The 57,671-nt window shown below is 38.6% G+C and carries 50 protein-coding genes (2 of these 50 only partly in view); 37 read left to right on the forward strand and 13 right to left on the reverse strand.

Annotated features, from left to right (window positions below):
* Together recN and nadK are read right to left on the reverse strand one after the other, a co-directional pair.
* On the reverse strand, window positions 1-1,511 hold the 5' portion of the coding sequence (gene recN / locus DK861_RS08515; protein WP_109399834.1) for a DNA repair protein RecN. Its footprint begins 151 nt before the window's first position; only the first 1,511 of its 1,662 coding nucleotides appear in the window; the start codon lies at window positions 1,509-1,511; its stop codon lies off the left edge, out of view.
* 87 nt (window positions 1,512-1,598) lie between these two features.
* Window positions 1,599-2,498: an NAD(+) kinase gene (gene nadK, locus DK861_RS08520; RefSeq protein ID WP_109399835.1), complete on the reverse strand. Its 900-nt coding sequence runs from the start codon at window positions 2,496-2,498 to the stop codon at window positions 1,599-1,601.
* Between the two features lie 100 nt (window positions 2,499-2,598).
* Between nadK and grpE the strand changes: the two genes are divergently transcribed.
* Window positions 2,599-3,210 (forward strand): nucleotide exchange factor GrpE, encoded by a 612-nt coding sequence (gene grpE, locus DK861_RS08525; RefSeq protein WP_109399836.1) that lies wholly within the window; start codon window positions 2,599-2,601, stop codon window positions 3,208-3,210.
* Window positions 3,211-3,327: 117 nt separating this feature from the next.
* Here the strand turns inward: grpE and ung are convergent, their stop codons facing one another.
* On the reverse strand, window positions 3,328-4,008 hold the full coding sequence (ung, locus tag DK861_RS08530; RefSeq protein WP_006533579.1) for a uracil-DNA glycosylase: 681 nt from the start codon (window positions 4,006-4,008) through the stop codon (window positions 3,328-3,330).
* A gap of 335 nt (window positions 4,009-4,343) precedes the next feature.
* Here ung and grcA point away from each other — a divergent pair, with 335 nt between their 5' ends.
* Window positions 4,344-4,727 (forward strand): autonomous glycyl radical cofactor GrcA, encoded by a 384-nt coding sequence (grcA, locus tag DK861_RS08540; protein ID WP_023581591.1) that lies wholly within the window; start codon window positions 4,344-4,346, stop codon window positions 4,725-4,727.
* 144 nt (window positions 4,728-4,871) lie between these two features.
* Here grcA and srmB read toward each other — a convergent pair whose 3' ends face one another.
* Window positions 4,872-6,236 carry an ATP-dependent RNA helicase SrmB gene (gene srmB / locus DK861_RS08545; RefSeq protein WP_072063266.1) on the reverse strand — a complete coding sequence of 455 codons (1,365 nt, stop codon included), beginning with the start codon at window positions 6,234-6,236 and terminating at the stop codon, window positions 4,872-4,874.
* Window positions 6,237-6,499: 263 nt separating this feature from the next.
* Between srmB and DK861_RS08550 the strand changes: the two genes are divergently transcribed.
* From DK861_RS08550 to acpS, 12 genes are all read left to right on the forward strand, one after another.
* Entirely contained in the window at window positions 6,500-7,255 is a 756-nt protein-coding gene (locus tag DK861_RS08550; protein WP_109399838.1) for a tRNA1(Val) (adenine(37)-N6)-methyltransferase, read from the forward strand.
* A gap of 295 nt (window positions 7,256-7,550) precedes the next feature.
* Complete coding sequence (rpoE, locus tag DK861_RS08555) at window positions 7,551-8,129, forward strand: RNA polymerase sigma factor RpoE (RefSeq protein WP_006533574.1); 579 nt, start codon at window positions 7,551-7,553, stop codon at window positions 8,127-8,129.
* A gap of 38 nt (window positions 8,130-8,167) precedes the next feature.
* A complete protein-coding gene (gene rseA, locus DK861_RS08560; RefSeq protein ID WP_202608224.1) occupies window positions 8,168-8,794 on the forward strand; it encodes an anti-sigma-E factor RseA in 627 nt (208 codons plus the stop codon).
* A 47-nt stretch (window positions 8,795-8,841) separates the two neighbouring features.
* Window positions 8,842-9,810: a sigma-E factor regulatory protein RseB gene (gene rseB / locus DK861_RS08565; protein ID WP_109399839.1), complete on the forward strand. Its 969-nt coding sequence runs from the start codon at window positions 8,842-8,844 to the stop codon at window positions 9,808-9,810.
* Window positions 9,811-9,822: 12 nt separating this feature from the next.
* Window positions 9,823-10,287 (forward strand): SoxR-reducing system protein RseC, encoded by a 465-nt coding sequence (gene rseC, locus DK861_RS08570; protein WP_006533571.1) that lies wholly within the window; start codon window positions 9,823-9,825, stop codon window positions 10,285-10,287.
* Window positions 10,288-10,588: 301 nt separating this feature from the next.
* The gene (lepA, locus tag DK861_RS08575) at window positions 10,589-12,385 is read left to right on the forward strand and encodes a translation elongation factor 4 (protein WP_072063262.1); all 1,797 of its coding nucleotides are present in this window, start codon (window positions 10,589-10,591) and stop codon (window positions 12,383-12,385) included.
* A gap of 14 nt (window positions 12,386-12,399) precedes the next feature.
* Window positions 12,400-13,371 (forward strand): signal peptidase I, encoded by a 972-nt coding sequence (lepB, locus tag DK861_RS08580; RefSeq protein ID WP_109399840.1) that lies wholly within the window; start codon window positions 12,400-12,402, stop codon window positions 13,369-13,371.
* 194 nt (window positions 13,372-13,565) lie between these two features.
* Entirely contained in the window at window positions 13,566-14,246 is a 681-nt protein-coding gene (gene rnc / locus DK861_RS08585) for a ribonuclease III (RefSeq protein ID WP_072063260.1), read from the forward strand.
* Window positions 14,243-15,151, forward strand: coding sequence for a GTPase Era (gene era / locus DK861_RS08590; protein ID WP_072063259.1), 909 nt, complete (start codon window positions 14,243-14,245; stop codon window positions 15,149-15,151). Before rnc ends, era begins: the two co-directional genes overlap by 4 nt.
* Window positions 15,152-15,160: 9 nt before the next feature.
* On the forward strand, window positions 15,161-15,898 hold the full coding sequence (recO, locus tag DK861_RS08595) for a DNA repair protein RecO (RefSeq protein WP_109399841.1): 738 nt from the start codon (window positions 15,161-15,163) through the stop codon (window positions 15,896-15,898).
* 72 nt (window positions 15,899-15,970) lie between these two features.
* Complete coding sequence (pdxJ, locus tag DK861_RS08600; protein WP_006533563.1) at window positions 15,971-16,702, forward strand: pyridoxine 5'-phosphate synthase; 732 nt, start codon at window positions 15,971-15,973, stop codon at window positions 16,700-16,702.
* A complete protein-coding gene (gene acpS, locus DK861_RS08605; RefSeq protein WP_072063257.1) occupies window positions 16,702-17,082 on the forward strand; it encodes a holo-ACP synthase in 381 nt (126 codons plus the stop codon). The genes pdxJ and acpS overlap by 1 nt, the downstream gene beginning before the upstream one ends.
* A gap of 40 nt (window positions 17,083-17,122) precedes the next feature.
* Here the strand turns inward: acpS and DK861_RS08610 are convergent, their stop codons facing one another.
* Window positions 17,123-17,383 (reverse strand): YfhL family 4Fe-4S dicluster ferredoxin, encoded by a 261-nt coding sequence (locus DK861_RS08610; RefSeq protein ID WP_072063256.1) that lies wholly within the window; start codon window positions 17,381-17,383, stop codon window positions 17,123-17,125.
* Window positions 17,384-17,737: 354 nt separating this feature from the next.
* Here DK861_RS08610 and tadA point away from each other — a divergent pair, with 354 nt between their 5' ends.
* Complete coding sequence (gene tadA / locus DK861_RS08615) at window positions 17,738-18,268, forward strand: tRNA adenosine(34) deaminase TadA (protein WP_109399842.1); 531 nt, start codon at window positions 17,738-17,740, stop codon at window positions 18,266-18,268.
* An 8-nt stretch (window positions 18,269-18,276) separates the two neighbouring features.
* Here the strand turns inward: tadA and DK861_RS08620 are convergent, their stop codons facing one another.
* The 6 genes from DK861_RS08620 to mltF form a co-directional block, all read right to left on the reverse strand.
* Window positions 18,277-18,825 (reverse strand): fimbrial protein, encoded by a 549-nt coding sequence (locus DK861_RS08620; RefSeq protein WP_109399843.1) that lies wholly within the window; start codon window positions 18,823-18,825, stop codon window positions 18,277-18,279.
* On the reverse strand, window positions 18,825-19,898 hold the full coding sequence (locus DK861_RS08625; protein ID WP_006533482.1) for a fimbrial protein: 1,074 nt from the start codon (window positions 19,896-19,898) through the stop codon (window positions 18,825-18,827). Before DK861_RS08625 ends, DK861_RS08620 begins: the two co-directional genes overlap by 1 nt.
* A gap of 25 nt (window positions 19,899-19,923) precedes the next feature.
* A complete protein-coding gene (locus DK861_RS08630; protein ID WP_072063254.1) occupies window positions 19,924-20,688 on the reverse strand; it encodes a molecular chaperone in 765 nt (254 codons plus the stop codon).
* Between the two features lie 30 nt (window positions 20,689-20,718).
* Window positions 20,719-23,205, reverse strand: a complete 2,487-nt coding sequence (locus tag DK861_RS08635) for a fimbria/pilus outer membrane usher protein (protein WP_109399844.1) — start codon at window positions 23,203-23,205, stop codon at window positions 20,719-20,721.
* A gap of 174 nt (window positions 23,206-23,379) precedes the next feature.
* Window positions 23,380-23,928: a fimbrial protein gene (locus tag DK861_RS08640; RefSeq protein ID WP_006533475.1), complete on the reverse strand. Its 549-nt coding sequence runs from the start codon at window positions 23,926-23,928 to the stop codon at window positions 23,380-23,382.
* 807 nt (window positions 23,929-24,735) lie between these two features.
* Window positions 24,736-26,196: a membrane-bound lytic murein transglycosylase MltF gene (gene mltF / locus DK861_RS08645; RefSeq protein WP_006533474.1), complete on the reverse strand. Its 1,461-nt coding sequence runs from the start codon at window positions 26,194-26,196 to the stop codon at window positions 24,736-24,738.
* 264 nt (window positions 26,197-26,460) lie between these two features.
* On the opposite strand from mltF, the gene purL reads away from it, so the two are divergent.
* From purL to DK861_RS08680, 7 genes are all read left to right on the forward strand, one after another.
* Window positions 26,461-30,351: a phosphoribosylformylglycinamidine synthase gene (purL, locus tag DK861_RS08650; RefSeq protein ID WP_109399845.1), complete on the forward strand. Its 3,891-nt coding sequence runs from the start codon at window positions 26,461-26,463 to the stop codon at window positions 30,349-30,351.
* 691 nt (window positions 30,352-31,042) lie between these two features.
* Entirely contained in the window at window positions 31,043-32,491 is a 1,449-nt protein-coding gene (locus tag DK861_RS08655) for a HAMP domain-containing sensor histidine kinase (protein ID WP_072063251.1), read from the forward strand.
* Window positions 32,491-33,546 carry a two-component system QseEF-associated lipoprotein QseG gene (qseG, locus tag DK861_RS08660; RefSeq protein ID WP_239452155.1) on the forward strand — a complete coding sequence of 352 codons (1,056 nt, stop codon included), beginning with the start codon at window positions 32,491-32,493 and terminating at the stop codon, window positions 33,544-33,546. The genes DK861_RS08655 and qseG overlap by 1 nt, the downstream gene beginning before the upstream one ends.
* Before the next feature lie 11 nt (window positions 33,547-33,557).
* Window positions 33,558-34,895, forward strand: a complete 1,338-nt coding sequence (glrR, locus tag DK861_RS08665) for a two-component system response regulator GlrR (RefSeq protein ID WP_072063249.1) — start codon at window positions 33,558-33,560, stop codon at window positions 34,893-34,895.
* 73 nt (window positions 34,896-34,968) lie between these two features.
* Window positions 34,969-36,585, forward strand: coding sequence for an NAD+ synthase (locus DK861_RS08670; RefSeq protein WP_109399846.1), 1,617 nt, complete (start codon window positions 34,969-34,971; stop codon window positions 36,583-36,585).
* A gap of 15 nt (window positions 36,586-36,600) precedes the next feature.
* Entirely contained in the window at window positions 36,601-36,939 is a 339-nt protein-coding gene (gene glnB / locus DK861_RS08675) for a nitrogen regulatory protein P-II (RefSeq protein WP_006533462.1), read from the forward strand.
* A 260-nt stretch (window positions 36,940-37,199) separates the two neighbouring features.
* The gene (locus DK861_RS08680; RefSeq protein ID WP_109399847.1) at window positions 37,200-37,847 is read left to right on the forward strand and encodes a hypothetical protein; all 648 of its coding nucleotides are present in this window, start codon (window positions 37,200-37,202) and stop codon (window positions 37,845-37,847) included.
* Window positions 37,848-37,941: 94 nt separating this feature from the next.
* Here DK861_RS08680 and hmpA read toward each other — a convergent pair whose 3' ends face one another.
* Window positions 37,942-39,141: an NO-inducible flavohemoprotein gene (gene hmpA / locus DK861_RS08685; protein ID WP_109399848.1), complete on the reverse strand. Its 1,200-nt coding sequence runs from the start codon at window positions 39,139-39,141 to the stop codon at window positions 37,942-37,944.
* 366 nt (window positions 39,142-39,507) lie between these two features.
* Here hmpA and glyA point away from each other — a divergent pair, with 366 nt between their 5' ends.
* On the forward strand, window positions 39,508-40,761 hold the full coding sequence (gene glyA / locus DK861_RS08690) for a serine hydroxymethyltransferase (protein WP_072063246.1): 1,254 nt from the start codon (window positions 39,508-39,510) through the stop codon (window positions 40,759-40,761).
* 91 nt (window positions 40,762-40,852) lie between these two features.
* On the forward strand, window positions 40,853-42,007 hold the full coding sequence (locus tag DK861_RS08695) for a 3-phenylpropionate MFS transporter (RefSeq protein WP_167426087.1): 1,155 nt from the start codon (window positions 40,853-40,855) through the stop codon (window positions 42,005-42,007).
* 85 nt (window positions 42,008-42,092) lie between these two features.
* On the opposite strand, the gene suhB is transcribed toward DK861_RS08695, so the two are convergent.
* Window positions 42,093-42,896, reverse strand: coding sequence for an inositol-1-monophosphatase (suhB, locus tag DK861_RS08700; RefSeq protein WP_006533452.1), 804 nt, complete (start codon window positions 42,894-42,896; stop codon window positions 42,093-42,095).
* Between the two features lie 124 nt (window positions 42,897-43,020).
* Here suhB and trmJ point away from each other — a divergent pair, with 124 nt between their 5' ends.
* The 13 genes from trmJ to pbpC form a co-directional block, all read left to right on the forward strand.
* Window positions 43,021-43,749 carry a tRNA (cytosine(32)/uridine(32)-2'-O)-methyltransferase TrmJ gene (gene trmJ / locus DK861_RS08705; protein WP_072063244.1) on the forward strand — a complete coding sequence of 243 codons (729 nt, stop codon included), beginning with the start codon at window positions 43,021-43,023 and terminating at the stop codon, window positions 43,747-43,749.
* 131 nt (window positions 43,750-43,880) lie between these two features.
* Complete coding sequence (gene iscR / locus DK861_RS08710; RefSeq protein WP_006533450.1) at window positions 43,881-44,375, forward strand: Fe-S cluster assembly transcriptional regulator IscR; 495 nt, start codon at window positions 43,881-43,883, stop codon at window positions 44,373-44,375.
* Window positions 44,376-44,443: 68 nt separating this feature from the next.
* Window positions 44,444-45,658 carry an IscS subfamily cysteine desulfurase gene (locus tag DK861_RS08715; RefSeq protein ID WP_072063243.1) on the forward strand — a complete coding sequence of 405 codons (1,215 nt, stop codon included), beginning with the start codon at window positions 44,444-44,446 and terminating at the stop codon, window positions 45,656-45,658.
* Between the two features lie 24 nt (window positions 45,659-45,682).
* The gene (gene iscU / locus DK861_RS08720) at window positions 45,683-46,069 is read left to right on the forward strand and encodes a Fe-S cluster assembly scaffold IscU (RefSeq protein ID WP_006533447.1); all 387 of its coding nucleotides are present in this window, start codon (window positions 45,683-45,685) and stop codon (window positions 46,067-46,069) included.
* Window positions 46,070-46,158: 89 nt separating this feature from the next.
* Window positions 46,159-46,482 (forward strand): iron-sulfur cluster assembly protein IscA, encoded by a 324-nt coding sequence (iscA, locus tag DK861_RS08725; protein ID WP_006533446.1) that lies wholly within the window; start codon window positions 46,159-46,161, stop codon window positions 46,480-46,482.
* Between the two features lie 48 nt (window positions 46,483-46,530).
* Window positions 46,531-47,052: a co-chaperone HscB gene (gene hscB / locus DK861_RS08730; RefSeq protein ID WP_109399850.1), complete on the forward strand. Its 522-nt coding sequence runs from the start codon at window positions 46,531-46,533 to the stop codon at window positions 47,050-47,052.
* An 11-nt stretch (window positions 47,053-47,063) separates the two neighbouring features.
* The gene (gene hscA, locus DK861_RS08735; protein WP_109399851.1) at window positions 47,064-48,914 is read left to right on the forward strand and encodes a Fe-S protein assembly chaperone HscA; all 1,851 of its coding nucleotides are present in this window, start codon (window positions 47,064-47,066) and stop codon (window positions 48,912-48,914) included.
* Between the two features lie 2 nt (window positions 48,915-48,916).
* Window positions 48,917-49,252 carry an ISC system 2Fe-2S type ferredoxin gene (gene fdx / locus DK861_RS08740; RefSeq protein WP_006533442.1) on the forward strand — a complete coding sequence of 112 codons (336 nt, stop codon included), beginning with the start codon at window positions 48,917-48,919 and terminating at the stop codon, window positions 49,250-49,252.
* A 15-nt stretch (window positions 49,253-49,267) separates the two neighbouring features.
* Entirely contained in the window at window positions 49,268-49,462 is a 195-nt protein-coding gene (gene iscX, locus DK861_RS08745) for a Fe-S cluster assembly protein IscX (RefSeq protein WP_006533441.1), read from the forward strand.
* 280 nt (window positions 49,463-49,742) lie between these two features.
* Window positions 49,743-51,038: an aminopeptidase PepB gene (gene pepB, locus DK861_RS08750; protein WP_072063240.1), complete on the forward strand. Its 1,296-nt coding sequence runs from the start codon at window positions 49,743-49,745 to the stop codon at window positions 51,036-51,038.
* 27 nt (window positions 51,039-51,065) lie between these two features.
* Window positions 51,066-51,491 carry an enhanced serine sensitivity protein SseB C-terminal domain-containing protein gene (locus DK861_RS08755; protein WP_109399852.1) on the forward strand — a complete coding sequence of 142 codons (426 nt, stop codon included), beginning with the start codon at window positions 51,066-51,068 and terminating at the stop codon, window positions 51,489-51,491.
* A 289-nt stretch (window positions 51,492-51,780) separates the two neighbouring features.
* Window positions 51,781-56,874, forward strand: a complete 5,094-nt coding sequence (locus tag DK861_RS08760) for an alpha-2-macroglobulin (RefSeq protein ID WP_109399853.1) — start codon at window positions 51,781-51,783, stop codon at window positions 56,872-56,874.
* A gap of 48 nt (window positions 56,875-56,922) precedes the next feature.
* Window positions 56,923-57,671, forward strand: the beginning of a protein-coding gene (gene pbpC / locus DK861_RS08765; protein ID WP_109399854.1) for a peptidoglycan glycosyltransferase PbpC. The gene runs 1,573 nt beyond the window's last position; the window shows 749 of its 2,322 coding nt (coding positions 1-749); the start codon lies at window positions 56,923-56,925; its stop codon lies off the right edge, out of view.

Consider the following 57,671-nt stretch of genomic DNA (forward strand, 5'->3'; position numbering starts at 1 on the left):
AAATAGTGTTGATGACCACAACCTGCAACTTGAGGTAAGTGAGTGACACACATCACTTGAGTTGACTCACCTAATTCACGGAGCAATTTGCCCACAATCGCTGCTGTTGGACCACTGATACCCACATCAACTTCATCAAAAATAAGTGCTGGTGTATCCATTTTTTTTGCTGTGATCACTTGGATTGCGAGCGCAATGCGAGATAACTCACCACCAGAAGCTACTTTAGAAAGCGCTTGATGAGGTTGTCCTGGATTGGTGGTGACATTAAATTCAACCTTTGTGGCACCATCAATTTGCAATGAACTGTCATCAAAATAGGTATCAACAGTAAAATAACCATGTGGCATTGATAACTGATGCATACTATTAGTAATAAGTTGACTTAACTCATTTGCATATTGTTGGCGAACTTGATGCAGTTTTTTGGCGACATCTAATGCAATTAAATGGTCAGCTTTGACTTGTTCTATTAAGGCATCACAGTCGTCATTTTGACGAAGTAAGGCATTTTTTTCTTCAATTAATTGCTGATGAAGATCATAAAGTTCTTCAGGTGCAACGCGATGTTTGCGTGACAAACTAATGTACTTAGACATACGTTTTTCGACTTCAAATAAGCGATTAGGATCCATCTCTAAGCGATCGCTATAATGACGAAGTTCATCACTCACTTCACTAATCTGAATGGTAGCTTCTTCTAGCATCTCTAATAGTGAATTGAACTGACCTTCCATAGAGGTTAGTTCAGTAATTTCATGTTTAGCCACGTTGAGCATACTTAAAATGTTTTGCTCTTCGTTGTCGCTTAAAATTTGTAAACTATTTTGACTTAGCGTCAAAAACTGACCGCAGTTAGAAAGACGTTTATATTCTTGATCTAATTCAGGGTATTCGCCTTGTACTGGCTGAAATTCATTGAGCTCTTTTAAGTGGTAATCAACCAGCTGCTGCCTTGCTTCTCGTTCTAAAGAGAGTTGTTGAAATGCGGCTAAATTTTGGCAGCTTTGATGCCATGTTTGATAAGCCGACTTCATGTTTTTTAATAAAGTAGGTTCATGGGCATAGATATCTAGCAGTTGTTTTTGATAACGAGGTTCTAGAAGTTGCTGGTGAGCATGTTGCCCATGAATTTGGATAAGTAAGGAACCAAGCTCTCTTAATTGTGAAAGAGGTACGGAAGTACCGTTGATAAAACCACGAGAACGCCCATCAGCAGAGATAGTCCTTCTTAATAGACATTCGTTATGATTATCAAGATGATGTTCTTCAAGCCAATGTTGTGCTGATGGCGTATCAGAGAGTGAGAATCGTGCACATAAATCGGCTCTAGTTGCACCTGGGCGCACCATATTAGCATCACCACGGTTACCTAAGCATAAACCTAGAGCATCAATTGCAATAGACTTACCTGCGCCAGTTTCGCCTGTAATGGTGGTCATGCCACCTGAAAAATCGATTTCAAGTTCACGGACTATGGCAAAATGACTAATGGTTAATTGAGTCAGCATAGTGCCTCTCCTGTGTATAAAAACATATCTGTAATTACATACAGTATAAACTGGTTTTTTATACAGTAAAGTAGGGAGGCACAAAAATTAGAACATTTTTTTTGACCAACCCAATTTTGAGCTGAGTGTATTAAAATAATTATAATCAGTCGGATGAACTAAGTTGAGCTTTTGACGGCTTCTTTTAATAATAACTTCATCACCCTCTTTAATTGGTAACACTAATTGGCTATCGCAACTGACTTCATAATCGATATTTGTTTGTGAGAATTTTAAGCGAATTTGGCTATCACTGCTGATAACCAAAGGCCGTGCTGATAAGGTATGTGGAAACATGGGGACAAGTGCAATAGCATCAAGATTTGGAGTTAAGATAGGTCCTCCCGCAGAAAGTGAATAGGCTGTTGATCCTGTTGGTGTTGCAATAATTAAGCCATCAGAACGTTGAGAGAAAGCAAAACGATCATCAATATAAACCTCAAACTCAATCATATGAGCCACTTTACCAGGATGAAGCACGACTTCATTGATTGCTGCACCAATGCGATTTCTTTGACCTTCTGCATAGACGCGTGCTTCAAGTAAAAAACGCTTTTCTTCACGATAGTGCCCAGCCAATACATTGGTTAATTGCTGTAAGGCATTATCAGGATCAAGGTCAGTAAGAAAGCCTAAATTACCCCGGTTAACACCAATCACTTTGATGTTATAACGAGATAAAACACGTGCAGCCCCAAGCATATTGCCATCGCCACCAACAACAATGACCAGATCGGCTGCTTTACCAACTTGAGTTAGATCACCTGTTTGTGCATTTTCTAGCTTTAGTTCTTGAGCAACTTGTGTATCAATAATAACGTCATAGCCTTGAGCCAATAGCCAATGATAGAGCATTTCATGAGTTGAAATTGCTTCGGGGTGGCGTGGATGACCAACAATGCCAATACATTTAAAGTGTTTTTCTTCCGTTACGGTATTATCTGGCATTTTTTTACCCTCGTTTTGCGCCAATTCCTTGAAACCCGTTTATTGATCCCCATAATAAACTAAATATGAAGATGAATACTAAAACTACGCGGAGATGTTCATGAGTAGTAAAGAACAAAATGTACATGAAGAGCAAGTCTCAAAAGAAAAAGAAGGAATGGGATCTGTAATGGATGAGTCTCAAGAGCAAGTAACAACTGAAGAAGCACAAGCGGACTTTAATGCTCAAGCGGAGTTAGTGGAAGCATTAGCGCGTATTGATTCTCTTGAAAAACAACTAGAGCAATCTCAAAAAACAGAGCGTGAAGCCATGGCTCGTGCTTTAGCAGAAGTTGAAAATGTGCGTCGCCGTACTCAACAGGATATTGAGAAAGCACATAAATTTGCACTTGAAAAATTTTCTAATGAGTTATTGCCGGTACTTGATAATTTAGAGCGTGCGTTATCTGCGGCTGATCATGAAAATGAATCATTAAAGCCAATGATTGAAGGGTTAGAGTTAACACTGAAGTCATTCTTAGATGCCGTTCGTAAATTTGGCATTGAAGTCGTTGAAGAAAAAAATGTGGCATTTAACCCAGAAGTTCACCAAGCGATGACTTTAATCGATAGCCCTGAGCATGAATCTAATCATGTTGTCGATGTTATGCAAAAAGGATATACCTTAAACGGTCGTTTATTGCGCCCAGCGATGGTTATCGTTTCTAAATAATATCAATAAAACATTAGTTATCACATGTGCTATTACATGTAGATAAAGTAAACCGCACAACACGAAGATTATTTAATATTCTTGTTATTGTGCGGTTTTATATTTTATAGAGTGATTTTATTCAATAGGATCAAGATGCCAATTGATTGGTGTTCGGCCTTGTTGCTGTAAAATATCATTAGCCTGTTTAAAATGACCACAGCCTAAAAAGCCTCTATGAGCAGAAAGTGGTGATGGATGAGGTGCTTTTAAAATAACGTGTTTATTTGTATCAATAAAACGGCCTTTTTTCTGAGCATGTGCGCCCCAAAGTAGGAAAATAACACCTTCTCTACGTTGATTAATCTGCTCAATAACAGCATCTGTAAATATTTCCCAACCATAATTAGCGTGAGAATGTGCTTGGCCTTTCTCTACGGTCAATACGGTATTAAGCAATAAAACGCCTTGTTTTGCCCAACTTTCTAAATAGCCATGGTTGGGGCGTTTAAAATCAGGGTATTCTTTTTCAAGCTCTTTATACATATTGACTAATGAAGGAGGGGCTGGTACGCCTGGTCGTACTGAGAAAGAGAGCCCATGAGCTTGATTAGGACCGTGATAAGGGTCTTGTCCTAAAATAACGACATTTACATTATCAAAAGGCGTAAAACGAAAAGCATTAAAAATATCTTCTTGAGGAGGATAAATAATTTTACCTGCGGCTCTTTGTTGTGCGACTTGAGACATAATTTGATGAAAGTAAGGCTTTTCTTTTTCAGCGCCTATCACATCATGCCAAGTTAATGGTGCAGTCATAACCTAAAATCCTTGTTGATATCTTATCGTGTCTAAGCTTACCGATTTCATCAGGGGAATGAAAATATTACGGACTAAAAATAAAAAATTAATTGATTCCTCAACTTTTCTTTGAAAATTTACAAAAAAAATTGCAAGTTAGCTTTTAATAATAATTGATTTAAAACAACACTTTGCGCCTTGGTGGGTAAAGTGCTTATGAATTTTATTGATATTTATCAAAGAATGGCACCATTTATACTGGTATATAAGTAGACAGAAACATTGGTTAGACCAAATACCCAAGTTCTGATATGAGATTAGAATTTGATTTTGCGCCCAAATTGGAGGTCGAAATGATTACTGGTATCCAAATTACTAAAGCTGATAACGACGATTTATTACACTCTTTCTGGTTGTTAGATGATGAAAACGGCGAAGCTCGTTGCATCTGTGCTAAAAAAGGCTTTGAAGAAGGCCAAGTGATTAACCGTAAAGAGTTAGGTAATATCGAATACCGTGAAGTACCTGTAGAATCTAAACCGGTTGTTCGTGTAGAAGGTGGTCAACACCTTAACGTTAACGTATTAAGCCGCGAAACACTGGAAGATGCTGTTAACAATCCTGAGAAATATCCGCAATTAACTATTCGTGTTTCTGGTTATGCAGTGCGTTTTAACTCACTGACCCCAGAACAACAACGTGATGTTATTACTCGTACTTTCACAGAAAGCCTGTAATTTTCACTAAAGTAATAAGTTAATAATAAGCTCGATATGAAAATATCGGGCTTTTTTTATATAAAATAAGAAAAAAGATAAAATAACAAAAAACCGTAACTATTATATAGCTACGGTTTTTTATAACATCATAAAGAATACAGATTATTCGTTATCAGTATTCGTTTCTTTTGCTGGTGCAGTAGGAGCAACATTTTTTTCTGTATGCTTAGCAACTGCTTTGCGACGTTTACCAATATTTTTACGATCGCGAGTCCGTACTTTTTCTTTAACTGCTTTTTTCTCTTCTTCTTTTTTCGCTTTGCGTTTAGCAAGCACTTTTTTAGAAGGTTTGAATGTTGCTTTCAGGCTTGGTGCTTTGGTTTCTGGACGTAGTTCAGCAATAACACGATATTTAATGGGTTCTTGAACATAACGGCCAATTTTACCTAATAATGGGTGATCGTGAGCTTCAACTAATGAAATTGCGATACCTTTACGACCCGCACGTCCTGTACGACCAATACGATGCAAGTAAACATCGGCAGTACGAGGTAAGTCAAAGTTGAAAACGTGTGTGATGTCATCTAGATCAAGGCCACGAGAAGCAACGTCGGTGGCAACAAGCACATTCATTTTGCCTGATTCTAAACGTTTGATCGCATCGTTACGCTGTGTTTGCGCCATTTCACCTTCAAGGTAGCTACATTTAATACCTTGTTTTTCTAATGCAGTGACAAGCTCTCTTACTCGCTCTCTTTTACGAACAAAGACAATCGATTTTTTAACATCGTTTTGCTTCAATAATGCAGCAAGTAATGCGGTTTTATGTTCAAGATTATCAGCATGATAATAGAACTGCTGAATTTTTTTACGTTCGCGGCGAGATGGATCGGCGTTTAGTTCAACCGGTTCGTTGAGGATACGCTGTGCAAAATCAATAACCGCATTACCTTCTAGTGTTGCTGAGAATAGTAATGTCTGTTTGCGCCAGCGAGTTTCGCCTGCAATAGTTTCGATATCATTAGCAAAACCCATATCTAACATGCGGTCTGCTTCATCTAAAATCAGCATTTCTACCGCACGGCAGTCAAAGTTTTCTTCTTTGATGTACTGTAATAAACGACCTGTAGTTGCAACAACGATATCTTGGTTCTCGCTAAAAACCTCAGCGTGATTCATATAAGCAACACCGCCGGTGATTGTGGCGATATCTAAATGTGTGTGCGCACATAATTCTTTTGCCTGCTCGGCAACTTGCATAGCAAGTTCGCGTGTTGGCGTTAGGATAAGAATACGCGGCGGGCCTGATTTTTTACGTGGATAATCAAGCAAGTGTTGAATTGCCGGAAGTAAAAATGCCGCAGTTTTCCCTGTGCCTGTTGGCGCAGAGCCTAAAATATCACGTCCATCCATTGCTGCTGGAATAGCATCTGCTTGAATTGCAGTAGGACGTTGATATCCTTTTTCTTCTAATGCGGTCAATAAACTTTCATCAAGTTCAAGACTGGAAAATGTCGTGGCTGTCATTGTATACCTCTGTTTAGGGCGCGGATTTTGACATTATCCCCCGCTAAAAGCCAGAGGATTTACCGCTATCACATTATATATTACCGATAGACGAAGGTATTCGTTGTTTTTAGACTTAATCTAAATAAGCGTGCATCGTATACAAATAGTTTAATGTTAAGATAGGGGTTGCAGAAGCGTTATCATACCATATATCTCTTTTTCAATGACATGAATGATAAGTAATAAAAAGAGATAGTAAGGCGAATCAATAGAGTCTATAGATGAATCAAAAGAAAGTGAAAAAAGCGGGATTACGCAAAGGTGGTTTTACATTTAAACAATTTTTTGTTGCTCATGATAAGTGTGAAATGAAAGTAGGTACAGATGGTGTTTTATTAGGGGCTTGGGCGCCTATTAATAATATAAAAAGAGCACTTGATATTGGTACTGGGAGTGGCTTAATTGCATTAATGCTAGCTCAACGAGCGAATAAAGTTGAGTGTATTGATGGCATTGAACTTGATGAAAAGGCGGCATTACAAGCTACGGAAAATGCCCAAGAGTCACAATGGCATTCACTTATTCATATCTATCATAGTGATATTCATCATTATGCAGAGCAAGCACAAAATAAGTATGATCTGATTGTTAGTAATCCTCCTTATTTTGAGCCAGCAATTGCTTGTCGTAATGATGTTCGTGAGCAAGCGCGTTATACCAAAACCTTAACGCATGAGGGATTATTGGATAGTGCGCAATTACTTATCACCGAAGATGGTTTATTCTGTGTTGTATTGCCTTATTCTATTGGCGAGCAATTTATTGAAATTGCAGAAAAAAAAGAGTGGAATGTTGTAAAACGCGTTAATATTAAAGACAGTGCAGATAAACCTTATCATCGAATTTTGTTAGCATTTCAAAGACAAAACCAAGGCTGTGTTGAATGCAGTATAGATGAACTTATTATTCGTCATAATGACGGGCACTATACCGATAAGTTCCAATCTTGGGTGACTGACTTTTATTTATATTATTAAATCTATATTTAATAATATATTATTTAGGATAATATATATTGTTGTAAGTAATTGTATATATTTAAATAATATCATTGTGTTATCGTTTTTTTATTGGCAAATTGCATTTTGGTTGGTGATCACCATGATAATTTTTTTGTGATTCATCTCTTAAAATAATGATTGAATTGAACTTCATACTATTTTTTCGCTCTAAGTCTTGTAGCTCATAAAAACGAGAAGGAATAACGAGAGTAAATATGACGGAGTCATTTAAAAATAGTGCGAAGCTTGACTTCGGGAGAGTCCATCTCTAATGAGCGAGCAGTTAACGGACCAAATGTTGGTTGAAAAGGTACAAAATGGTGACCAGAAAGCGTTTAATTTGCTGGTTATCCGCTATCAACACAAGGTAGCAAGCCTGATTTCCCGTTATGTACCACAGGGTGATGTGCCAGATGTTTCGCAAGAAGCCTTTATTAAAGCTTATCGAGCCATCGGTTCTTTCCGTGGAGATAGTGCTTTTTATACATGGCTTTATCGTATTGCAGTGAATACAGCAAAAAATTATTTGGTTGCACAGGGGCGACGTCCGCCTTCGAATGATTTAGATGCAAGTGATGTGGAAAATTTCGAATCACCAAACGCACTAAAAGAAATTTCGAACCCTGAGAATTTAATGTTGTCTGAAGAGTTACGGAGAGTGGTTTTTCACACCATAGAGTCATTACCTGAAGATTTAAGGGTTGCTATTACACTTCGGGAACTTGACGGACTAAGCTATGAAGAGATAGCAGTCATTATGGATTGCCCTGTCGGAACAGTTCGTTCACGTATTTTTAGGGCGCGAGAAGCTATTGATAATAAGGTTCAACCATTAATACAAGAGTTTTAATTGTGGGTGAACCATCATTGACTGAAGGGTACTTTTACATGCAAAAAGAAAAACTTTCTGCATTTATGGATGGCGAAGTTCTTGATAAAGAATTAATGGGTGCAATTGCTCGTGATGACTCCATGAAGGAGACATGGCAACGCTACCATTTAATTCGTGACACAATGCGTGGTGATGTAGGTGAAGTAGTCCACTTTGATATCGCAAGTCGCGTTGCGCTCGCTTTAGAGAATGAACCTGTTCGCATAAGTCCTGAACAACAACAAGAGCAGCAACCTGCGCCATCACAATGGCGTCAGCACTCTTTCTTACAAACGTTACGTCCTTGGGCAAGTCAGTTAACTCAAATCGGTGTTGCGGCTTGTGTTTCATTAGCTGTTATTGTTGGTGTTCAGCAATATAATGGAAAAAGTGGTTCTGAAGATTTCCAAGTAGATACGCCAGTATTTAATACTCAACCTATTATGGGGGCGGGTTCACCAGTAAGCCTAAATCTTCAAAACGATACTTTAGGTAAAGACCAACAAACACGTTTACAAGAGCGTAATCAACGCCTTGGATTAATGTTGCAACAGTATGAGTTAGATCGTCGTATCTATAATGCACCACAAAATGAAGCACCAGTTAGTGCTCAAGGTGAAACTCAATCCGTAGTAACACAGTAATAATAGATGTGAATGTATAAATAACGTGTGGGAATGAAACAGTCGTAATGAAAAAATCATGGTTATCCACCTTATTATTGGTGGGCAGCCTGTCAATGCCGATACAAGCCTTGGCACAACCGCAAATAGGTAGTGTCAAGGCTTTGTTGCAAAAGATGGGTCATACAAGTCAAACTTCTACCTATGAATTATCTTTTATCAATATCAATTCTCAAGGTATTGTTCCTATTCGCTATCGTCATACTCTTATTGATGGCAAACCCCTTGCACAACTAATGCAAATGGATAGTACTCGCCGTGAAATAGTTCAACGTGGTGATGAAATCAGTTACTTTGAACCAGGCTTAGATGCTTTTAGCTTAAGAAATGATCATATCGTTGATTATATCCCTTCTATCATTTACCAAGATTTCAATGAATTATCAGATTATTATAATTTTATTGATGCAGGTAGAACGCATATTGGTGATATTCCAAGCCGAGTTGTTCGAGTACTATCGAAAGATAATGACCGTTATGATTATGTCTTGTTTATTGATGAAGAGAGATATCTGCCGTTAAGAGTCGATTTATTAGATAAGAATAATGACATCATTGAACAATTTCGAGTGATCACAGTTAATGAAGGGAGTGAAGTCGAAACTGAACTTAATTCGTTACGTACCGTCAATATGCCACCTTTATTACTTGTACCAAAAGCTAAACCTCTGGTTTATAACTGGTCGGTTAGTCAATTGCCTGAGGGTTTTAAAGAGGTAAAACGTAGTCACCATCAGATTTCTGAAACCGAGTTTAGTCAGTCTATTTTATTTAGCGACGGTTTATTTGACTTCTCCATTTATGTTAATAAAAGTGGTCAACAGGTTAATTCGCCCGAACGCGATAAAATGTTGAGGTATGGTCGTAATACAATTTATACCTATGACAAAGAAGGAAATGAAATTACCTTTATTGGTCAATTACCATTTTCTACAGCACAGAAGATAGTCAACAGTGTTGTATTTACGAAAAAGTAAAAGGTATAAGTTATGGTTAAAGAGTGGGCAACAGTTATACATTGGCATGAAGGAAGAGCGTTATTACGCTATGGATCGTCTTCTGGCTGTGGTAGTTGCCAAGCTCGGGCTGCATGTGGCTCTTATTTATTAAATAAAATAGGGCCTGAGACAGTTCATCAACTCGAACTCCCCGTCGCACAACCTTTAGTCGAAGGGCAAAAAGTGGAAGTGGGTATTCCTGAAAATAATCTACTTCTTTCCGCAATGCTAGTGTATTTAACGCCACTTATTGGCTTATTTATTGTTGCAGGCATTGCGGGTCTTTGGTTTTCCAGTGAATTTGCTATTTTTTGCAGTGGACTTATGGGCGGTGTCCTTGGTTTCTTATTTGCTAAAAAAGTGGCGACCTGGTGGAGTAAAGATGAAGGTTTTGAACCTATTGTATTGCAAATAGGGCTTCCACCGAATGAACTTAGCGTTCAATTTCAAAAATAATGGGTTGATTAAACAGATGGGGCATTTGCCCCATTATTTTTGCCATGTTGCTTTTGTAATAATATCTATCTTAAATTAACGCGTTTCTATATCTGGAAATTACCCGCAAAAAATTACAAATAAATGCAAGTCTTAGCATAAATGTTTGTGTTTGATGAACGTTTCTTTGAGTATAATGTCTCTAGTGTGTAGAATGCGTCATCAATAATAACTCCTGCAATATAGAGTTTTCGCTTTGTGTCCATGAATGACTCCAAAGCCAGATTTATAGAGCAAAGCAATAGAGAAAAATAATTTCAGAATGAAAAACATACGTAACTTTTCCATTATCGCACATATTGACCACGGTAAATCGACGTTATCAGATCGAATTATTCAAATTTGTGGTGGCTTATCAGATCGTGAAATGGCTGCGCAGGTTCTTGATTCTATGGATCTTGAGCGTGAACGTGGTATTACAATCAAAGCGCAAAGCGTAACCTTGAATTACACCGCAGATGACGGTGAAGTTTATCAGCTTAACTTTATCGATACCCCAGGACACGTTGACTTCTCTTATGAAGTATCTCGTTCACTTGCTGCGTGTGAAGGCGCCTTATTGGTCGTTGATGCAGGACAAGGGGTTGAAGCGCAAACATTAGCAAACTGTTATACCGCGATGGATATGGATCTCACCGTCGTTCCAGTTTTAAATAAAATAGATTTACCAGCAGCAGAGCCTGAGCGTGTTGCTGAAGAAATTGAAGATATTGTGGGGATTGATGCCACAGATGCGGTGCGTTGTTCCGCAAAAACAGGTATAGGTGTTAAAGAAGTTATCGAACGCCTTGTGAAAGAAATTCCCGCACCTGAGGGTGATCCTGAAGCTCCATTGCAAGCACTGATTATTGACTCTTGGTTTGATAACTACCTAGGGGTTGTTTCACTGATCCGCGTTAAAAACGGTAAAGTCAGCAAAGGCGATAAAATTAAGGTAATGAGTACGGGACAGGTTTATAACATTGACCGTATTGGTATTTTTACGCCAAAACAAATAGATACTACATCATTAAATTGTGGTGAAGTCGGCTGGGTTGTTTGCGGTATTAAAGATATTTTAGGTGCGCCGGTTGGGGATACCTTAACTGCGGCACAAAAACCAGCAGATAAACCCTTACCAGGTTTTAAGAAAGTTAAGCCACAGGTTTATGCGGGGTTATTCCCAATTAGCTCTGATGACTATGAATCATTCCGTGATGCATTAGGTAAATTAAGCTTAAACGATGCGTCATTATTTTATGAGCCAGAAAGCTCATCCGCGTTAGGTTTCGGTTTCCGTTGTGGTTTCTTGGGTCTCCTTCATATGGAGATTATTCAAGAACGTTTAGAACGTGAATATGACCTTGATCTGATTACAACTGCCCCAACCGTAGTTTATGAAGTTGAAATGACTAACGGCGATATTATATCAGTGGATAGCCCATCTAAATTGCCTCCACTAAATAATATTGAAGAAATCAGAGAACCTATTGCTGAATGTCATATGTTATTACCGCAAGAATACTTAGGTAACGTAATTACTTTATGTATCGAGAAACGCGGTGTTCAAACCAATATGGTCTATCATGGTAATCAGGTTTCATTGACTTATGAAATTCCGATGGCTGAAGTGGTATTAGATTTCTTTGACCGCTTAAAATCAACATCACGCGGTTATGCTTCTTTAGACTATAACTTTATTCGTTTCCAAGGCTCTAACATGGTACGTGTAGATGTCTTGATTAATGGTGATCGCGTTGATGCTTTGGCATTGATTACACATAACGATAATGCACCTTATCGTGGGCGTGAGCTGGTGGAAAAGATGAAAGAATTTATTCCACGCCAACAGTTTGATATCGCCATCCAAGCGGCAATTGGCAACCATATTATTGCTCGTTCAACTGTTAAACAGTTACGTAAAAACGTATTAGCCAAATGTTATGGTGGTGACGTTAGCCGTAAGAAGAAACTGTTACAGAAACAGAAAGATGGTAAAAAACGTATGAAGCAGATTGGTAACGTAGAGCTACCACAAGAAGCGTTTTTAGCCATTCTTCATGTTGGTAAAGATAAATAATTTAAGGAGAAAACATGGCTAACACGTTTGCCTTGATCCTAACGCTGGCAACGCTAATAACAGGCGTTTTTTGGGGAATTGAACGCTTTAAGCTCAAGCCAGCCCGAAAAGCAAAACTAAAGCGTCTTCAAAAGATGACGCAAGGGTCCGAGGATCAGCAAGAGTTAGCAAAATCAATTAATAAACCAAGCTGGGCAGAGACATTAGGCTCCTTATTCCCAGTTTTGATTATTGTTTTGGTTCTGCGTTCATTTGTGTATGAGCCGTTTCAAATACCTTCTCGCTCCATGATGCCAACCTTGTTAGTTGGCGATTTTATCTTGGTTGAAAAGTTTGCTTATGGATTAAAAGATCCAATTACGCAAACCACATTAATTAATACAGGGAAGCCGAAACGAGGTGATATCGCAGTATTTAAGTATCCTCGTGATCCTTCTACTGACTTTATTAAACGTGTTATAGGATTACCAGGTGATAAAATTGTTTATGATATGATGTCGAAAAAACTTCATATCTATCCAAATTGTGATAAAGCCATTTGTAATGACGAAATATCAGTAACTTATGGTACTGCATACCCAAGTGAATGGACGCTATTATTACAAAATGTACCAGGTGGCCAGCGTATTAATGGTATGAAATCCATTCCAATTGAGGAGCCTATTTCAACAGCAACTCAATTACGTGAAGAGGAAAGGGTAGAAACTATTGATAAAGTCTCTCACCGTATTATGACAATACCGGGTGATATGACAATGCCCGAGTTTATCCAACCAGGATTACCAGTCGGTACGTGGATTGTTCCTGAAGGTCATTACTTTATGATGGGGGATAATCGAGACGGTAGTTCAGATAGTCGCTTCTGGGGCTTTGTTCCAGAGAAAAACTTAGTCGGTAAAGCGACAACAATCTGGATGAGCTTCGAAAAAGTAGAGAATGAATGGCCTACTGGTGTTCGTCTCAGTCGTATCGGTGGCATTAAGTAACTATTGACAAAATAGCTACAGCATTCCTTTCTATCTCAGTGTAGAATATGCCACTTCTTTAATATGATTGGCTCCTGTTATTCACAGGAGCCAGTGCAAACGCAACAGTTCTGTTATCCAACTCGGTAATATCTCGTTGTCTTAAACAGATTTGTTGCGTGTGCTTCAAATTAAGTTATGGAAATTGATCGCACATGAATACTTTATTAGTAAACCAGTTACAAAAAAAACTGGGCTATACTTTTACGCAAAATGAATTATTACTACAGGCTTTAACGCATCGTAGTGCCAGCAGTAAACATAATGAACGTTTAGAATTTTTAGGTGATTCAATTCTAAGCTATGTGATTGCTAACGCGCTCTATCATCGATTCCCTCGTGTTGATGAAGGGGATATGAGTCGAATGAGAGCAACGCTTGTTCGTGGAAACACGCTCGCTGAATTAGCGCGTGAATTTGAACTGGGCGAATGTCTACGTTTAGGCCCTGGGGAATTAAAAAGCGGCGGTTTTCGTCGTGAATCAATTTTAGCGGATACGGTGGAAGCTTTAATTGGTGCAATTTTCCTTGATAGTGATATTCAAAATATCGAAAAAATCATTTTAAACTGGTATGAAAATCGTTTGGCTGAAATCAGTCCGGGCGATAAGCAAAAAGATCCTAAAACTCGTTTGCAAGAATATCTACAAGGCCGTCATTTACCATTACCTTCTTATAATGTGGTACAGGTTCGTGGTGAAGCCCATGATCAAGAGTTTACGATCCATTGTCAGATAAGCGGTATCGAACAACCTGTCAAAGGGATGGGTACGAGTCGTCGTAAAGCTGAACAGGCCGCTGCTGAACAGGCATTAATACAACTGGAGCTTGAATGAGCGAAGAACAAACCTATTGCGGATTTATTGCGATAGTCGGTCGCCCAAATGTGGGAAAATCAACACTACTGAACCAATTACTGGGGCAGAAAGTTTCTATTACATCACGTAAACCGCAAACTACGCGCCATCGTATTATGGGTATTGATACAGATGGTGCTTACCAAGCAATTTATGTGGATACACCAGGTTTGCATATTGAAGAAAAGCGAGCCATCAACAGACTAATGAACCGCGCAGCAAGCAGCTCGATTGGTGATGTTGAATTAGTTATTTTCGTTGTTGAGGGCACCAACTGGACGCCTGACGACGAAATGGTATTGAACAAATTAAAATCATTACGTTGCCCTGTTTTATTAGCAATTAATAAAGTGGATAACGTGATTGATAAAACCAAGTTACTTCCACACATTGGTTTTTTAAGCCAACAAATGGATTTTCTTGATGTCGTACCAATCAGTGCTGAAAAAGACATGAATGTCGATACGATAGCCAAAATCGTGCGTAATTGTTTACCAGAAGCTACGCATCATTTTCCTGAAGATTATATTACTGATCGCTCTCAGCGCTTTATGGCTTCAGAAATTATTCGTGAGAAATTGATGCGCTTTTTGGGTGAAGAATTACCTTATTCTGTTACTGTTGAAATTGAGCAATTTGTTACCAATGAGCGTGGTGGTTATGATATCCACGGATTAATTCTGGTTGAGCGTGAAGGCCAGAAGAAAATGGTTATTGGTAATAAAGGTGCGAAAATCAAGAAAATTGGCACTGAAGCCCGTATGGATATGGAAGACTTATTTGAAAACAAAGTTCACTTAGAACTTTGGGTGAAAGTCAAAGCTGGCTGGGCTGATGATGAGCGTGCTTTACGCAGTCTCGGCTATGTGGACGATTTAAAGTAGGTAACTAAAGTGGATGGCTGGCAACGTGCATTCGTTATCCATGCTCGACCTTACAGTGAAACAAGTTTATTACTCGATTTTTTCACTGAAAATGAAGGGCGAGTACGCATCTTGTCAAAAGGTGCGCGAGGCCGTCGTTCACCCTTAAAAGGGGCACTACAACCTTTTACTCCTCTGCTCATTCGTTGGAGTGGGCGAGGAGAAATAAAAACACTTCGTGATGCTGAACCTATCTCTTTAGCATTACCACTGACAGGCTCTGTACTATACAGTGGCTTGTATCTTAATGAGTTATTGTCTCGGGTTTTAGAAAATGGTACGTCTTACAGTGTACTTTTTTTTGAATACCTCTCCTGCTTGCAAATTCTTGCCGCTAGCGATACCACACCCGAAGCCGCACTAAGACGCTTTGAACTTGCGTTATTAACACAGCTTGGCTATGGCTTAGATTTTCTACATTGTGCTGGAAGTGGAGAGCCTGTTTCCGATTCAATGACCTATCGTTATCGGGAAGAAAAAGGTTTTATTGCGAGTTTAGTGGTTGATCATAATAGTTTTACTGGATTTGAATTAAAATCCTTAGCTAGTCGAGAATTTCCTACTGCTGAAACATTAAAAGCGGCAAAAAGGTTTACTCGAATGGCATTGAAGCCTTACTTAGGCGGAAAACCATTAAAAAGTAGAGAACTTTTTAGACAATTTGCCATTAAAAAATCCCCAAAGGAAAAAGCATTGAAGGCAGAATAGTAATATTGTCTTTTTCTTCTCAATGGAATGTGTAAACTAAGGTAATGCAACGTTATTTTTCAGGAGAAGAGCATGTCTGATATTCTACTTGGTGTTAATATTGACCACATCGCCACCCTTCGTAATGCCCGAGGCACAACGTATCCCGATCCTGTTCAAGCGGCTTTTATTGCAGAACAAGCTGGTGCTGATGGTATTACTATTCATTTACGTGAAGATAGACGTCATATCACTGATCGCGATTTAATGCTGATAAGCCAAACAGTGCAGACAAGATTAAATCTGGAAATGGCAGTCACTGAAGAGATGATCGAGATAGCTTGTCAAACTCAGCCCGATTTTTGCTGTTTAGTACCTGAAAAACGCCAAGAAGTGACAACAGAAGGTGGTTTAGATGTTGTTGGCAATGAAGCAAAAGTTGCAGATGCCATTAAACGCTTATCTTTAGCAGGTATCAAAGTTTCTCTGTTTATTGACCCTGACCATGAACAAATTAATGCAGCCGACCGTGTTGGCGCGCCTTTTATTGAGATCCACACTGGTGCTTATGCTGACGCTGAAGATGAAATGGCTCAAGAAAAAGAGTTTATGCGTATACGTGATGCAGTGACTTATGCCGCATCTAAAGGCTTAAAAGTGAATGCAGGACATGGCTTGCATTACCACAATGTACAACGTATTGCTGCATTACCTGAACTTTATGAACTGAATATTGGCCATGCAATTATTGGTAGAGCCGTATTTAGTGGATTAGCACCAGCGGTTGAAGAAATGAAACGCTTAATGCGAGAAGCGCGTCGTTAATGGCTATTGTTGGCTTAGGTATGGATATCGTCGAGATATCACGCATTGAAGATATTATAGGGCGTTCTGGTGAACGCCTTGCTCGTCGCATCCTTACTGAAACGGAATGGGAAATCTATCAAACCCATAAACAGCCAATTCGCTTTTTAGCTAAGCGGTTTGCAGTAAAAGAGGCTGCGGCAAAAGCATTAGGAACAGGTATCCGTTTAGGATTGGCTTTTAATCATTTTGAAGTGCGTAATGATGAGTTAGGTAAACCCACATTGCATTTTTTAGCAGTTGCAAAAGAGATGGCGGAGAAAGCGGGGATAAACTCTGTTCACGTAACACTTGCTGATGAACAGCGTTATGCTTGTGCGACAGTTATTTTAGAAAAATAGCTCTCTTAGATTTATCACCCACAAAATCATCGATTAAAATTTAGATCTTATCTGCGTGGTGGATCAACACAAATTTTTCCCATAATTCATCTTGAGATTCAATATGAGTAGGATCAGTGATGATCGTATTGGTAATCGGACAAACCGATTGGCAAGTTGGTTTATCGTAATGTCCTACACATTCAGTGCAAAGATCAGGATTAATTTCATAAATATCATCCCCCATTGAAATAGCATCATTCGGGCACTCTGGTTCACACATATCACAGTTGATGCATTTCTTTGTAATTAGTAAAGCCATATCAGTCACTTAATATATAAATTATTAAATTTCAGTAACTTATATCTTGCACTTATATGTTACCATCTATCAGTTTTGTGTTGCTATATCCAATAAAGTAGTGCTTTATCATTCAAATAGGGATATCGCCTAGATTCTCTTGCTTAGTGAGAGATAAGCAAAGGAAGGTAAGATTACCATTTCTAGGGCATTTCCTAAAGTAACATCATTCAAATGACCTATCAGATTATGTGAAGAAGAAACTAAAAGTTAATCTTCACGATATTTGTCATAAACAATACAAGACAATCTCTTTAGTTATCAATAGAAAACAGGGTACAATATCCCGCTATATGATAATGAAGAGATATCCTTGTGAATAAAGTTAAAGATGATATTTATTGGATGCATAAAGCGATTGAACAAGCGCACAAAGCACAAGAGATAGGCGAAATTCCGGTGGGCGCGGTATTAGTCGTCGATAATAAAATCATTGCTAAAGGGTGGAATCATTCAATTATCGGTAACGATCCTACAGCACATGCAGAGATTATGGCATTACGCAAAGGTGGGAAGCATTTGCAAAATTATCGTCTCCTCGATGCTACTCTCTATATTACTCTCGAACCTTGTGTGATGTGTGCTGGCGCGATTGTACATAGCCGTGTAAAACGCGTGGTTTATGGCGCCTCAGATTTAAAAACAGGTGCAGCGGGCTCATTTATTGATATCTTACAGCATCCCGGCATGAACCATAAAGTTGAGATAACTTCAGGTGTATTAGGTGAAGAGTGTTCACAGCTTTTAAGCCAATTTTTTAAGATGAGAAGGGCTGAAAAGAAACAACTTAAAAAGCAAAATAATAGTCCAGTTTTAGCAAATACAGAGCAAGCAACAAAAGAATAGCTATTTGTTTACTGATAATTAAGGGTATAGGTTGCTTGTGCTTGGAAAGGGCCTGTTAGCAATGTTTGATTTTTCAGCGCAGAGGGTGATGCTTCAACATATGTCATAAAATTAAACTGAATACGTTTATTATTAAGAAGTTGAGTTGAGCTCGGTTTTTTTAATTGAATTATATTGCGTTGCATATCAGTAAATACAATTCCAATACTTTTAGGATCTTCAGATCCTGTACCAACAACAGCAAGATGATTCGACATAGTCGGATGCTCTTTCCCATCAAGTGTAATTGTGACACTTTTATAAATGTCTTGGCTGCAATTTTCTAAACTAATACTAAAAGCAATGGGTTCACTTTTTTGAAAGGTATAGAGATCTTTGGCGGATATCTGCTTAAAATCGATTACTTTATTTTCATCACCAGCAACTATGGTACAACCATGTGCAACTACAACGCCTTTAAACTCCATATCACCGCCAATAAGCTCTGTAGTAGCAAAGGCAGAAGGTGATAGTAACAATAAAAGAGAAATAGCAGATTTTATTATTGGATTTCCCATTACATAAACTCCGCAACTAATGTGGCATGTGCTGAAAACTCGCCTTCTGTAATTTTGCTACCTGTTTTTGCAATGGGAGCCGCAGTAACTTCCCAATTACCTTTAAAATTATTCAGCTTCCCGACAGAAAAATATTGATTAGGTGGCACAATCGCTCCTGATTTGTCTCTTAAAACAATCCCCAGATTTGTCCTATCTACAGGTCCTGTGGTACCAAGATAATTAGGATTAAAACTAGCGATACCTGAGCTTCCTGTTTGAATTTTAAACATAATTCGACTGTTAGGATTAGTAAAACTACCACCTTCACATTTTATTGGAATATTGCGTGTGATCTTGTAGTTTTGGCCATTCAAATAGTCAGAAGTATTACCAACATTGCCAAAATCAAAGGTAATTGGGGAACCGTTATTAAAGATACATTTATCTTCAGTTGTGATGATCCCTGATGTAATAATCAGTTTAGATATAGGTTCGTTACCATATTCTGTCGGCTTGTTTCTGTAGCTTACCATGGCATACATTTGTGCAAGAGATTGACCATTTAAGCTTACTCCGTTAATAATCGGTTTTCTTAAACGGAAAGTAAGTTCTCCACTGCTACCTGATGCGATATGAGGTTTGGGAGAATTAGGTCTTGTACAACCTTGCAGATTATTTCTTTTATTTTCTTTATTTTCAAAAGGGACAGTAGGGAGAGGATCTGGACCCCAAATTTCAAATTTAATACGAACATCTACGTATTCATTTAATTGATAAAAATTGCCACCAACAGGAATTAAGTCGGTTGTTGCTTTAAAGTAAGTTAATGCTCTTTTATCAATATTTGTGCTAGGGCAATGTACCGTACCATCATAGCGATCTGGCAAGGAAAATCTAACCGTCGTTGTTTCACCTGCTCGATTATTAGGGAACGTTGTGTTATCTAATGCAGCATAAAAAATATTAGGTCCGCCATTGGTTGTTACCTCCCCTTGTAGATAAGCCATAGCTGAAATTGGCATTAATGAGAAAATGCCGGTAAAAAATAGCATTACTGATTTGGAATGAATGTTTTTTTTATTTAATTGCATTTTATTCCTACCGGCGTCAAGTTAATTAATATTTTGGTTGTTGGTCTTTCGGTGCTGCTTTACAGCTATTTTGTTGGCAAACAAATTTTAATTCTGGATGCCCACCGTAATCATTTACATACATCATGTAAAATTGATTGACGTTACTCGTTTTAACTGGAATTTCCAGTGATGATTTAGGCGCAACCATTAAACCAGGAAAAGTGGTTAACTTATCGCTATCTTCACCATTCAATTTATTAGAAAGCCCAATAATTGTGATGTAGTAAGGTGTTGGGTTTTCGGCAATAAATTGATTACCTTGTTTTTTAAATACTAATTGGTCTTGCCAAATCATGCCCGGTTTTTCAGGAATAATAGCAGTTGGGCGGTAGAATAATTTAATGCGAGACTGCATTGCCATTTGCAACACATTCGCTTGTTTTGGTGCCGGAGGAATTTCACGAACATTTAAATAAAACAATGATTCTCTATCTTGTGGCAAAAGCCCAATTTCTGCTGTTTTGGTAATTCTGACAACACCTTTTTGGTCACCATCAAGACGCTGTAAGGGCGGTAACGCCACTAAAGGAGATGCGATTTTTTGTCCGTGTTCATTTTCAACCCATGATTGCGCTAAAAAAGGAATATCAGGGCTAGTATTTTTTAAGTTTACACTCGCTGAGTTTTCGTTGCCCATAAGCACAACGCGAGTTCTATCTAATGACACGCCCGCTTGAGTCGTACTCACTATGCTGAGTGCAATTAATGAGCCACAAAAAAGCGTTTTGAGTGTGTTGAATGAGTTCATACAATTATCTCTAGTAATTCATTTTGTTCATTAAAATCCCTGACATAATAATGATTCACGTTTTAGTGGATCGTTAATTACGGCTGGAATTGTAATCGTACACTGGGTTTTACCACCCCAAATCACGTTTAATGATTCATTAAGGTTAACACCGGCGATATAAACTAAACCATCTTCCATTACCATTCCCATATTTTCACCGTTTTTATTGGTAATTTCGGCACCAAATGGTGGGTATGCTTGATCGACAGTTCGTAAGATAGCCATTAGGCGTTCACCTTGTCGAACAGGAAATTTATAGTAGCCAATCGCACCTTCAGTTAACGTTGCAGAAGTAATGGCTTTATGTGTTTCAATATCTGAATCCATTTTATCAACATCAATACGAGCATCAACATTGTTATAACTGGTTAAGTCAGTTAATACTCCAATACCAAATAGGTTGGTTGTTGTGCTTTGATTATTAAATGGCACACCTGCAACGCCATCTGTATCAACCATCATTCGAGCTGTACTCGATGTCATGCTGCTACTATGTAATGCAGCACCTTGACGAGTAGCTGTAAATCCGCCTTTTACTGTTGCACCTACAGCAACATAGTTATCTTGTTGATAGCTTGCATTGGCATTAATTTCTGCATATTGCGAGCGGTATTGATAATAACCATCAGTATTCGCCTTATTATCTGAGCTTAAACCAGCTCGGATACGCCATAGATTATTATAATTGCTATTATCAGAATAAGAGGCCATTTGGTTCACCTTTCCGTTACTGTCTTGCAAGCTATAACCAAGGCTTTTGCTACTTCCTAATGGAACTGAAATATTGAAAGAAATACTGTCATCAGTATTTCCTTTATGCTGAGTACGGAATGCTGATAAGTTAGTATTAATTTGTTCTATACCCATAATAGAAAAATTGCGACTTACCGTAACACCATATTGTTCTTGTGTATTTTTATCCCAATAGTTTTGGTGTCGATAAGATAGATAAAGTGTTGTCGATTTTTCAATATCATCAGCCCAAAAAGTTTTGTTACCTGTAATGGTATACATCTCTTTTTCATAACCATTGTTATTAATATTGTTATAACGCTCATCTATATATTGAGAGAAAGAGCGGAATGTTTTCTCTGAAAAACGGTAACCAGCAAAAGTAATCGTACTATGGTACTCATCGAATGTTTTAGCGTAGTTCAGTTTGAATGACATCCCGTTGATATTCTCATTATCATAGGTTTTGCTATAAGATTGAGTAATATCACCTGAAAGGGTACCTAAACGCCCCATATCGTGACCTAAGCCTAATGACCACGCATTGTAATCTTTAACCGTTAATAAAACCCCGCCATACAGTGACCATGTGTTGTTCATACCCCATGAAAAATCGCCTTGATAAAAAACAGGCCCCTGCATTTTATGGTTGTTGAGTGATGACTGACCGATTGATGTGTTATAGCGCACTGAACCTGGGCGAGTCATATAAGGTAGATTGGCTGTTTGTACTTGGAATTCGTTTACTTTACCGTTTTGCTCTTCAACTCTGACATTTAATTGACCTTGTACCGTATCTTGTAAATGTTTAATAGCAAAAGGGCCCGCAGGTACGGTGGTTTCATAAATTAAGCGACCATTTTGCGTTACCGTTACTTTAGCATTAGTGTTTGCGATACCATGAATTTCAGGTGCATAACCTTGCAAAGACGGGGGCAACATTCTTTCATCACTTTGTATATTGGCGCCTGTAAAACGAAAACTATCAAAAACTTGGGAGTTTAAATAAGTTTCACCAAGCGTTAATTTTGCTGCTTGGTTAGGTAATGGTTTATATGCGTAAATCTGATTCCAATCAAAACTATTATTTGATGAGTATTCAGATGAATAATTTCCTTGATATTCAGCACGTAATCGCCATTCACCAAGGTTAATCCCTGCTTGCCCATATCCTGTCAATGAATTGTTATTATTACCTTTATTAGGACGTGTCGATGTCCCTGTTAAGGTATAGTCAACTAATAGCCCAGATACACCCGGATCCCACAATTCAGGTGGCGTCCAATCCGTATCTTCATACTTCATTAGTGAGCGAGGTATAACAATATCGAGAACACCACCATCATTTTTGATAGAGATACCCGGTAATTGACTAATATCGAAACAATCTGGTGAGATTTCTTCGATAAATTTTTGATTTTCTTCGTTAACTGTTAATTTTTTTAGAAGAGTAGGGTCAATACAAGCGATAGAGTAATTGGGTTTCACTTCAACATAATTAATGTTTTGGCGAGGGAAATCACGGCCGTTTATACGGATATCTAAGTAGTAGATACCTGGAATGATGTAATTAGAGGTTGCAAAACGAGATAAATCAACATTATCTCTGTCTTCGGCATCTAGCATATGAATGTTAAATTCCACAGAATCATCTTGCTCGGCTTTAGCGACAAACGTTAAGCACAATAGCAAAATGGCACAAATGTTTTTCCATATTGTGCTGTGAAAAAAAGAAATTAACATGAATAAACGCCTAATTATTAATAAAATAAAAACCAATTAAATAATGAATATTTATTTAATTAATTTTTATTTTATTCTTATTAAATTGAAGTGTTTTATCAAATTTAACGCAGAGGAAATCCCCTGCGTTAATGCAGTAATTTATTATTTAATTAATTAAAATAAATAAAACGATTACTGATAATCAACTTGGAAGTTGATAACGGCTTGGAATTCACCAGGAGTTACAGTAGCGTCAGCTGATTCAGCTTGAACGTAAGCAACGAATGGGATTTTAGAAACGCCATTAACTAATTGTACAGGTGTTGTTGCTGTGTTCCATTTTACTGATTTGCTGCCAGCATCCATTAAACCGATACCTGCGCCAGAAGCTGAGCCAGATACGAAAGAAGCTAAGTCTTTATTTGTTGCATTAACAACGCTTGGTGTATAGCTAACAGTAGCTGTTTTTGCTACGGTAGTATCACAGTCTTGTAATTCGATATCTTTTTTAACGTTACCTGCTTTCTGCATATTTGCTAATGCAGAAGTTGGGATTTCACTAAAGTCAACAATAACAGGGCTTGAAGAAGCGGCTAATCCACAAGCTGAATTAACAATTTCACCTTTTAATTGAATTTCGCCTTTAGTTGCGCCAATTTTTGGTGCAGGAGTTTCAGCAGTTGCAACAGAATTAATACCAAATACTAAAGCAGCAGCTAAAGCAATTTTACTCAGTTTCATTATAAATAATCCCTTGAAGATCGTGCGTATTATTACTTGTAGAAAATAATATTAATGTCGGAATATAAAAATTGATTTGCATTATATTTCGAGTTGTTTCGAATAATGACTGGTTTATATGATATCAATAAAGGTGCTCTGTTTGATATAACGTTTTGTTGATTTCCTCAATTTTCATATTTAATCTCGCCTATTCCATATTAATAGAGTTTTGTATAGGTTTATTATTTTTATTACTCTCTTTATGGGTTAAAAAGTTTATCAGGCAGATAAATTTAATAGACAATATAATTAACATTATTTTAACTTTACAAAAGGTAAGGTTCTTAACATTAGGTTAAGAAAATTAATAAAAACAATTATAGATTATCATAATATATATAATTCAATAAGTTAGATGTTAATAAAGAAGTGGTTGAGTTAATTTTTGACGAAAAAAAAGTTTTTAACAAAACAATAATCATAAAATGAATAATAACTAATGAGATAATTCCTACGTATTTAAGTTAATTTTTTCTTATATTTTACCTATTATGATACTCTTAAAATGACTAGTTAGGTTATTTTAAATACAATTTACTCATTGTCTGAGTGTTTTTACTAATGAGTGTTACATTTTTTAACACATGAGTTTTCCCTATTTTTGGGAAAAAAAACTTGAAAAAATGTAACAATTCTTAGTATTAAGAAAATATTAATTTAGGGATTACTTTATGACAGGAAAGATTTTTCAATAGAGAAATGAAATAAATAAGCCTCTATAAAAGAGGCTATGCTGTTTAATTGGTTGTTTTTAAGTACAAAAAATTATTGATAAGCCATATCTTGAGTCAACGGTGAGCTTCCTTGTTCTTCATCATCCTCTTGATCTTTAGATAATATTTTATTTTTGCTCTCTTTGGCTTGAAGGTAACCAACAAGGCTGAGTTGATATCGTCGAATGTTTTCAACATAGCGATAAGCCTCATGCCCTCTGGCATAGCCATAAGGGAGATTTTCATAATATTTCTTTTGGCTAAGTAGAGGTAATCTTGATTTTACATCTAGCCAACTGTCAGGATCGGCATTTTGTTGCTCAGTAAGTCTTCTGGCATCAAGCATATGGCCAAATCCTATATTATATGCTGCTAATGCAAACCAAATTCTTTCATCTTCAGGGATAGAATCTGGTAAACGCGAAAGGAGATGCTTAAGATATTGCGCTCCACCTCGAACACTCTCTTCAGGATCAAGCCTATCAGTAACGCCCATACTTGATGCCGTGGGACGAGTTAACATCATTAATCCTCTCACTCCAGTTGGTGATGTAGCATGAGGGTCCCAATGTGATTCTTGCCATGCCATAGCTGCCAATAACCGCCAATCGAAAGTATCTGCATATTTTTCAAAAAGGGGCTGATAGTTTGGTAAAACAGAATCTATCGCCGTAATAAAAGAGATAGTATCGAAGTAATCAAACGAACCCACATGGCCAAAATACTTTTCTTCAAGCCTTGCTAACACATCTTCTTGAGATAATTGATTAAAGTAATCAAGCATCGCTGCATATAAGCTGTTATCTTCACTATCCGGCAAATACCATGTTAATGGTCGGCTTTCCGTGACTTCAAACCCTACGGCAACATTCGGATGAATGCGTTGTTGTACTGCAACACTGATTGAGTCTGCTAACACATAGGTTATTTTGCCTTCAGATAATGCTTCTAGCAGTTGTGAGGTCGTCTGATTATCTGATTCTTCCCATTCAAGCTCGGGATATTGCGTCTCTTTTAATGTTCGCAATAAACTTGCATGAGCAGAGCCAGCCGTGACAACAAGGCGCCCATCTAACGTATCAAAGCTACGTGGCCTTAATGTCCCTTTACGGTAAATGAGCTGTTGAGAAACTGAAAAGTAAGCAGGGCCACTGCGTGTCTTATCTAATCTCTCTTGATTATAAAGTAATCCGGCGGCGATAAAATCAGCTTTATTATTCTCCAGATCATCAAACATTTGGTTGATATTTGTCCGCATATTAACGACAAGTTTCACGCCTAAGTAGTCTGCAAAGCGTTTAACTAATTCATAATCGAAACCTACGGGGTCCTTTTTATCGTTCATCGTTATCAATGGTGAAGGTATCGTACTAATTCTTAACTCACCACGAGATAAAATCTTATTTATCTGCGCTTTTTGCCTATCTGGCCATGTAATATTCAATGCGATAATGGCCGCTGAAAAGAGCGCTATGATAACGATAACGAAATAGTTTATCCTTATATTATTCAATAGGTTGGTTCTCGTTAACGTTGTTTATTGTTGTGTGTAAAATCGTCATTTTAACATGGATAAATTTCCAGTAATCGAGCATTTTGCTTAACATATTGGCAAGACGCAACTTGATTACACCAATTAATCATTAAAACACTCTAAGTTAAATGCCGTTATTTTGTTCACGCAAACGGTTTCGTCTGAGCAGTTATTCTATTATACTAGGCGAGTTTCCCCTGAATGATTGATCAGGCTAGCTGCTAAAAGAGAGAACTCAATACTATGGAAATCCTGCGTGGCTCCCCCGCTTTATCCGCGTTTCGTATTAATAAATTACTCACTCTATGTCAGGAAAATGCTCTTCCTGTACAAGGTATATACGCGGAATTTGTCCATTTCGCGAAAGTGGAAGGGCAGTTATCTGAAGATGACCAAATTAAATTACGTCAACTACTGCATTATGGGCCTTCATTAACAGAACATGAGCCTGTTGGGGAAATGCGAGTTGTTACGCCTCGCCCAGGAACAATTTCACCTTGGTCTTCTAAAGCGACAGATATTGCACATAATTGTGGTTTAGCCAAGGTTGTCCGAATTGAACGTGGTATCGCTTACTTTATTGAATGCGGTACGATGACAGACACTCAGTGGCAACAACTTTATGGTTTTATTCATGATCGAATGATGGAAACCATTTTCTTAAATTATCAAGATGTAAATGCACTTTTTGCCGAGCAAACGCCAGCACCACTAAAAACTATTGATGTTCTTGCAAGAGGCAAGGATGCACTGGTAAAAGCTAATATCGAAATGGGATTAGCGCTGGCAGATGATGAAGTTGATTACCTAGTCGATGCATTTAACCGCTTACAACGTAATCCAACTGATGTTGAGCTTTATATGTTTGCACAAGCCAACTCTGAACATTGTCGCCACAAAATATTTAATGCAGATTGGATAATTGATGGTAAAGCTCAAGATAAATCATTATTTAAAATGATTAAAAATACGTTTGAGCAAACGCCTGATTATGTCATGTCTGCTTATAAGGATAATGCTGCTGTAATGGAAGGCTCTGTGGCAGGGCGTTTTTATCCTGATGCTGAGAAAGGGCATTACCATTATCATCAAGAACCCGTACATATCTTGATGAAAGTGGAAACACATAACCACCCAACGGCGATTTCACCTTGGCCAGGGGCTGCAACAGGTTCTGGTGGTGAAATTCGAGATGAAGGTGCAACGGGGCGTGGTGCAAAACCTAAAGCGGGTCTAGTTGGATTTTCGGTTTCTAATTTACGTATTCCTGGATTTGAACAGCCTTGGGAAGAAGATTTTGGCAAACCAGAGCGAATTGTTAATGCATTAGATATTATGACCGAAGGCCCATTAGGTGGTGCAGCATTTAATAATGAGTTTGGTCGTCCGGCATTACTAGGCTATTTCAGAACTTATGAAGAACAAGTTAATAGTCACAATGGCGTTGAAATTCGCGGTTACCATAAACCAATCATGTTAGCAGGGGGAATTGGTAATATTCGTGAAGATCACGTACAAAAAGGTGAAATTACTGTTGGCGCTAAGTTGATTGTACTTGGTGGACCATCTATGAACATTGGCCTTGGTGGTGGTGCAGCTTCTTCTATGACATCAGGTCAATCTGATGCGGACTTAGATTTTGCTTCTGTTCAACGTGATAACCCAGAAATGGAACGTCGTTGTCAAGAAGTTATCGACCGTTGTTGGCAATTAGGTGACGATAACCCAATCTTATTTATTCATGACGTTGGTGCTGGTGGCCTTTCGAATGCAATGCCTGAATTAGTCAATGATGGGGGGCGTGGTGGTCGTTTTGAATTACGCGATGTTCTTAATGATGAACCGGGTATGAGCCCACTTGAGATCTGGTGTAATGAATCTCAAGAGCGTTATGTATTGGCGGTATCACCTGAAAAAATGCCTCTTTTTGATGCGTTATGCCAACGTGAGAGAGCACCTTATGCTGTAATTGGTGAAGCTACGCAAGAGCGTGAATTAGTATTAAACGATACACACTTTGATAATAAACCTATTGATATGCCATTGGACATATTATTAGGTAAAGCGCCTAAAATGTTACGTGATGTGAAATCACAAAAAACAGAAGGTGTGTATCTAGATCGTAAAGATATTGATTTAAAAGATGCCATATATCGTGTTCTTCATTTACCTGCTGTTGCTGAAAAAACCTTCTTAATTACCATTGGTGACCGTTCAGTAACGGGTATGGTTGCACGAGATCAAATGGTTGGTCCTTGGCAAATTCCTGTTGCTAACTGTGCTGTTACCACAGCAACATTAGATAGCTATTATGGTGAGGCAATGTCGATCGGTGAACGCGCGCCAATCGCACTATTAGATTTTGCTGCATCTGCACGTATGGCTGTCGGCGAAGCGTTAACAAATATGGCGGGTTGTGATGTGGAAGCGCTTAATCGTATTAAACTTTCGGCTAACTGGATGTCGGCAGCAGGCCATCCTGGTGAAGATGCGGGTTTATATGATGCAGTGAAAGCCATTGGTGAAGAGTTATGTCCAGAGTTAGGCATTACTATTCCTGTGGGCAAAGATTCAATGTCAATGAAGACGCGTTGGCAAGATAAAGATGGGAAAACCAAAGAGGTTACTTCACCATTATCTTTAGTTATCACGGCATTCTCTCGTGTTGAAGATGTGCGTAAAACAGTGACACCTGAATTATCAACACAAGCAGGAAATCGACTATATCTAATTGATTTGGGAAATGGGCATAACGCATTAGGTGCGACGGCACTAGCACAAGTTTATCGTCAACTTGGCCAAAAAGCAGCAGATCTTCGTAATGTTGAGCAGTTAAAACAGTTCTTTAATGTGATGCAACAATTGGTTAATGAGCGCAAATTGTTGGCCTATCACGATCGTTCTGATGGTGGACTATTTGTCACTCTTGCAGAAATGGCATTCACAGGCCATTGTGGCTTACATGTTGATATCAGTGCGTATGATGAAGATATTTTAGCTGGACTCTTTAATGAAGAGCTTGGTGGCGTGATCCAAATTAGTGCTGAACATCAAGAGGCTGTTGAAGCATTATTTGCTGAATATGGCTTATCGGATTGTTTACACTATTTAGGTCAAGCAACAGAAAATGACGCCATTATTATCCAAAGTCGTGAAACTGAAGTTTATAATGAAAAACGCAGTACCTTGCGTCTTTGGTGGGCAGAAACAACATGGCAAATGCAACGTTTACGCGATAACCCTGAGTGCGCAGATGAAGAGCATCAAGCAAAACAAGATCTCAACGATCCGGGGTTAAATGTGAATTTAACCTTTGATCCAAATGAAGATATTGCTGCACCTTATATTGCAACAGGAAGCCGTCCTCGTATTGCGGTATTAAGGGAGCAAGGCGTCAACTCTCATGTTGAAATGGCGGCTGCTTTTGACAGAGCGGGTTTTGATGCTATCGATATTCATATGAGTGACTTACACTCCTCACGACGTTCACTTAGTGATTTTGATGTGCTGGTGGCGTGTGGTGGATTCTCTTACGGTGACGTATTAGGCGCGGGTGAAGGTTGGGCGAAGTCTATTTTATTTAACTCTCGCTTACGTGATGAATTTGCCCAATTCTTTGAACGCCAAGATACCTTATCCCTTGGGGTCTGTAATGGTTGCCAGATGATGTCAACATTATCAGAACTTATTCCGGGTGCAGATTTGTGGCCTCGTTTTGTTCGCAATCGTTCTGAGCGTTTTGAAGCACGTTTTAGTTTAGTGAAAGTGACAGAAAGTCCATCGTTATTACTGCAAGGTATGGTGGGTTCGCAAATGCCTATCGCAGTTTCTCATGGTGAAGGTTTTGCTGAATTCCGTGATGCAGAGCAATTAGCACAACTAGAAGCTCAAAATTTAGTGGGATTACGTTTTGTCGATCACTATGGTAATCCAACAGAACAATATCCATTAAACCCTAATGGCTCAGTTAAAGGGATCACTGCTGTTACGACAAAAGATGGTCGTTCAACCATTATGATGCCTCACCCAGAACGCGTGTTTAGAACAATTAGTAATTCTTGGCATCCAGATAACTGGGGCGAAGACAGCCCTTGGATGCGATTATTCCGTAATGCAAGAAAGCAATTTGATTAATCAAAAGTCATCTTGTCTTAGTGATAAACAAATAAAGCCTCTACATTGTTAGAGGCTTTATTTCATTGATAATAAAAGAATTATTTATTGTTGTGTAAAAACGACGACATTCACCATTTTATATGTCTCTTTTTGGCGACATATATGTTATTGAAATATAAGTAATTATAAAATTTAGGGTAACTCTGTCTGGATATGGAGACAGCTTGGTTATTTTATAACTAGATAAAAAAGAGTTATACATAAAATATCAGAGAGGTGTTTTTATTTTCTATTAATTTTCAATGTGTTAAATAATCTTTTAAAAGGTTGGCACGCCTTGTGCATTATATAAATCAGTTGCTCATTCAACTTTTTATGTCGGTCCACAATAATGGGTGGGAACATACCACATAAGCCAGGAATGACGCCAGAGTAAGGTGCCTACCGTCCAACATCATGATACTCGTCTTCGGACCTTATCAAACACAGGGCGACACGTGGAGTGAGGCACCACCTTCATTCTCTTTTAGAGAAAAAAGAGATGAAATATTGACGAGCGGAATATCTCAATAAGATATTCCGCTCTCCCACTTCTAGAGCCTGTCGCATTTCCTCTATTGTGTTTGTTCTCTTGCCTGATTTTCCTAATGTCGGACTTTTTTCTTGTTATCAAGTCATGTAGCATCGCATTACTCTAATAGGTGTTGAGATGATTTCATTGAAAAAGTGGCGTATTTTTCCTCGTTCTTTAAGACAGCTCGTGATAATGGCATTTTGGATGGTGCTATTACCTTTACTTGTCCTTGCTTATCAAGCTTATCAAAGTCTCGATCAATTAAGTAATCAAGCAGCAATTACTAATAAAAATGCATTGGCCGATACTGAACGCAGTGAAGTTATGCGAAATTTAGCTATTGAGATGGAAGGAAACTATCGTCGTTATTGTGTTTTACGTGATAAGACTGATGATGATATGTACCAACAACGCTATCAGCAATACACCAAACTTTTCTCAACATTACAGCAAACCATAATTCCACTTTCTTCATCTAAAGAAGCCGACGTGCTTAATTCTTCACTTGAAAAGCTAAAGTCTATTCAGTGTGAAAGCAGTGAGCCTACGAAAGAGATGCAACAAGCTCTTGAGCAGTTCTCTTATGCCAATAATCGTATTGTTGTCTTAACCAAAGAGATTATTTTTAGTCGCGGTGAACAACTTCAAATGGCAATTGCTGAGAAAGGACGCTATTTCGGTTGGCAAAGCCTTATCGTTTTTGTTTTCAGCTTGATCCTCATCGCGCTATTTACTCGAATGATTATTGGTCCTGTTAAAGGGATTGAAAAGATGATCAACCGATTAGGTGAAGGTCGAACGCTTAGTAACAATTTGGATTCTTTTCAAGGACCGCGAGAACTGCGATCGTTAGCTCAACGCATTATTTGGTTAAGTGAACGATTAGCATGGCTTGAATCACAACGTCATGAGTTTTTACGTCATATTTCTCATGAGTTAAAAACGCCACTTGCTAGTATGCGGGAAGGTACAGAATTATTAGCCGATGAAGTTGCGGGTCCTTTAACGCTCGATCAAAAAGAAGTGGTTTCTATTCTTGATAATAGTAGTAAACAGTTACAGTTATTAATTGAACAACTACTTGATTATAATCGTAAACTTTCTGAGGTTCCTCAGCAAATTGAAGAGGTAGATTTAACTCATTTAGTGAATGATGTGGTATTAGCACACAGCTTACCTGCCAGAGCAAAAGAGATTAAAACGATAATTTCACTTAATCTGACAAAATGTCGAGCAGAAGCGACATTATTATCACGAGTTATCGACAATCTCTATTCGAATGCGGTGCACTATGGTGCCGAATCAGGTAATATCTGGATCTCTAGTTATCAAGTTGAACAGAAAATAGTTATTGATATAGCCAATAAAGGAACACCGATCCCTGAATCTGAACAAAAAATGATTTTTGAACCCTTTTTCCAAGGTTCTTTGCTACGTAAAGGGGCAGTCAAAGGAAGTGGTTTAGGTTTGAGTATTGCTCATGACTGTATCAAAAGAATGGAAGGTGAATTAAGTGTTGTTCCTTCTGACTATGCTGATGTCTGTTTTCGTATTGAATTACCGCTACTTTCTGAGATTAAATAATGCAAATCAGGTCACAAAAACAAGCATCTCCTCATCATAAATATAAAAAAATAAATAAGAAGATGCTTGGTATTGAATGGTTATTTATGGCCCCTGCATCAACTAGAAAAATCGCATTAAATTGGAAGCAATGTTTCTTGTTTATTATGCTTCCACTGGTTCTTTCAGGGTGTACACCAAAGTCGCTCACTAATACACTAGAGCCTGAGCAAGAAATTCCCGTTGTTAAACAAAAAACGATTGATTATCGTTGGGCTGAATGTAAAACCTTAAGCTCATTTTATGATGAAGGCATTAATAACGCACTTTATTGGTTACGTGTTATTGAATGTACAAACCGCATAATGACGACAGAAGCACAACGCCAAGCAAGCAATGTTATCGTCACTGGTTGGGATGATGCATTTTATAAAAGTATTCTATTAGAACGTGCTGGAATGACGATTGCCGAACGTCGAACACAATTAGTGTTATTAGAAAGTTATAAATTACAATTTCCGAGTTCTATGCGGGTTCTATTATCGATATGGATTGAGAACCAAACACTCATTCTCTCTTTAGCTGAAGAAAAGAATCGCTATCGTCGTTTAACTACAGATACAGATAATAGAATTGATGCGCTAAGAAAAGAGAATAATGCGTTACAACATGAACTGAGTGTCACGCTGAAAAAGCTTGAGAGCCTTACCCAAATTGAACGACAGTTATCGAATAGAAAACAGAGTGGTTCTGTTGATTCGTTATCGCAAAATGAAGATTTAGCTGAGAGCGCGACTGCAACATCTGCGGAAACAGAAAAAGTGAATGCAGAGAAAACTACCACTGAAAAAACTGTTGTTGAAAAAACGACTGAAAAACCTGTTTCGACACAATCGATAACAGATAAGCCAAAGGGTGAGGAAAAACAACCTTCTGCCACAGCGGTTAAACCAGAGCCTTCAAAACCAGAATCTACGAAAGCCGAATCAACGAAATCTGAGGCGGTAAAATCAGAACCAGTCAAAACTGATACTGACACGCAAAGCTCAAAACCGACTGAAGCAGGTTCTAAATAAGGAGAATGTGCATGGCTGGCCATAAATCAGCAAATCTTTTACTTGTCGATGACGATCCTGGGTTATTAAAGTTACTTGGCATGCGATTAACAAGTGAAGGTTTTCATATCTTCACCGCTGAAAGTGGACAAGAAGCACTAAAACTTCTCTTAAAAGAAAAAATAGATCTTGTTATTAGTGACCTCCGAATGGATGAAATGGATGGTATGGCGCTGTTTGCTGAAATACAACGCCAGCAACCAGGTATGCCTGTTATCATTCTTACCGCTCATGGCTCTATTCCTGACGCAGTGGCTGCAACGCAGCAAGGTGTATTTAGTTTTTTAACTAAACCCGTTGATAGAGACGCACTTTATAAAGCGATTGATGAAGCACTTGAGCTTGTGACTATTGTTTCAGATGAAGAGTGGTCAAAAGATATTGTGACACGTAGCCCGCAAATGCTACGTTTATTAGAGCAAGCAAAGTTAGTTGCACAATCTGATGTCAGTGTACTTATTAATGGCCAAAGTGGTACAGGTAAAGAAGTACTTGCTCAAGCTATTCATCGTGCCAGTCCTAGAGCGAAAAAACCTTTTATTGCCATTAACTGTGGCGCCTTACCTGAGCAACTTCTAGAGTCTGAATTATTTGGCCATGCGAAAGGCGCTTTTACAGGAGCGGTGAGTAGTCGTGAAGGTCTATTTCAGGCAGCTGAAGGCGGCACATTATTTTTAGATGAAATTGGCGATATGCCAATGGCATTGCAAGTTAAGTTATTACGTGTTTTACAAGAGCGAAAAGTTCGTCCATTAGGCAGTAATCGCGATATTGATATTGATGTACGTATTCTTTCTGCAACGCATCGTGATTTACCTAAAGCGATGGAACGTAATGAATTTCGTGAAGATCTATTCTATCGTTTAAATGTGGTTAACTTACGTATACCGACATTAAGTGAGAGAGCAGAAGATATTCCTGTTCTTGCAAATCATCTACTACGTGAATCGGCTAAACGCCATAAGCCTTTTGTTCGAAGTTTTTCAACCGATGCGATGAAATGCTTAATGACAGCAAGTTGGCCGGGTAATGTGCGTCAATTGGTTAACGTTATTGAGCAATGTGTTGCGTTAACAACAGCACCAGTGATTAGTGAAGCGCTTGTCACACAGGCATTACAAGGTGAAAATACGGCACTGCCGACATTTGCAGAAGCTAGAGGACATTTTGAAATGACCTATTTGAGAAAACTTTTGCAAATGACAAAAGGCAATGTGACTCAAGCGGCGCGTATGGCTGGACGCAATCGAACAGAGTTTTATAAATTGTTATCTCGTCATGAGCTAGATGCGAATGATTTTAAGGAATAACCTTTTCAGATAACGAATATATTTTTAAACTAATTTTCCTTTTATGCGGAAGATAGCGGAGAGACTAATTTTTATGAGTCGTAAACTAAAACTCGCCATGGCTCAACTTAATTGGGTTGTTGGCGATATTGAAGGTAACTGCGAACGCATGTTATCTACCATTAAAGCACAAGAAGAGGCTGATTTGGTCATGTTCTCTGAGTTGGCTTTATGTGGTTACTCTCCTGAAGATCTGCTATTTCGTCCTGATTTCCAACAGCGTTGTGAAACACAACTTACGCGTTTAGAACAAGCAAGTAAAAAAACGGCGATTGTTGTTGGACATCCTTGGTGGCAAAACGGCAAAATTTACAACGCACTTTCATTTTTCTATAAAGGTGAATTACAAACGCGTTATTTCAAACAACAATTACCTAATTATGGTGTGTTTGATGAGAAGCGTTATTTCCAACAAGGAAATGAGCGCTGTGTGGTACCATTTAAGGGTTACCACTTAGGTTTGTTAATCTGTGAGGATATTTGGATCAATGAACCTATTGATGCATTAAAACAAGCGGGTGCTGATCTTGTTTTATCTATTAATGCATCACCTTATAACCGTGAAAAACCTCATGTACGTACACAGCTAATTAAAGAACATTGCCAAAGAACACACCTCCCCGTGATTTATCTTAACCAAATTGGTGGTCAAGATGAGTTGGTATTTGATGGTTGTTCAAAAGTATTTGATGAGCGCGGTGCTATTACCCATCGTTTAGCTGCATTTGATGAACAAACCACTATCGTTGAATTCGACGAGTTGAATATTATTCCGATGGTAGATCCTGCTCCGGAACTTTCACCTTTAGCACAAGTTTATCAAGCGTTAGTACTTGCAACGCGTGATTATGTAATTAAAAATGGCTTTAAAGGGGCAATTCTAGGCTTATCTGGTGGTATTGACTCTGGATTAACGGTTGCTATCGCAGCTGATGCTTTAGGCAAAGAGAGTGTTCAGGCCGTTATGATGCCATTCCGTTATACTTCAGAAATGAGTATTCATGACGCGAAAGAACAAGCAGATTTATTAGGCGTTGAGTTTGATACTGTTTCTATTGAACCGATGTTTGATGCTTTTATGGCTCAGCTTGCTCCTATGTTTAAAGATACTGCCGCAGATACCACAGAAGAAAATCTACAAGCACGTTGTCGTGCTGTTATTTTGATGGCAATGTCGAATAAACGCCGTCGTTTAGTGTTAACTACAAGCAATAAAAGTGAATCAGCAGTGGGATATTCTACATTGTATGGTGATATGGCGGGGGGGTTTGATGTATTAAAAGATGTCCCTAAAACGTTAGTTTTTGAGCTTTCTAAATATCGAAATACACTTTCACCAGCTATTCCTCAGCGTGTTATTGATAGACCACCATCAGCAGAACTTGCACCAGGACAAACAGACCAAGATAATTTACCTCCTTATGACATTCTGGATGCTATTCTTGAAGGCTATGTTGAGCAAGATAAATCTGTATCTGACTTAGTTGCAGCAGGATTTGATGAAGCAACAGTCCGTAAAGTGATAAAATTAGTCGATATTAATGAATATAAGCGACGTCAAGCCCCTGTCGGGCCACGTATTACAAGTCGTAATTTTGGTAAAGATCGCAGATACCCAATTACAAGCGGTTTTGGTCGCCACAACTGGTAATAGCAGGATAATACGATGAAAAAAATTGAAGCGATAATTAAGCCGTTTAAATTAGATGATGTAAGAGAAGCACTGGGCGAAGTGGGTATCACGGGAATGACCGTAACAGAAGTGAAAGGCTTTGGTCGCCAAAAAGGGCATACAGAGCTTTACCGCGGTGCCGAATACATGGTCGATTTTTTACCTAAAGTGAAGATTGAAATTGTTGTCTCTGATGAAATTGTTGAAACCTGTGTAGATACAATCATGACAACAGCACAAACAGGTAAAATTGGTGACGGTAAGATTTTTGTTTTTGATGTGAATCGTGTTATTCGTATTCGTACTGGCGAGCAAGACGAAGAGGCTATTTAATTAATTAACTTAAGCCAAATAATTTATTATTCATTTTTATTTAAGCCCGATATTTTTAATCAAGATATCGGGCTTTTTCTTTTTCTTGTACATAATTAATTTTTTAATGTTTTGCCTATAATGCTATTTATATCTTATACAAGTCTATTGATGATATAGAGCAATTTATTTTACTATTTTTTGTGAATTTTAAGGCACAAAATGTTATTCAATAACTTTTAAGTAAAGTTATTATCATCAATATTAAAAATTATTAAGGTATGGGCAAAATAGTGTTTAATTATTTATTAAAGCGTCTCGCTTTATTTTTATGTGCAGCAGTATTAATCGCTATCACTACGGGATTTATTTTTCTTGATATTTTGGTTTTTGATAATGGTATTTCTGAAACGTCGGTAACTGAATTAGCCCAAGAAATTATCGTTGCTATTATTTGCTTATTCTTTTTTGTTAAAGTGTGCCAAAAAAGTGAACAACGGGGAGCATTCACGCTTATTATGGGGTTTTTCTTGTGTATTTTAATTCGTGAATTAGATGGTGTATTTGATCAGATTGCACACGGATCTTGGGTTTGGTTTGCTCTAACGGTAGCATTTGTTTCTATTGCCATTGCAATTAGAGAAGGCAAGAAAACATTAAAAGGCTTATTTCATTTTATTACTCATCCAAGCCATGGAATGTTAGTTGCTGGCCTGTTATGTATTTTATTGTTTTCTCGTTTATTTGGCATGGGAATACTTTGGCATAAATTATTAGGTGAAGATTACAACCGTGCCGTCAAAAACATGGTAGAAGAGGGAAGTGAGTTATTTGGTTATACACTCTGTTTAATTAGTGTTATTTGGTACGGTTTTTCTGCTAAAGAGCATGTAATTCCCGCAGCGATGGAAAATAAATATCGATCATAAAAAAGTAGTGAAATAACCTAAAAAAGCGCTGATAAATATAATGCTATCAGCGCTTTTTTATTTAATTTAAAATTGAATGTTAATGAAGGTATTTTTACTGCAAATCTTGCGTAATAACGGCATGCGGACCAAAACATTCATAATGAAGTTTTTCGCTATTAATACCCAGTTCAATAAGCTGCTTAGCAACAGATTGCATAAAAGGTAATGGACCACAAAAATAGAAATGCATATCAGGAATAGCTAACCAATCTTCAACTTGTTTTAATATCATTAATCCTTTGAATTGATAATCTTTATTTTGCACGTCTTCAGCACGTGGTGTGCGATACCATATTGCTTGTTGATAGTGTGAAAGCTGATTGCCGACTTGATTAACTTCATCTTTAAAAGCATGAACACCACCGTGTTCAGCCGCATGTAACCAATTAATATTTGCTTGATGAGTTGAAAGTGTGTGTAACATTGACAGCATTGGTGTTAAGCCCACACCTGCTGAAATTAAGGTTACTGGCGTTGTTGGTGACACATCTAAATAGAAATCGCCCCCTGGTGCGGCGACTTGTAAAATATCCCCTTCTTGAATATGGTCATGAAGAAAATTCGATAAAATACCTTTCTCTTCGCGTTTGACTGCGATGCGGTATGTTTTATTATTTGAAGATTGAGTTAATGAATATTGACGTATTTCTTGGTTTTCAAGGCGTTCATCACGGATATAAAGACTTAAATATTGTCCAGCTTGATAAGGTGTAATATCAAGGCCGTCTTCAGGAGCTAATTCAAAGCTGGTAATGACATCACTTTGTTTTACTTTATGTTTAACTTTAAAGTTTCGTAATCCTCTCCAACCTCCATTTGTTTGTTCTTTTTGTTGATAAATTTGCTCTTCGCGTTTGATAAAGACATCTGCCAATACTTGATAAGCCGCTCCCCAAGCATCTAGCACTTCTTGTCCGGGGCTAAACATCTCATCAATGGTTGCTAATAAATTTTCACCGACGATAGGATAGTGTTCAGGAAGAATGTTTAAACTAGCGTGTTTTTGTGCGATTTTTTCAACGGCAGGCAAAATGGTAGTTAAATTTTCAATGTTCGTTGCATAAGCGCATATCGCATTAAATAAGGCTTCACGTTGTGCGCCACTGCTTTGATGACTCATGGTGAAAATATCTTTTAACTCTGGATGACGAGAAAACATTCGATCATAAAAATGGGCGGTTAATGCTGGGCCTGTTTTAGCAATGAGAGGAATTGTTGATTTAATTGACGCGATAGTTTGTGCATCTAACATAATTGCTCCTGAAAATTTTTCAGTTTATTGTGAATATTTATAAATTGTATTTTATATGCAACTTATCTCTTTTTGATTATTTTGTAAATCTCTGTTTTTATTTTTTAACAAAAAATCTCAATTCTTAGAGAATGATGCGGGGTGTTTGCAAAATAAGGCGAGATGTGCCTCAAAAAGAGGAATAAGCACAGGATAAAATGAGGTTGTTAAAAAGTAATAATGTGCTGTTTTAGTTGGATGGCAAACGATTGCGTATTTTTTCATTAGGGGCTATCTCAATGAAGAAAAAGAGTTTACACTGTATGCCATTCTTTCTCCCATATGGGAGTTTGTCTTTAGTGAAGTTAGCTGAGTCAGGAGATGTGAATGTTAAAACGTGAAATGAATATTGCTGATTACGATCCAGAATTATGGAATGCAATGGAAGGTGAAGTGACTCGTCAAGAAGAGCACATCGAACTAATTGCTTCTGAAAACTATACCAGCCCTCGTGTTATGCAGGCGCAGGGATCTCAGCTGACAAATAAATATGCTGAAGGCTATCCGGGGAAACGTTACTACGGTGGTTGTGAGTATGTGGATGTTGTAGAGCAACTGGCTATCGATCGTGCAAAAGCATTATTTGGTGCAGATTACGCTAACGTACAGCCTCACTCAGGCTCTCAAGCAAATGCCGCTGTTTATATGGCATTATTAAAACCAGGTGATACTGTTTTAGGTATGAACTTAGCGCAAGGCGGTCACTTAACTCATGGTTCACCAGTTAACTTCTCTGGTAAACTATATAATATCGTACCTTATGGTATTGATGAATCAGGAAAAATTGATTACGAAGATATCGCTATTCAAGCTAAAAAACATCAACCAAAAATGATTATTGGTGGCTTCTCTGCCTATTCTGGTTTGGTTGATTGGGCAAAAATGCGTGAAATCGCAGATAGCATTGGTGCCTACCTGTTTGTTGATATGGCGCACGTTGCGGGTATGATTGCTGCGGGTGTTTATCCTAACCCAGTTCCTCATGCACATGTTGTTACAACAACAACGCATAAAACATTAGCAGGCCCACGTGGTGGTCTTATCCTTGCTAAAGGTGGCGATGAAGAGTTTTATAAAAAACTGAATTCTGCTGTATTCCCTGGTTCTCAAGGTGGTCCTTTAATGCATGTTATTGCAGGTAAAGCGGTTGCATTAAAAGAAGCTATGGAGCCAGAATTTAAGGTTTATCAGCAACAAGTTGCCAAAAACGCGAAAGCAATGGTAGACGTTTTCTTAGATCGCGGTTATAAAGTAGTGTCTGGCGGAACTGAAAACCACCTGTTTTTATTAGACTTAGTTGATAAAGACATCACAGGTAAAGATGCAGATGCTGCACTGGGTCGTGCAAATATCACTGTTAACAAAAACAGTGTACCAAATGATCCACGTAGCCCATTTGTAACTTCTGGTGTTCGTATCGGTTCTCCAGCAATTACACGTCGTGGTTTTAAAGAAGCGGAAGCTCGTGAATTAGCCGGTTGGATGTGTGATGTCCTTGATAATATCAATGATGAAGCGAACATTGAGAAAGTGAAACAAAAAGTCTTGGATATCTGCGCTAAATTTCCAGTTTACGCATAAGTTTGTAACGATATAATAAACCCGTTGTACAAGCCCGCTTCGAGAACTTGTTCTTGGCGGGTTTTTTTGCATCTTAAAAATGGGGGATTGGATGGTTATTCCATCAACATTGTGGCTTGCCTTAGATTATTTTACTTATTTCTTCTCATACGGCATCTTTTTACCTTTTTGGTCCATATGGCTAAAAGGAGAGGGTGTTGATCCTGCAATGATAGGTCTGTTATTAGGTGTAGGTTTAACCGCACGTTTTGTTGGTAGCCTAATTTTAACACCTGCGGTAAAAGATCCGTCAAAACTTATCACTGCATTAAGATTATTTGCTTTTCTCTCATTACTTTTTACTGTTGCATTTATGATGGGTAGCCATTGGGCATGGTTATTCTTTGTGATGACAGGATTTAACGTTTTCTTTTCACCTATGGTGCCTTTAGGCGATTCTCTAGCAGGAACATGGCAAAAACAGTTTCCTTTAGACTATGGAAAAATCCGCGTTTGGGGCTCAATCGCTTTTATTATTAGCTCATCACTGCTAGGTGTTTTAATTGATGTTTTTGGGCATCCCATTATTCTTTATGGGTTGATTGCCAGTACTTTTGCTCTATTCCTGACATCTATGCTTCGTCCTAAAGTTATGCCACAGGGTAAAGTGAAAAAAGCAGAACACAATAACGTCTCCTTTATAAAACTTATTTCAGATGGGCCAGTTTGGCGTTTTCTGCTATGCGTCTCTTTACTGCAAGGTGCACACGCAGCTTATTATGGTTTTAGTGCACTTTATTGGGAAAAAGCAGGTTATGACACCGCAACTATTGGTTATCTTTGGTCATTAGGTGTGGTTTCAGAGGTCATTGTTTTTATGCTGAGCCATCGTTTATTCCGTCGTTGGAGCGCAAGAAATCTACTCTTACTTTCTGCTTTTGCTGGGCTTTTACGTTGGGGATTAATGGGAAGTTTTACTGCATTACCCGCGCTTATTGTCGTTCAAGTCTTACACAGTGGTACGTTTACAGTGTGTCATTTAGCTGCTATGCGCTTTATTAGTGCTCGTCAAGAGCACGAAATTATTCGTCTGCAAGCGGTGTATTCAGCGTTAGCGATGGGAGGGAGTATTGCGATTATGACTATTGTATCTGGTTGGTTGTATGAAAAACTGCCTAACCAAGAATCGTTGATCTTCTGGTTAATGGCTGCATTAACGATCCCTGCCATGTTTATCAGACCCAAAGTACAGCCTCAAAATACCTAATTCGTTTATTTCATAAAATTAAGATCTGCAATATCCTTTGATATTGCAGATCTTTTTCTTTTATATTTTATTCGTATCAACGAAATTAACGTTTTAACGCATCTGTTAATTCGCTGCGAATTTCAGCTAATAATGCTCTGACAACACGAGGGTTACCGGCAACAATATTACCTGTTTGTAAGTAGCCATGGTTACCTGTAAAGTCAGAAACGATAGCACCTGCTTCACGAGCGATTAATTCGCCACCTAAGAAATCCCAAGGTTTTAAGCCAATCTCAAAGAAACCATCAACACGACCAGCGGCAACATAAGCTAAATCTAATGCTGCTGAACCTGTGCGACGGAAATCAGCACAAGGCACAAATAATTTGCCTAACATGTTTATGTAAGCGGCTGAATGTTGTTTACTTTTGAATGGGAAACCAGTCGCAAGAACTGCACCGTCTAAATCGCGAGCATTAGAGCCGCGTAGACGATAACCATTTAATTGTGCGCCTTGACCACGAACGGCTGAGAATAATTCGTTACGCATAGGATCGTAAACAACAGCAACTTCAGTACGGCCTTTAATGCGTACAGCAATAGAAACAGAAAAGTGTGGAAAACGTTTAATGAAGTTAGTGGTGCCATCAAGTGGATCAATAACCCATTGTATGTCGTGATCTTCACCGAGTAACTCGCCACTTTCTTCCGTAATAATGGTGTGTTTTGGATAAGATTTACGGATAATTTCAATGATTGCTTGTTCTGCGTCACGGTCAACGTTAGTGACAAAATCATTGGTACCTTTCTGGTTAGCTTCTACAGATTCAGGATTTTCGTAATTTTTGGCGATTAAATTACCAGCCTTACGTGCGGCACGTATGGCAATATTCAGCATCGGATGCATGGTTATCTTCCACAAGATGTTAAAGAACGAGGATAAAAAACGTGCCAAAGTATAACAGACATTCGTGTTTCTGGCTACAATTGTGATAAAATAGATGGATCACAAAGCAATTAACAAGAAATCAATGTTAGAAAATATTCGCATCATCCTTGTAGAAACTTCTCATACAGGCAATATGGGCTCTACTGCTCGAGCTATGAAAACCATGGGATTAACCAATCTTTATTTTGTTAATCCAAAAGAAAAACCGGATTCACATTCTATTGCCTTATCAGCAGGCGCAAGTGATGTTATTGGCAATGCACATATTGTTAATAGTATCGATGAAGCGATTGAAGGCTGTGGTTTAGTTATAGGAACAAGTGCTCGTAGCCGTACACTTTCTTGGCCAATGCTTGCACCTCGTGAATGCGGTGAGCGCTGTGTTATGGAAGCGAAACATAAGCCTGTTGCTATTATTTTTGGTCGTGAACGTACAGGTTTAACCAATGAAGAATTACAAAAATGTGATTTTCATTTGTATGTTCCGACTAATCCAGAATATGGTTCTTTAAATTTAGCAATGGCTGTCCAGCTTGTTAGTTATGAAATTCGTATGGCAGCACTTGCCCAAGAAGAAAAACAAGAGGAAAATAGCCCATCAGAGATTGATTATCCACCCGCAGATGATATAGAACGTTTTTATGTTCATTTAGAACAGGTGCTTAATGAATCTGGCTTTATTCGTCCTAAACATCCGGGACAAGTGATGAGCCGTTTACGCCGTCTATTTACGCGTGCGCGCCCAGAAACACAAGAACTTCATATCTTGCGTGGTATTCTAACGTCAGTTGAGAAATGGGCTAAGAAATAGAGGGCTAAGTTGATTAACTTAAGTCAACTTTTGACCAAGTATAATACTTGACTAAAACACTCGGATAAATAGTTGACTAAATTACTCAGGAATGACACAATTTGATTATTGTTCACCACGGAGTATTTGTTATGAGACTGACATCAAAAGGGCGTTACGCAGTTACTGCAATGCTTGATGTTGCATTGCATTCACAGCAAGGTCCTGTCCCCCTCGCTGATATTTCAGAGCGCCAAGGGATTTCCCTTTCTTATCTTGAGCAGCTTTTCTCACGTTTGCGCAAAAATGAATTAGTTGCAAGTGTTCGTGGTCCTGGTGGCGGCTATTTATTAGGCCGTGATGCAGGGCAAATTTTTGTTGCTCAAGTTATTTCTGCGGTTGATGAATCTGTCGATGCTACTCGTTGTCAGGGTAATAAAGAAGGTTGTCAAGGTGGTGATCGTTGCCTGACTCATACTTTGTGGCGTGATTTAAGTGATCGTATAACCAGTTTCCTAAGCAGTATCAGCCTTGAAGAGTTAGTAAATAACGAAGAGGTTATGGATGTCGCCGATCGCCAAGACAATGAAAAACGCCATGCTATAAATGGTCGTTTACAAGAAACCATTGTTAATATGCGAGTTTAACGGCGATCTCTAGGTAGGCAAAAACAAAATTATTAAAGAAGATCCGTCGTCTTTGGAGTTAGTGAGCAATGAAATTACCCATTTATCTAGATTATTCAGCAACCACTCCTGTTGATCCACGAGTTGCTGAAAAAATGATGCAATGTCTGACTATTGATGGCATTTTTGGTAACCCAGCCTCTCGTTCACACCGTTTTGGTTGGCAAGCAGAAGAAGCTATCGATATTGCACGCAATCAGATTGCTGATTTAATCGGTGCAGATCCTCGTGAAATTGTGTTCACATCAGGTGCAACGGAAGCTGATAATCTCGCACTAAAAGGTGTTGCTAACTTTTACCAGAAAAAAGGTAAGCACATCATCACTTCAAAAACCGAACATAAAGCCATTTTAGACACTTGTCGTCAACTTGAGCGTGAAGGTTTTGAAGTTACTTATTTAGCACCAAAAAGTGATGGTCTGATTGACCTGAAAGAGCTTGAAGAAGCGATGCGTGAAGACACTATTTTAGTTTCTATCATGCATGTAAATAACGAAATTGGTGTCGTTCAAGATATTGCTGCTATCGGTGAATTATGCCGTAGCAAAGGGATTATTTACCATGTAGACGCGACACAAAGCGTTGGTAAGTTACCTATTGATCTCTCTAAGTTAAAAGTTGATTTACTTTCTCTTTCTGCGCATAAAGTATACGGCCCTATGGGTATCGGTGCACTTTATGTTCGTCGTAAGCCACGCATTCGTTTAGAAGCACAAATGCATGGTGGTGGACATGAGCGTGGTATGCGTTCAGGTACATTAGCCGTTCACCAAATTGTAGGTATGGGCGAAGCTTACCGTATTTTGAAAGAAGAAATGGCTGATGAAACTAAACGCTTAAACGAATTACGTTTACGTTTATGGAATGGCATTAAAGATATCGAAGAAGTTTATATCAACGGTTCTTTAGAACATACTGCGCCAAACATTCTTAATGTAAGTTTCAACTATGTTGAAGGCGAATCATTAATGATGGCACTGAAAGATCTTGCTGTATCTTCAGGCTCTGCCTGTACTTCAGCAAGTTTAGAACCTTCTTATGTACTGCGTGCTTTAGGTTTAACTGATGAACTTGCACACAGTTCTATTCGCTTCTCTCTGGGTCGTTTCACAACAGAAGAAGAAATAGATTATGCAATTGAACAAATCCACAGTGCAATTGGTCGCTTACGTGATCTTTCTCCACTTTGGGATATGCATAAACAAGGTGTTGATATCAACAGTATCGAATGGTCTCACCATTAATCAGACGTTTTCAGGAGTTAAATCATGGCTTATAGCGAAAAAGTAATTGATCATTATGAAAACCCTCGTAATGTGGGATCATTTGATAATAATGACCCTACTGTAGGGAGTGGTATGGTTGGCGCACCTGCTTGTGGTGACGTTATGAAACTGCAAATCAAAGTTGATGATAATGGCGTAATTGAAGATGCGCGTTTTAAAACTTATGGTTGTGGTTCAGCGATTGCATCAAGTTCACTGGTTACAGAATGGATGAAAGGCAAAACATTAGATGAAGCCGAATCTATTAAGAACACAGCAATTGCAGAAGAATTAGAATTACCACCAGTGAAAATTCACTGTTCAATTCTTGCAGAAGATGCAATAAAAGCAGCGATTGCAGACTATAAAAGCAAACGCCAAGGCAAATAATTGTCTTTTATAATAAAAAAATAAAATATTGGCGGATGCTGAAACTTTTTTTCAGTATCCGCTTTCGTTCTTTATGAGTGAGGTGTGCCATGTCAATTTCCCTTACAGAATCCGCCGCTAATCGTGTTCGCTCTTTTCTATCTAATCGTGGAAAAGGTGAAGGTTTACGTTTAGGCGTAAGAACATCCGGTTGTTCTGGAATGGCTTATGTTCTTGAATTTGCTGATGTCATCAATGACGAAGATACTGTTTTTGAAGACAAAGGTGTGAAAGTTATCGTTGATGGTAAAAGCATGGTCTATTTAGATGGAACAGAGCTTGATTTCGTCAAAGAAGGATTAAATGAAGGCTTTAAATTTAACAACCCCAATGTATCCAATGAGTGTGGTTGTGGTGAAAGCTTCACCGTGTAATTTGTGTTAAAACACGGTATTAACGTTAATTAATCCAAGAGTAGATGTATGGACTATTTCACACTATTAGGCATGCCTAATCGTTTTGATATTGATAAACAGCAACTTGCTACACGTTATCAAGATATGCAACGTCAGTATCACCCAGATCGCTTTGCTGGTAAATCTGATAAAGAACAGGCTCAGGCAATCTCGCTTGCTTCAACCATCAATCAGGCTTATCAGACCTTAAAAAATCCACTCTCAAGAGCTGAATACATACTCTCATTAAACGGTATCGATATTGCTAATGAGCAACAAACGATGCACGATACTGCTTTTTTAATAGAGCAACTCACATTACGTGAAGAGTTGGATAACATCGAGCACAGTACTGAAGCGGAAAGTTTGTTAGCCGATTTTTCTGCGCGTTTAGAAAAAATGTACGCAATACGCCATGATGAAATGGTCAAAACGCTAGATAATCAAACTTGGGATATTGCTGCAGATAATGTGAGAAAATTGCGTTTTCTTGCAAAATTAAAAGAGCAAGTAGAACAACTTGAAGAACGCTTGTTTGATGGTTTTTAAGGGAAACAGTTATGTCATTATTACAAATTAGTGAACCAGGTCAAACACCTGCACCGCACCAGCGCCGACTTGCAGCGGGTATTGATTTAGGTACGACACACTCATTAGTTGCCACTGTACGTAGTGGGCAAGCCGAAGCGCTTTCTGACAGCGAAGGTCGCTATTTATTGCCATCTGTCGTGCAGTATCAAGTTGATAATATCAACGTTGGTTGGAATGCTAAAAAAGAAGCAGAAAAAGATCCTGCTAACACGATAAGCTCAATTAAAAGAATGGTGGGTCGCTCACTAAGTGATGTGATAAGCCGTTATCCAAATCTTCCTTATCATTTCCATGAAAATGACAACGGTTTACCGTTAATTAAAACAGCGGCGGGTATTGTCGATCCTATTCAAGTCTCTTCTGACATCTTAAAAACATTAGCAGAACGTGCAACGCAATCATTAGGTGGTGAACTTGATGGTGTTGTTGTTACCGTTCCTGCTTATTTTGATGATGCTCAACGCCAAGGTACAAAAGAAGCGGCTCGCCGTGCTGGTCTGCATGTTTTACGTTTATTAAACGAACCAACAGCAGCTGCTATTGCATATGGTTTAGATTCAGGAAAAGAAGGCACTATTGTTGTTTATGACTTAGGCGGTGGTACTTTTGATATTTCTGTTTTACGTTTAACCAAGGGTGTTTTTGAAGTCTTAGCAACGGGCGGTGATACTGCATTAGGCGGTGATGATTTTGATATGATGCTGGCCGATTGGATAAGAGAACGCGCAGGTTTTGGCTATCAAAAAGATGCGATATTACAACGCCAACTGCTGGATGTAGCATCAGAAACTAAAATTGCATTAAGTGATAATGATGTTGCTGATATCAGTATTAATGGTTGGAAAGGCGAAATTACTCGCGCTGAGTTTGAATCATTAATTCAATCATTAGTAAAGCGTACATTATTATCTGTTCGCCGCGCATTAAAAGATGCGGATGTTGAAATAGATGAAGTTCTAGAAGTGGTTATGGTTGGTGGTTCAACACGTGTGCCATTAGTTCGTCAAATGGTTGGTGATTATTTTAAACGTGAGCCTTTAACCTCTATTGATCCAGATAAAGTGGTTGCCATAGGTGCTTCAATCCAAGCTGATATTTTGGTGGGTAATAAACCAGATAGCGAAATGCTATTGCTAGATGTTATTCCACTTTCTCTTGGTCTTGAAACGATGGGCGGACTAGTTGAAAAAGTGATCCCTCGTAATACCACGATCCCAGTTGCCAGAGCGCAAGAATTTACGACATTCAAAGATGGTCAAACGGCAATGAGTGTTCATGTTGTTCAAGGTGAGCGTGAATTGGTGAGCGATTGTCGTTCTCTTGCACGCTTTACATTACGTGGTATTCCGCCGATGGCTGCAGGTGGTGCTCATATTCGTGTGACATTCCAAGTTGATGCTGATGGTTTACTTAGTGTCAGTGCAATGGAAAAATCAACGGGCGTTGAAGCCTCAGTACAAGTCAAACCCTCTTATGGTCTTAGTGATACTGAAATCGCTAAGATGATCCAATCTTCGATGGAAAATGCCCAAGAAGATTTACAAGCTCGTCGCCTAGCCGAGCAAAAAGTCGAAGCAGCACGCGTGTTAGAAAGTTTAACTGCGGCATTAGAAGAAGATGCTCATCTGCTAAATGAAGATGAGAAAAGCGCTATCGACAAAGTTGTAGATACCTTAATAGAGAGCGTTGAAGGAACAGATCCTGTTGCCATTGAAAACGCGATTAAACTACTGGATAAGCAAACTCAGGATTTTGCAGCGCGTCGAATGGATTCATCTATTCGTCAAGCGTTGGCAGGTCATTCTGTGGATGAGATATAACTATGCCTAAAATTGTATTTTTACCCCATAGCACACTGTGCCCTGAAGGTGCTGTTGTTGACGCAACGGAAGGTGAGTCTATTCTAGATGTTGCATTGCGCAACGGTATTGAGATTGAACATGCTTGTGAAATGTCTTGTGCATGTACAACTTGTCACTGTGTAGTGCGTGAAGGTTTTGATTCACTAGAAGAGAGCTCTGAGCTTGAAGACGACATGTTAGATAAAGCATGGGGTTTAGAGCCTGAAAGTCGCTTAAGTTGCCAAGCTAAAGTAACAGACGAAGATTTAGTCGTTGAGATCCCTAAATATTCGATTAACCATGCAAGAGAGCACTAATTTTAGGAGCCAAGTATGAAATGGAGTGATACTCGTGAAATAGGGGAAGCATTATTTGATCTTTACCCTGACACTGATCCTAAAACGGTACGCTTTACTGATATGCATCAGTGGATTTGTGATTTAGAAGATTTTGATGATGATCCGCAGAAATCAAATGAAAAAATTCTTGAGGCTATTTTACTTGTTTGGCTTGATGAATTTGAATAATTGATAACCTCATAAATTTAAAAGACTGGCTTATTGCCGGTCTTTTTGCATTATGACCGTTCATATTTTACTTTATCAGTGTGTTAAAAATAACCATAAATAGGGAAGTCTGGAGATTTTATTGTGCGATCTTCTTCGAGGAATATCATGTAAATACGGAAGATCCCTAGATGATAATGGTGACCTCTGGGTTTTTGCAGTAAATTGATCACGCTAAACGGTAAATATCTGGTAGTCTGAATAGGTTAACTGTCACCAGTAATAATAAGTGAGATAATAAATGAATAAACAAATTATGCCTATCATGCTGTCTAATGAACCTGCAGCAGCATGTTGGGGTGATAAAGCACTAATTAGCACTAGCGAAACAGGCATGACAATCCACTTAACGGAAGAAAACCGTTTAGGTGCTATTCAGCGTGGTGGACGTAAAGTTGATAGCCAAGGTATTCGTAATGTTGCTCTTGTTGGTGAAGGCTGGGATATAGAACGTAGCTGGGCTTTTTGGTTAGGCTTTAGAGCACCTAAAGGCGCTCGTTCTATCGAATGGCCACAATTAAGCGAAGCGGATAAACACGAATTAGAATCACGTATTCGTATCGTTGATTGGGTTAGAGACACAATTAATACACCGGCTGAAGAATTAGGCCCAGAGCAACTGGCACAGCGCACTGTTGATCTTTTCTGTGGTCTTGGTAAAGAAGATATCAGCTATAAGATCACTAAAGGCGCCGATCTGCGCGATCAAAACTATGCCGGAATTTATACTGTAGGTCGCGGTTCTTCCCGTGATCCTGTCTATTTAGCATTAGATTTTAATCCGACTCAAGATAGCAATGCCCCTGTATTTGCATGCCTAGTAGGTAAAGGTATCACCTTCGATTCAGGCGGTTATAGCATTAAACCTTCATCATCTATGAATTCAATGAAAGCAGACATGGGGGGGGCAGCAACGTTAGCGGGTGCTTTAGCATTAGCGATTACTCGTGGGCTAAATAAACGTGTAAAATTACTGCTGTGTATCGCAGATAATATGGTCAGCGGTAATGCCTTTAAGCTGGGTGATATCATTCGTTACCGTAATGGTAAATCAGTCGAAATCATGAATACAGATGCGGAAGGTCGTTTAGTGCTAGCAGATGGTTTAATTGATGCCAGCAATATTGCACCTGAGCTGATTATCGACGCTGCAACATTAACCGGTGCCGCTAAAGTTGCAGTAGGTAATGATTATCACTCTGTATTGAGTTTTGATGATAAATTAGCTGCAGAGCTACTGGCTAGCGCTGAGCAAGAAAATGAATTGTTCTGGCGTTTACCATTAGCGGATTTTCATCGTAGTCAATTACCTTCTAGTTTCGCTGATTTAAACAATATCGCAGCACCTTCTCATACTGCGGGTGCAAGTACTGCGGCTGCATTCTTATCGCACTTTGTTACTGACTACAAAAAAGGTTGGGTACATATCGATTGTTCAGCAACGTACAGAAAATCTTCTGTAGAACAATGGGCGGCAGGTGCTACGGGTTACGGTGTGCGTTCTATCGCGAATCTGTTATTAGCAAAAGCAAAATAATAAACGTTATTCGATTCGGAGTTTGTAATGGGTGTATCTGAACAATTTGAGACACAAGAAATTGTTTCTGTTGAAGGTTCTTCTTTGAAATTAAGTGTTCTAGAACCACAACCTGAAAAATTAACAACTGTACTTAGCGAGTTTTTTGGTGAACATAAACCAATCCGCCGTGCCTTTATTGTTAATGCTCAGGAGCAAGATAATGAAGAGGAATTTTATCTTATTGGTTTAGAGATAACTGGCGAAGAAGATGAGATTGCGCAGATACTCCCACAAGCGGCTGAATCGGTTTTTGAATATTTAGAAGAAGGGCAATCCTTAGATTTTTGTTTTGTGAATAAAGATGAAAAAGGTGTAAGTCATTTTATGATCCACCATGTATCACCTTTTTATCAACGCAAGCTTGGCGGATTTTTAAGAAAAGGGATCCCGATAGTTAATCTGGATAGTTAAATCGGCCCGCTAAATTTAGGCGATATCTCATCAGATATCGCTTTTTTTTATCTTATAATAGAAAAATGATTAAATTAGTAAATTGTTTATATTTTTATATAACGCTTTGTTTTATATAGGCTTTGTTTTTAAAGTAAAAATAAAGCGATTTTGTATTGTCATTTATTTCGTTTTACACGGTAAAAAATAGCTTATCGAGTTATTTTTTTACCTTATTAGAATGAAGAAATACATATATTATCTCAGTCTGCAGAAAACATCGCATTATTCAGGGGTTGAATTAAAGGAAATGGATATGAACCAAAACCAATTTAGACAATATACAGAAAAGAGAGGCTATCGTTGGAGCTCTCTTGCTGTTGTATTGGCATCAGCATTGGCGCTTACTGGCTGTGATGATCAAGCAGATGAAAACACATCATCTGCTGATAAAACACAAAATACACAATTGACTGAGCAAAAAGATGCTGCTCAGAACACACCAAAGACAGAAACTCAAATCAGTGAAAAATCGGCAGTTACAACAAAAACAAATAACGAAACTGCATTAAAAAGCAAAGAAGTTCGTGATGAGTTAGCAATGCGCTTTGCTGGAAAAGAAGTCACTGTATTAGATGCATCAGAATTACAGCGTGATGGTGCGAGCACAATGGTTGTGACCTTCTCTGTACCGCTTGATCCTGACCAAAAGTTTGATGATGTTATTCATCTTGTTGATACCAAAAAAGGGAAATTAGAAGGTGCGTGGGAGTTATCTGATAACTTAATGGAACTGCGTTTTCGCCATTTACCACCATCAACAGAATTAAATTTAACAATTGATGAAAAAATAAAAGGTATTAATGAACGTACATTAACGACACCTTTTAGTCAGAAATTAACAACAGAAGAAATTTTTCCATCAGTTGGTTTCACCAGTAAGGGATCGTTACTGCCACTTGAAGCTGCTGAAGGTTTACCGATTATTGCGTTAAATGTGGGTCAAGTTGATGTAAATTTTTTCCGTGTTAAAGATGATCAATTAGCGCAATTCTTAACGCAATGGGAAAACCGTTCTAATATTAACTATTGGGAATCAGATGAATTTTTATCTCAAGCTGATCTGGTTTATACCGGTCGTTTTGAGTTAAACACAGAAAAAAATACCCGTGAAAACGTATTATTACCGTTAAAATCAATAGATGCCCTGAAAAAAGAAGGTGCCTATATTGCTGTAATGCAACAAGCCGGTAAATACTCTTATACGGTGCCGGCTACGGTATTCACTTTTAGTGATATCGGATTGTCGATGCACAGTTACCTTGATTCGCTAGATGTTTTCACTCAATCACTTAAAAATGGTTCTGCATTAGATAAAGTAGAAATTCGTCTGTTAGATGAAAAAGGTGGGTTGATTTCTAAAGCGCAAACAGATAGCCAAGGACATGCCACACTTGAGAAAAGTGATAAAGCGCGTTTATTAATGGCTATTCGTGATGGTCAAACTAGTATGATTGATTTGCGTAAACCTGCGCTTGATCTTTCTGAGTTTGATATCGGTGGCCCTCAAGGTTATAGCAAACAATTTTTTGCTTTCGGTCCTCGCGATCTCTATCGTCCTGGTGAAACATTAATCGTTAATGCCTTGCTACGTGACGGTGATGGTAATCCTATTAAAGAGCAACCTGTTAAAGTCGATCTGCTTAAAACTGACGGGCAAGTGTCACGTAGTTTTGTATGGCAACCTGAAAATGGACTTTACCAATTAAAATTGGTTATTCCTGAGGATGAAAATACGGGTACACGTACCCTACGTTTTGATGTAGGTGATGGTACTCCTCGTTTCTATGAGTTTCAGGTTGAAGATTTTATGCCAGAACGTATGGCATTAGAAATCACTGGTAAGAAAGGAATTATATTAAGCGGTAATGACGCTTATTTTGACATTAAAGGGCGTTATCTTTATGGCGCACCAGCTGCTGATAATCGTTTACAAGGACAAGTTTTCTTAAAAGCTTCACGTGAAGCTGTCAGTAAATTACCAGGCTATGAATTTGGTGCGGTAAAAGATGAAAACTTCAGCCGTCTACTGGATGAGTTTGAACTTAATTTAGACTCTGACGGAGAAGGTGAATTAAGTGTTGATAGTGATCGCTATGCTGAACTGAAATCACCTATCAATATTATTTTACAAGCAAGCTTACTTGAAGCGGGTGGACGACCTGTTACGCGTCGTTATCAACAAGCGGTTTGGCCTGCAACTCACCTTGCTGGCATTCGTCCTGTATTCCCTAAAAAAGAAGTTTACGATTACCGTACAGACAAATATAAATCAGGTTATAGCGTTGATGAAAACTCAATGGCTGAATTTGAGATTGTCTATACAGATCAAGATGGTAAAAAACTACCGGCTAATGATCTTAAAGTGAAGTTTATCTATGAACGTCATGATTATTACTGGCGTTGGTCTAGTTCGAATGGCTGGGAATCTGGCTATAACGAAAAAGATCTACAAATGGATGAGCAGACAATCAAGATTGCTAAAGATGGCACTGCAAAAGTGGCATTCCCCGTTGAGTGGGGTTCTTATCGTATTGAGGTTGTCGATCCCAAAACAGAATTAGTCAGTAGCTTACGTTTCTGGGCTGGGTATTCTTGGATGGACAACACGGGGGGAACAGGTGCGGTAAGGCCAGACCAAGTTAAATTGAAACTGGATAAAGATGGTTATTTACCGGGTGAAAAAGTTAAGTTAAACATTGTTGCTCCTCACCCAGGCAAAGGTTATGTATTACTGGAATCAAGTAATGGACCTTTATGGTGGCAGGAAATTGATGTACCTGAAAAAGGGCTTGATGTTGAAGTGCCTATTAATAAAGAGTGGGCAAGACACGATCTCTATCTGACTTCTGTTGTTGTAAGACCGGGAGATACTTCAAAACAAGCGACAGTAAAACGTGCTGTGGGTATTTTACATTTACCATTACAGGATAAAAACCGTCGTATTGATATTTCACTTGATGCACCTGAAAAAATTCGTCCTAACCAAGATTTAAAAATCCGCATAAAAGCGAATCCAGTTGCAGGTCAACCATTACCTGAAAATATTAATGTATTGGTTTCTGCAGTTGATACTGGTGTATTGAATATCACCGAGTATAAAACCCCTGATCCTTACGATGCTTTCTTTGGTCGTAAACGTTACAGCATCGACCAATATGATGTTTACGGGCAATTAATTGAAGGGCAAGGGCGTTTAGCTAACTTGCGTTTTGGTGGGGATGGTGGTGAAGCTGCTGCATTATCTCGTGGTGGTAAAAAACCATTAACGGATGTGCAAATCATTGCGCAACAATCAGCTCCTGTAAAATTAAATGCGCAAGGTGAAGGTGAAGTTTCTTTACCTATTCCTGAGTTTAATGGTGAAGTTCGTTTAATGGCGCAAGCTTGGACTGCGGATAAATTTGGTAGCCAAGAGGGTAAAGTTGTTATTGCTGCACCTTTAGTCACTCAGCTTTCATTACCTCGCTTTATGGCGGGTGGTGATAATGCTCTTTTATCGTTAGATTTAACCAATCTAACAGATGATGCGCAATCTATTACCTTAAATTATACCGCCTCAGGTTTGGTCGGATTAGGTGGTGCTGAAAGTAAAACCGTCTCGCTAACGAAAGGTGAACGTACTCAAATTCAAATCCCAGTAAAAGCGAAACATGGCTTTGGTCAAGGTGAATTCTCATTGTCTATTTATGGTATTAAAGTACCGGGTGAAGAGATTAAGCCTTATCACAATACATGGAATATTGGTGTTCGCCCTGCATTCCCAGCAGAAACGATCCATTATGCAAGTACATTGCAAGATGGTGACACTTGGCGCTTACCATCAGAAAGTTTAAGCCGCTTTAATAACTCAACGCTTGAAGGCGAACTATTACTGACAAGCCGTCCTCCGTTACAAGTGGCGCGTTATGTTAGAGAACTATTTGCTTATCCTTATGGTTGCTTAGAACAAACAGTTAGTGGGCTTTATCCTTCACTGTATTCAACAGAAAAAGAGTTGAAACAGTTGGGAATTAAAACGCAAACTGACGCTGATAGAAAAGCAGCTATTGATAAAGGTATTGCGCATCTGCTGACGATGCAAAAATCAGAAGGCGGATTCTCTTTATGGGATCAGGGGGGACGTGAAGAATATTGGTTAACCGCTTATGCGACTGATTTCTTATTCCGTGCGTCACAACAAGGTTATTCAGTTCCTGCTGATTCATTAAAACGTGCGAATGATCGCTTATTACGTTATTTACAAGATAAAAACTTAGTTAATTATGAATATGCGGTTAATCAAGATGCAGCACGTTTCTCAGCTAGGGCTTATGCTGCGTTAGTATTAGCTAATCAGCAAAAAGCACCTTTAGGCGAATTACGTCGTCTTTATCTTGAGCGTAACCAAGCTGGAAATGGCTTAGCCTTAGTTCAGTTAGGCATCGCACTAAAACTGATGGGTGATAGCAACCGCGCTGAAAGTTTAATTGCTGAAGGTGTGACAACAACGCGTAAATATAATTATGGATTAGGCGACTACGGTAGCACTATTCGTGACCAAGCATTAATTATTGCATTGTTAAGTGAAAATAACCTTGAAACACAGTCTCGTGATGCAAGTGTGATGGCACTATCTGATAATTTAACCAGTCGTGAATGGTTCTCAACCCAAGAAAGTAACTCGTTATACCTTGCCGGCCGTTTCTTCATTAATATGGCAGAACAGCCTTGGGAAGTTGCTGTTAATCGTCAAGTCCCTGCAATCAGTAGCGATCGTGCAGTTAATGAGACATTAACATCAACGCAATTACAAGAGGGTTTAGAGCTAAACAATCGTGGTGGAGCCACTATTTATTCTCGTATGAATATCGTGGGCTACCCGAAAGTTGCGCCTGCTCCTTATAGTAATGTATTAAATGTTCATCGTAGTTATTATGATTTAAAAGGAAACCGCGTTCATCCTAATCGCTTACAAAGTGGTGAAATGCTGGTGGTTAAACTGGAAGTTTCTGCTGATAGAGATGTACCTGATGCATTAGTTGTTGATTTATTACCTGCTGGTCTTGAAATCGAAAACCAAAACTTAGCATCAAGTAGTGCAAGCTTAAGCGATAGTGCTGCAGACTTGCAGGAATTTATCGACGACATGGGGCAAGCAAATATCAAACATCTCGAATATCGTGATGATCGCTTTGTTGCCGCTATCTCTGTTGATAAATATCGTCCAACGACATTGCTATATTTAGCCAGAGCTGTGACACCGGGTAGCTACCAAGTACCACCACCACAAGTTGAATCTATGTATGTGCCTTATTGGCGTGCAATAGGAGCAACAGAAACCAAGATTGATGTTGTTCCTTAAATCTTGTAGCCCTTTCTTCGGAAAGGGCTTTTTCCTTTGAGTGATTGAATGAAACTAGGATATAAACGGCTTATTGCTGTTATCATTATATTTTTTCTAGCAACGCCGATTTTAGTCTGGATCGCAGATAAAACTTGGCCTCTCCCTGATCCTGAACCTCAAATTGCGACTATTGTTACGGCGCAAGATGGTACACCTCTTTGGCGCTTTGCCGATAAAGAAGGAGTATGGCGTTACCATGTCAAGCTCGATGATGTCTCTCCTGAATATTTAGAAGCCTTAATTACTTATGAAGATCGCTGGTTTTATCAACATCCTGGTGTTAATCCAATGTCGATATTACGAGCAGCATGGCAAGATCTAAGTTCCGGAAGAATAGTGTCGGGCGGAAGCACATTATCAATGCAAGTGGCTCGCCTTATTGATCCTCACTCCCGTACTTTAGGGGGAAAAATCAAACAACTTTGGCGTACCTTGCAATTAGAGTGGTATTACTCAAAAGATGAAATTTTGGAGATTTACCTCAATAGAGCCCCCTTTGGCGGTACATTAGAAGGTATAGGTGCAGCGAGTTGGGCTTATTTAGGCAAATCACCTGCTGATTTATCTGCAGGAGAGGCGACATTGATGGCGGTATTACCACAAGCGCCAAGCCGTTTACGACCAGATAGATACCCTGAACGTGCTCAAGCAGCTAGAGATAAAGTATTAGATAGGCTGGCAGAATATCAGATATGGTCACAAGAAAAAGTTAATGAAATCAAAGAAGAGCAGGTTTTATTAGCACCAAGACAAAC

It is taken from the genome of Proteus sp. TJ1640 (assembly GCF_003144445.1).
GTDB lineage: Bacteria > Pseudomonadota > Gammaproteobacteria > Enterobacterales > Enterobacteriaceae > Proteus > Proteus penneri.

Bases quoted from the DNA above. Each gene is read 5' to 3' on its own strand.
- iscA (WP_006533446.1), top strand. From the start codon at position 46,159: ATGTCAATTTCCCTTACAGAATCCGCCGCTAATCGTGTTCGCTCTTTT.
- glrR (WP_072063249.1), top strand. From the start codon at position 33,558: ATGGCTGGCCATAAATCAGCAAATCTTTTACTTGTCGATGACGATCCT.
- DK861_RS08635 (WP_109399844.1), bottom strand. From the start codon at position 23,205: ATGTTAATTTCTTTTTTTCACAGCACAATATGGAAAAACATTTGTGCC.
- DK861_RS08630 (WP_072063254.1), bottom strand. From the start codon at position 20,688: ATGAACTCATTCAACACACTCAAAACGCTTTTTTGTGGCTCATTAATT.
- pdxJ (WP_006533563.1), top strand. From the start codon at position 15,971: ATGTCTGATATTCTACTTGGTGTTAATATTGACCACATCGCCACCCTT.
- srmB (WP_072063266.1), bottom strand. From the start codon at position 6,236: ATGACAGCCACGACATTTTCCAGTCTTGAACTTGATGAAAGTTTATTG.
- acpS (WP_072063257.1), top strand. From the start codon at position 16,702: ATGGCTATTGTTGGCTTAGGTATGGATATCGTCGAGATATCACGCATT.
- hscA (WP_109399851.1), top strand. From the start codon at position 47,064: ATGTCATTATTACAAATTAGTGAACCAGGTCAAACACCTGCACCGCAC.
- iscX (WP_006533441.1), top strand. From the start codon at position 49,268: ATGAAATGGAGTGATACTCGTGAAATAGGGGAAGCATTATTTGATCTT.
- lepB (WP_109399840.1), top strand. From the start codon at position 12,400: ATGGCTAACACGTTTGCCTTGATCCTAACGCTGGCAACGCTAATAACA.
- trmJ (WP_072063244.1), top strand. From the start codon at position 43,021: ATGTTAGAAAATATTCGCATCATCCTTGTAGAAACTTCTCATACAGGC.
- DK861_RS08620 (WP_109399843.1), bottom strand. From the start codon at position 18,825: ATGGGAAATCCAATAATAAAATCTGCTATTTCTCTTTTATTGTTACTA.
- hmpA (WP_109399848.1), bottom strand. From the start codon at position 39,141: ATGTTAGATGCACAAACTATCGCGTCAATTAAATCAACAATTCCTCTC.
- DK861_RS08640 (WP_006533475.1), bottom strand. From the start codon at position 23,928: ATGAAACTGAGTAAAATTGCTTTAGCTGCTGCTTTAGTATTTGGTATT.
- DK861_RS08715 (WP_072063243.1), top strand. From the start codon at position 44,444: ATGAAATTACCCATTTATCTAGATTATTCAGCAACCACTCCTGTTGAT.
- grpE (WP_109399836.1), top strand. From the start codon at position 2,599: ATGAGTAGTAAAGAACAAAATGTACATGAAGAGCAAGTCTCAAAAGAA.
- DK861_RS08680 (WP_109399847.1), top strand. From the start codon at position 37,200: ATGGGCAAAATAGTGTTTAATTATTTATTAAAGCGTCTCGCTTTATTT.
- glyA (WP_072063246.1), top strand. From the start codon at position 39,508: ATGTTAAAACGTGAAATGAATATTGCTGATTACGATCCAGAATTATGG.
- ung (WP_006533579.1), bottom strand. From the start codon at position 4,008: ATGACTGCACCATTAACTTGGCATGATGTGATAGGCGCTGAAAAAGAA.
- suhB (WP_006533452.1), bottom strand. From the start codon at position 42,896: ATGCATCCGATGCTGAATATTGCCATACGTGCCGCACGTAAGGCTGGT.
- DK861_RS08655 (WP_072063251.1), top strand. From the start codon at position 31,043: ATGATTTCATTGAAAAAGTGGCGTATTTTTCCTCGTTCTTTAAGACAG.
- grcA (WP_023581591.1), top strand. From the start codon at position 4,344: ATGATTACTGGTATCCAAATTACTAAAGCTGATAACGACGATTTATTA.
- rpoE (WP_006533574.1), top strand. From the start codon at position 7,551: ATGAGCGAGCAGTTAACGGACCAAATGTTGGTTGAAAAGGTACAAAAT.
- rnc (WP_072063260.1), top strand. From the start codon at position 13,566: ATGAATACTTTATTAGTAAACCAGTTACAAAAAAAACTGGGCTATACT.
- DK861_RS08670 (WP_109399846.1), top strand. From the start codon at position 34,969: ATGAGTCGTAAACTAAAACTCGCCATGGCTCAACTTAATTGGGTTGTT.
- DK861_RS08550 (WP_109399838.1), top strand. From the start codon at position 6,500: ATGAATCAAAAGAAAGTGAAAAAAGCGGGATTACGCAAAGGTGGTTTT.
- qseG (WP_239452155.1), top strand. From the start codon at position 32,491: ATGCAAATCAGGTCACAAAAACAAGCATCTCCTCATCATAAATATAAA.
- iscR (WP_006533450.1), top strand. From the start codon at position 43,881: ATGAGACTGACATCAAAAGGGCGTTACGCAGTTACTGCAATGCTTGAT.
- hscB (WP_109399850.1), top strand. From the start codon at position 46,531: ATGGACTATTTCACACTATTAGGCATGCCTAATCGTTTTGATATTGAT.
- lepA (WP_072063262.1), top strand. From the start codon at position 10,589: ATGAAAAACATACGTAACTTTTCCATTATCGCACATATTGACCACGGT.
- purL (WP_109399845.1), top strand. From the start codon at position 26,461: ATGGAAATCCTGCGTGGCTCCCCCGCTTTATCCGCGTTTCGTATTAAT.
- rseC (WP_006533571.1), top strand. From the start codon at position 9,823: ATGGTTAAAGAGTGGGCAACAGTTATACATTGGCATGAAGGAAGAGCG.
- DK861_RS08760 (WP_109399853.1), top strand. From the start codon at position 51,781: ATGGATATGAACCAAAACCAATTTAGACAATATACAGAAAAGAGAGGC.
- DK861_RS08695 (WP_167426087.1), top strand. From the start codon at position 40,853: ATGGTTATTCCATCAACATTGTGGCTTGCCTTAGATTATTTTACTTAT.
- iscU (WP_006533447.1), top strand. From the start codon at position 45,683: ATGGCTTATAGCGAAAAAGTAATTGATCATTATGAAAACCCTCGTAAT.
- era (WP_072063259.1), top strand. From the start codon at position 14,243: ATGAGCGAAGAACAAACCTATTGCGGATTTATTGCGATAGTCGGTCGC.
- pepB (WP_072063240.1), top strand. From the start codon at position 49,743: ATGAATAAACAAATTATGCCTATCATGCTGTCTAATGAACCTGCAGCA.
- glnB (WP_006533462.1), top strand. From the start codon at position 36,601: ATGAAAAAAATTGAAGCGATAATTAAGCCGTTTAAATTAGATGATGTA.
- DK861_RS08625 (WP_006533482.1), bottom strand. From the start codon at position 19,898: ATGCAATTAAATAAAAAAAACATTCATTCCAAATCAGTAATGCTATTT.
- rseB (WP_109399839.1), top strand. From the start codon at position 8,842: ATGAAAAAATCATGGTTATCCACCTTATTATTGGTGGGCAGCCTGTCA.
- DK861_RS08610 (WP_072063256.1), bottom strand. From the start codon at position 17,383: ATGGCTTTACTAATTACAAAGAAATGCATCAACTGTGATATGTGTGAA.
- nadK (WP_109399835.1), bottom strand. From the start codon at position 2,498: ATGCCAGATAATACCGTAACGGAAGAAAAACACTTTAAATGTATTGGC.
- DK861_RS08755 (WP_109399852.1), top strand. From the start codon at position 51,066: ATGGGTGTATCTGAACAATTTGAGACACAAGAAATTGTTTCTGTTGAA.
- rseA (WP_202608224.1), top strand. From the start codon at position 8,168: ATGCAAAAAGAAAAACTTTCTGCATTTATGGATGGCGAAGTTCTTGAT.
- fdx (WP_006533442.1), top strand. From the start codon at position 48,917: ATGCCTAAAATTGTATTTTTACCCCATAGCACACTGTGCCCTGAAGGT.